Annotated in this window: 40 protein-coding genes and 1 tRNA gene; 32 read left to right on the top strand and 9 right to left on the bottom strand. The window is 46.1% G+C overall.

Going from position 1 to position 48,595, the window contains the following annotated elements:
• Window positions 1-143 precede the first annotated feature (143 nt).
• Complete coding sequence (locus BUC01_RS21220; protein WP_025833298.1) at window positions 144-707, top strand: DUF1016 N-terminal domain-containing protein; 564 nt, start codon at window positions 144-146, stop codon at window positions 705-707.
• 110 nt (window positions 708-817) lie between these two features.
• Here BUC01_RS21220 and BUC01_RS21215 read toward each other — a convergent pair whose 3' ends face one another.
• Window positions 818-1,315 (bottom strand): DUF3836 domain-containing protein, encoded by a 498-nt coding sequence (locus tag BUC01_RS21215; protein WP_025833299.1) that lies wholly within the window; start codon window positions 1,313-1,315, stop codon window positions 818-820.
• 343 nt (window positions 1,316-1,658) lie between these two features.
• Here BUC01_RS21215 and BUC01_RS21210 point away from each other — a divergent pair, with 343 nt between their 5' ends.
• Window positions 1,659-3,926, top strand: coding sequence for an alpha-N-acetylglucosaminidase (locus BUC01_RS21210; protein WP_073314801.1), 2,268 nt, complete (start codon window positions 1,659-1,661; stop codon window positions 3,924-3,926).
• 6 nt (window positions 3,927-3,932) lie between these two features.
• Here the strand turns inward: BUC01_RS21210 and BUC01_RS21205 are convergent, their stop codons facing one another.
• Complete coding sequence (locus BUC01_RS21205; protein WP_025833301.1) at window positions 3,933-5,822, bottom strand: DUF3857 domain-containing protein; 1,890 nt, start codon at window positions 5,820-5,822, stop codon at window positions 3,933-3,935.
• Window positions 5,823-5,832: 10 nt separating this feature from the next.
• Complete coding sequence (locus BUC01_RS21200; RefSeq protein WP_025833302.1) at window positions 5,833-7,818, bottom strand: DUF3857 domain-containing protein; 1,986 nt, start codon at window positions 7,816-7,818, stop codon at window positions 5,833-5,835.
• Between the two features lie 196 nt (window positions 7,819-8,014).
• Between BUC01_RS21200 and BUC01_RS21195 the strand changes: the two genes are divergently transcribed.
• The 18 genes from BUC01_RS21195 to BUC01_RS21110 all read left to right on the top strand — a co-directional run bounded on the left by BUC01_RS21195 (window position 8,015) and on the right by BUC01_RS21110 (window position 32,113).
• A complete protein-coding gene (locus tag BUC01_RS21195; RefSeq protein ID WP_025833304.1) occupies window positions 8,015-8,917 on the top strand; it encodes a class I SAM-dependent methyltransferase in 903 nt (300 codons plus the stop codon).
• The gene (locus tag BUC01_RS21190; RefSeq protein WP_025833306.1) at window positions 8,892-9,776 is read left to right on the top strand and encodes a cell division protein FtsX; all 885 of its coding nucleotides are present in this window, start codon (window positions 8,892-8,894) and stop codon (window positions 9,774-9,776) included. Before BUC01_RS21195 ends, BUC01_RS21190 begins: the two co-directional genes overlap by 26 nt.
• A gap of 47 nt (window positions 9,777-9,823) precedes the next feature.
• On the top strand, window positions 9,824-10,087 hold the full coding sequence (locus BUC01_RS21185) for a DUF3098 domain-containing protein (RefSeq protein ID WP_025833308.1): 264 nt from the start codon (window positions 9,824-9,826) through the stop codon (window positions 10,085-10,087).
• A 33-nt stretch (window positions 10,088-10,120) separates the two neighbouring features.
• Window positions 10,121-10,921: an undecaprenyl-diphosphate phosphatase gene (locus tag BUC01_RS21180; RefSeq protein ID WP_073314795.1), complete on the top strand. Its 801-nt coding sequence runs from the start codon at window positions 10,121-10,123 to the stop codon at window positions 10,919-10,921.
• Between the two features lie 111 nt (window positions 10,922-11,032).
• Entirely contained in the window at window positions 11,033-11,734 is a 702-nt protein-coding gene (gene truB / locus BUC01_RS21175; protein WP_073314792.1) for a tRNA pseudouridine(55) synthase TruB, read from the top strand.
• 18 nt (window positions 11,735-11,752) lie between these two features.
• Window positions 11,753-12,811, top strand: a complete 1,059-nt coding sequence (queA, locus tag BUC01_RS21170) for a tRNA preQ1(34) S-adenosylmethionine ribosyltransferase-isomerase QueA (protein ID WP_073314790.1) — start codon at window positions 11,753-11,755, stop codon at window positions 12,809-12,811.
• Window positions 12,811-13,275 carry a 2-amino-4-hydroxy-6-hydroxymethyldihydropteridine diphosphokinase gene (folK, locus tag BUC01_RS21165; protein ID WP_073314788.1) on the top strand — a complete coding sequence of 155 codons (465 nt, stop codon included), beginning with the start codon at window positions 12,811-12,813 and terminating at the stop codon, window positions 13,273-13,275. Before queA ends, folK begins: the two co-directional genes overlap by 1 nt.
• Window positions 13,276-13,406: 131 nt before the next feature.
• Entirely contained in the window at window positions 13,407-14,393 is a 987-nt protein-coding gene (locus BUC01_RS21160) for a lysylphosphatidylglycerol synthase transmembrane domain-containing protein (protein WP_025833310.1), read from the top strand.
• A gap of 91 nt (window positions 14,394-14,484) precedes the next feature.
• Window positions 14,485-16,113, top strand: coding sequence for a DUF6377 domain-containing protein (locus tag BUC01_RS21155; RefSeq protein WP_073314786.1), 1,629 nt, complete (start codon window positions 14,485-14,487; stop codon window positions 16,111-16,113).
• A gap of 273 nt (window positions 16,114-16,386) precedes the next feature.
• On the top strand, window positions 16,387-19,362 hold the full coding sequence (locus BUC01_RS21150) for a SusC/RagA family TonB-linked outer membrane protein (RefSeq protein WP_073314784.1): 2,976 nt from the start codon (window positions 16,387-16,389) through the stop codon (window positions 19,360-19,362).
• A 22-nt stretch (window positions 19,363-19,384) separates the two neighbouring features.
• Window positions 19,385-21,082, top strand: coding sequence for a RagB/SusD family nutrient uptake outer membrane protein (locus tag BUC01_RS21145; protein ID WP_025833312.1), 1,698 nt, complete (start codon window positions 19,385-19,387; stop codon window positions 21,080-21,082).
• Between the two features lie 7 nt (window positions 21,083-21,089).
• Window positions 21,090-22,373, top strand: a complete 1,284-nt coding sequence (locus BUC01_RS21140) for a histidine-type phosphatase (protein WP_034524508.1) — start codon at window positions 21,090-21,092, stop codon at window positions 22,371-22,373.
• Between the two features lie 298 nt (window positions 22,374-22,671).
• Window positions 22,672-23,964 (top strand): methionine adenosyltransferase, encoded by a 1,293-nt coding sequence (gene metK / locus BUC01_RS21135; protein WP_025833315.1) that lies wholly within the window; start codon window positions 22,672-22,674, stop codon window positions 23,962-23,964.
• A 475-nt stretch (window positions 23,965-24,439) separates the two neighbouring features.
• A complete protein-coding gene (locus BUC01_RS21130; protein WP_073314782.1) occupies window positions 24,440-25,492 on the top strand; it encodes a hypothetical protein in 1,053 nt (350 codons plus the stop codon).
• Between the two features lie 835 nt (window positions 25,493-26,327).
• Entirely contained in the window at window positions 26,328-27,974 is a 1,647-nt protein-coding gene (locus BUC01_RS21125; RefSeq protein WP_025833316.1) for a tetratricopeptide repeat protein, read from the top strand.
• A gap of 389 nt (window positions 27,975-28,363) precedes the next feature.
• A complete protein-coding gene (locus BUC01_RS21120; protein WP_073314780.1) occupies window positions 28,364-28,798 on the top strand; it encodes a hypothetical protein in 435 nt (144 codons plus the stop codon).
• Between the two features lie 28 nt (window positions 28,799-28,826).
• Window positions 28,827-29,561 (top strand): porin family protein, encoded by a 735-nt coding sequence (locus BUC01_RS21115; protein WP_025833320.1) that lies wholly within the window; start codon window positions 28,827-28,829, stop codon window positions 29,559-29,561.
• 245 nt (window positions 29,562-29,806) lie between these two features.
• Window positions 29,807-32,113, top strand: a complete 2,307-nt coding sequence (locus BUC01_RS21110) for a TonB-dependent receptor (protein WP_073314778.1) — start codon at window positions 29,807-29,809, stop codon at window positions 32,111-32,113.
• Window positions 32,114-32,115: 2 nt separating this feature from the next.
• Here the strand turns inward: BUC01_RS21110 and BUC01_RS21105 are convergent, their stop codons facing one another.
• A complete protein-coding gene (locus BUC01_RS21105; RefSeq protein ID WP_025833321.1) occupies window positions 32,116-33,780 on the bottom strand; it encodes a tetratricopeptide repeat protein in 1,665 nt (554 codons plus the stop codon).
• A 113-nt stretch (window positions 33,781-33,893) separates the two neighbouring features.
• On the opposite strand from BUC01_RS21105, the gene BUC01_RS21100 reads away from it, so the two are divergent.
• The gene (locus BUC01_RS21100; protein WP_081795824.1) at window positions 33,894-34,364 is read left to right on the top strand and encodes a hypothetical protein; all 471 of its coding nucleotides are present in this window, start codon (window positions 33,894-33,896) and stop codon (window positions 34,362-34,364) included.
• A 15-nt stretch (window positions 34,365-34,379) separates the two neighbouring features.
• Here the strand turns inward: BUC01_RS21100 and BUC01_RS21095 are convergent, their stop codons facing one another.
• Window positions 34,380-34,775: a hypothetical protein gene (locus BUC01_RS21095; protein WP_025833323.1), complete on the bottom strand. Its 396-nt coding sequence runs from the start codon at window positions 34,773-34,775 to the stop codon at window positions 34,380-34,382.
• 128 nt (window positions 34,776-34,903) lie between these two features.
• Between BUC01_RS21095 and BUC01_RS21090 the strand changes: the two genes are divergently transcribed.
• The 11 genes from BUC01_RS21090 (at window position 34,904) to BUC01_RS21040 (ending at window position 43,315) form a co-directional block, all read left to right on the top strand.
• Complete coding sequence (locus BUC01_RS21090) at window positions 34,904-35,491, top strand: LOG family protein (protein ID WP_073314776.1); 588 nt, start codon at window positions 34,904-34,906, stop codon at window positions 35,489-35,491.
• Complete coding sequence (locus tag BUC01_RS21085; RefSeq protein WP_025833324.1) at window positions 35,488-36,216, top strand: DUF4271 domain-containing protein; 729 nt, start codon at window positions 35,488-35,490, stop codon at window positions 36,214-36,216. The genes BUC01_RS21090 and BUC01_RS21085 overlap by 4 nt, the downstream gene beginning before the upstream one ends.
• 4 nt (window positions 36,217-36,220) lie before the next feature.
• A complete protein-coding gene (locus BUC01_RS21080; protein ID WP_025833325.1) occupies window positions 36,221-36,973 on the top strand; it encodes a uroporphyrinogen-III synthase in 753 nt (250 codons plus the stop codon).
• A gap of 187 nt (window positions 36,974-37,160) precedes the next feature.
• Window positions 37,161-37,544, top strand: a complete 384-nt coding sequence (rnpA, locus tag BUC01_RS21075; protein ID WP_025833326.1) for a ribonuclease P protein component — start codon at window positions 37,161-37,163, stop codon at window positions 37,542-37,544.
• Window positions 37,541-37,762: a membrane protein insertion efficiency factor YidD gene (gene yidD, locus BUC01_RS21070; protein ID WP_025833327.1), complete on the top strand. Its 222-nt coding sequence runs from the start codon at window positions 37,541-37,543 to the stop codon at window positions 37,760-37,762. Before rnpA ends, yidD begins: the two co-directional genes overlap by 4 nt.
• Window positions 37,759-38,388 carry a TatD family hydrolase gene (locus BUC01_RS21065; protein ID WP_073314774.1) on the top strand — a complete coding sequence of 210 codons (630 nt, stop codon included), beginning with the start codon at window positions 37,759-37,761 and terminating at the stop codon, window positions 38,386-38,388. The genes yidD and BUC01_RS21065 overlap by 4 nt, the downstream gene beginning before the upstream one ends.
• Window positions 38,389-38,464: 76 nt before the next feature.
• Window positions 38,465-39,757: a tyrosine--tRNA ligase gene (gene tyrS / locus BUC01_RS21060; protein ID WP_025833333.1), complete on the top strand. Its 1,293-nt coding sequence runs from the start codon at window positions 38,465-38,467 to the stop codon at window positions 39,755-39,757.
• A gap of 103 nt (window positions 39,758-39,860) precedes the next feature.
• Window positions 39,861-39,934 (top strand) — tRNA-Gln (locus BUC01_RS21055).
• Between the two features lie 240 nt (window positions 39,935-40,174).
• Window positions 40,175-41,017, top strand: coding sequence for a 5-dehydro-4-deoxy-D-glucuronate isomerase (kduI, locus tag BUC01_RS21050; RefSeq protein WP_025833335.1), 843 nt, complete (start codon window positions 40,175-40,177; stop codon window positions 41,015-41,017).
• 70 nt (window positions 41,018-41,087) lie between these two features.
• Entirely contained in the window at window positions 41,088-41,879 is a 792-nt protein-coding gene (locus BUC01_RS21045; RefSeq protein ID WP_025833336.1) for a gluconate 5-dehydrogenase, read from the top strand.
• 191 nt (window positions 41,880-42,070) lie between these two features.
• A complete protein-coding gene (locus BUC01_RS21040; RefSeq protein WP_073314771.1) occupies window positions 42,071-43,315 on the top strand; it encodes a DUF4861 domain-containing protein in 1,245 nt (414 codons plus the stop codon).
• 188 nt (window positions 43,316-43,503) lie between these two features.
• Here BUC01_RS21040 and BUC01_RS21035 read toward each other — a convergent pair whose 3' ends face one another.
• The 4 genes from BUC01_RS21035 to BUC01_RS21020 are packed head-to-tail and all read right to left on the bottom strand — an operon-like array spanning window position 43,504 to window position 48,188.
• Window positions 43,504-46,029, bottom strand: a complete 2,526-nt coding sequence (locus BUC01_RS21035) for a CHAT domain-containing protein (protein ID WP_073314769.1) — start codon at window positions 46,027-46,029, stop codon at window positions 43,504-43,506.
• A 17-nt stretch (window positions 46,030-46,046) separates the two neighbouring features.
• On the bottom strand, window positions 46,047-46,661 hold the full coding sequence (locus BUC01_RS21030) for an anti-sigma factor family protein (RefSeq protein WP_025833342.1): 615 nt from the start codon (window positions 46,659-46,661) through the stop codon (window positions 46,047-46,049).
• Window positions 46,658-47,242 (bottom strand): RNA polymerase sigma factor, encoded by a 585-nt coding sequence (locus BUC01_RS21025; protein WP_025833344.1) that lies wholly within the window; start codon window positions 47,240-47,242, stop codon window positions 46,658-46,660. The genes BUC01_RS21030 and BUC01_RS21025 overlap by 4 nt, the downstream gene beginning before the upstream one ends.
• Before the next feature lie 7 nt (window positions 47,243-47,249).
• Entirely contained in the window at window positions 47,250-48,188 is a 939-nt protein-coding gene (locus BUC01_RS21020) for a caspase family protein (protein ID WP_025833346.1), read from the bottom strand.
• Window positions 48,189-48,595 lie beyond the last annotated feature (407 nt).

Here is a 48,595-nt window from a genome sequence, read left to right as displayed (position 1 = left end):
TATTTAACCAATTTATTACTATATTTGAAAACAGGATTCAAGTATAAAACCCGAATCCTGAAGTTTTCTATTTACACAAAATTGTGGACAGTGCCTTTCCCCAACATATTATTTCTGTCCACAAAATCAGCGATGTCTTATAGTTGAAAATCAAAGGTGTAAACACAACGCTTTTAAAGAACTCGCGCAAATTCTACTTGACTTATCCACAACTGCATGAAGCGGTTGCGGTAATTTGTCCGATGCTATCGGACATATTGAGTACTATACCTTTACTTTTAGAAATAGATGTAGCTACGACACCTGCTGTTTCAAAAAGTCCGATGCCATCGGACAAATTTACTACTGCTTCTGACACTATTATTACACGCCTTTCATTCTCGCATATTGTTGAACTCTTAACAGTTAGTGATCCGCTTATTCGCTTCTTCTACGAATTTGAGTGCATCAGAAATGTTTGGAGTGTGAAAGAACTCCGTCGTCAAATTTCAACCAATCTTCACGTCAGAGTCGGATTGAGTAAATCGCCCGAAAAGATAATTGCTAAATTGGCTGAAATTACGGAGAGGCAAACTACTATACTCCAACTTAAAGATCCGGTTACGTTAGAGTTTCTCGGTTTAGACATTAAAGATTATGTAAGCCAAAGCGCTCATTTACACCTATTATACACGCATCCCTTTATATCTTTTTATTCAAATATATAAGAAAATTCGATAAAGAGTGCTACTTTATGAGGTGTGGTGTTTAAAAGAAAAGAGCACGAATCTCCCGATCCGTGCTCTTAAATTAATTGTTTACTTTAATTTCTGTATTTTTATTTTGCAATTGCCAATAGATTAGTTGTCAGGTCCATCTGTTTGTGGTCAACCAGAGTCCAATCTGATTTATTATCTTGCTTGTAGGCTTTATAGGCCGTCGGCATATTTTCATCATTCAAGTCGTAGACGCTTTTCTGAACGGCTTCGTCAAAAGCTTTGTGAGACTCGTTCCAGCGGGCGTAATTCATGGTTATTTCATTATCGCTGTATTGGTAAGTCATCTTGAAGTAGGGCACCCATGCATCTCTCGCACCATCCCATTTGGAAGCTTCTTTGCTTACCAGACGATTCTGATCGTCATAAGCGAAAGTGTATTGCATATGGCGGCGGAGGTAAGAGCCGTCTTGTTTGAAGATGGTTTTTGAAGCGACCAATTCGCCGTTCATCACTTGATTAGTTATGAAACCGTCCTGAGCTTTCACTTCGGAGTTAAGAACACTTGCTATCATTATAGCTACCAATGCGACTGCTTTAAATAAACTTGTAGTTTTCATAATCTTTATTTTTTAATTGTTATTATTTCTATTGGGCTTTCGCTCTATCTGTTAGACGGAACTATTTGTCGAAAAGTGGCAGACAATCTTTATTTTTTTGCTGACCGCTTTCGCTTTATAATAGTCAATTCCTGTGCCAAAGTGGTAAGTTGTTGATAACCAGCGGGTATTATGAAAGCGTATCTGTTCATTATCGGACAGTTGTCCGCTTATTATCGGACACTGACCGCAAAAATGATTTGGAATAATTGTTTATTTTGAGACATGAATGCAAATATTTGGTACACTATCAACAATCCTTTATTGTTAAGACCGCTATTTTTGCCTCCAAAATTAATATGCTATGAAGAACTTCTATTTTATTATCTTATTTCTTTGTTTCAGTTCTCTGTCGGCATGGGGAGCCGGGACACCTGAAAAAGCTGTATTTGACTTGATAGAGCGGGTTACTCCCGGTTACGCTTCCCAGTATCGGCTGGAAATAATAGGGCCGGAAGAAGGGAATGATGTGTATGAAGTGGACGGTGACGGACAGAAAATCATTCTGCGGGGGAATAATGCCGTGTCTCTGGCCACTGCTTTCAACTGGTATCTGAAGTATACGTGCCGGGCTCATGTGTCTTGGTTTGGTAATCAGTTGAAGCTGCCTGCAAAACTGCCACAGCCGTTGCAAAGGGAGCGGAGGATTATCAATGGCAAATACCGTGTATATATGAACTATTGCACGGTGAGTTACACGGCAGCCTGGTGGAACTGGGAACGCTGGCAGCAGGAGCTGGATTATATGGCAATGAACGCTATCAATATGCCTCTTTTTTCCGTGGGGCTGGACGGCGTGTGGTATAATACATTGCTGCGTTTTAACTTTACGGAAGAAGAAGCTCGCGCTTTTCTTACCGGACCGGGGCATTCGGCATGGCAATGGATGCAGAATATCCAAAGCTATGGAGGACCTTTGCCGAAATCAGTGATAGATAAACACGTGGCTTTAGGCAAGAAGATAATAGCACGGCAGTTGGAACTGGGTATGCAACCCATTCAGCAAGGGTTTTCGGGCTATGTTCCACGGGAATTGCAGGAGAAATATCCGCAGGCTAAAATCAGTATGAAGCGGAAATGGTGCGGTTTTGACGCTACTGCCCAACTGGATCCTACCGACCCTTTGTTTCATGAAATAGGACTGGCCTTTCTGGAAGAACAGGATAAATTGTTTGGCAGTTACGGGGTATATGCCGCCGATCCTTTTCACGAAAGTGCCCCTCCGGTAGATACACCCGAATATCTGAAAGGGGTGGGGCAGACCATACACAAGCTTTTCCAGACATTTGATGCGGGGGCTTTGTGGGTGATGCAGGCATGGAGCATGCGGGAGCATATTGTGAAAGCCGTTCCAAAAGAATCTTTGCTGATATTGGATTTGAATGGCTCGAAGACTGCTTCTAATGGCGGTTGGGGATATCCGGTGATAGCGGGTAACCTTCATAATTTTGGTGGACGCATCAATATGCACGGTGATCTGGCTCTGCTTGCCTCCAATCAATACAAGAAGGCGAAAATGCGCTATCCTAATGTATGTGGTTCCGGACTTTTTATGGAGGCCATCGAGCAGAACCCTGTTTATTATGACCTGGCTTTTGAAATGCCCAATCATGCTGACAGCATTCGTTTGCGGGAGTGGCTGGCTGCTTATGCCGAACGCCGCTATGGGGCAAAATCGGCTGCTGCTGTGCAGGCGTGGATGTATCTGTTGGAAGGTCCTTACCGGAAGGGGACAAACGGAACGGAGCGAAGCTCAATCGTAGCTGCCCGTCCGGCGTTGAACGTGAAGAAGTCCGGTCCTAATGCCGGGTTGGGTATTCCTTATGATCCTATGCTGGTCATCCGGGCGCAGTCCGCACTTCTGAAGGATGCTGATAGGCTGGCATCTTCCAGGCCTTATCGTTTTGATATTGTGGACGTACAGCGCCAGATGATGACCAATTTGGGCCAGTTGGTTCACAAGAAAGCGGCGGAGGCGTTTACCGCTAAAGACAAAGCGGCTTTTGCTTTACACTCCGGACGCTTCCTGGAATTGCTGAAGGATATGGACGAATTGCTTTATACGCGCAGTGAGTATAGTTTTGACAGGTGGCTGACAGAGGCTCGTAGCTGGGGAGAAACGGAAGAGGAGAAAGACCTGATGGAGCGTGATGCCACTTCTTTGGTTACTATTTGGGGGGCCGATGGAGATCCGCGTATCTTCGATTATTCGTGGCGCGAATGGTCCGGATTGATTAACGGGTATTATCTGCCCCGTTGGCAGAAATTCTATGCGATGCTGCAAAAGCATTTGGACGCTGGAACTGACTATCAGGAAGAAGGTTTGCCGCTGGCTTATGGCAGGGAGGATTTCCGTGCGAATGATTTCTATAATCAGTTGGCCGGTTGGGAACTCGATTATGTGGCTCGGACAGGCAAGGCACGTACACCCGCCACTTGTGGAGATGAGCTTGACATTACCCGCAGGCTGTTTGATAAATACCTGAAACTGTCTCATGAGTATTATGCGGATTTTTCAGGTGTGGAAGGAATAGGCGAGGAACGTACTTATGAGAATGTGGGAGAGGAGTAACTATGGTTACTCCCCGCTCTTTTTAAGTATTATTTTTGCCCCGTATTGTGCGGCAATCTTCTTGCGGAAGTCTAGAAAATCAGTATAGTCTTCTTTAGGATAGTTACCTTGATAGACCAGCAGACGGTGTACGATAAGGATATTTCCCCCTTCTCCCGGAGTGATGGAGGAATGGAACTTACCGAATTTACTGTTCAGGTTTGTGGTCTTCGGCAGTGATTCTATTTCATATTCTTCCGGCAGATGGATACTGATGCTGTCTACATCAAGATAACCGTAATTGAGCCGGATGCATTGGGTGCGCTCCCCTTGTTCGTCCGGGTTGTAAAAACCCCTGTGGAAGATATTGGCAGGGGCAAACAGGCGTTTCCCGGTTTTGTTTCCGTATTGTCCGCTTTCGATGGTATAAGAGATGTCCAGTTGAGGCTCTTTCTGTTTGCTTTCTTTAAAACGGATAGCATCGACTTGGGCTTGCACCAGGTTGATGTCCGAACGTAGCCAATCCTTCTGCCGGGCGGGTTCCAGACCGGTGATGCCCGTCTGATCCTCGTATTGGAACAGGCGTGATGCCTGCTTTACTTCCACTTTGGCACTGCCGTCCGCTTGCAGGGAAACGGAAGCGTTGTTGATTTGCGTATTCAGTGAGTCGGGATATGTTGGCAGTTGGCAGAGGATCCCCCCGTTCGGACCTATAAGCAATGCGTCATGTCCTGCTATGGAGTGGTGCACATAGCCCAGCGGCAGATTCGGATTGGTACATTCCAGCCAGAGCGTGTCGTTAGGGAGCGGTACTTGCAGAATGACGTGGTTGTTCTGATTGGCGCTGGCAAAGTCGGCTAACAAGCGTTTGTTGGTAGTACTGATTACGGTGTAGATCGACGGAATGCCCAGTTCCGCAAGCATGGCACGAGTGTAATTGGATAGTCCTTTGCAGTCTCCGAAACCGGTGCGGTGCACATCGGCGGCGGTAATGGGCTGCAAGCCACCGATGCCCAGCTGTATGCTGACGTAGCGCGTGGTGGAAGCGAGGTATTGGTATACTGCGGCTATTTTCTCATACGCAGTGTTGCAGTTTGCCGTTCGTTTCAGCAATTCCTCTTTCAGTGCCGGGGGTAGCTGGTCTCTTCCGGTCAACAGTTGATATTGCCATTTGCCGTAAGTCTGCCAACTCTCCATACTTCCTTGGGTTCCTTCGAAAGAGAAATCGCGGGGAGTGAAATAGATGCGCGGCAGCAATTCGGACAGGGAAGGACTATAAGGCTCTTTCTTGAGGGCGGGCAGTGCCTGTACCTTGACTTCTGTCAGCCAGTTGCCGTCCGCTGCCTGCTGCTGGCTGACTTCAATCGGCATGTTGATGGTCCGGTAGCGGCAGGGATTACCGGCCGGAGTGACGATGCGGTAGCTTGCTTGCGCGACGGATTGGTTATAATTCTTTTGCGGAACGAAACTGGGGTAGCCGATAAGGCCGTCGCTGTTCTTTATTTCCCACTCGTAAGTGATGGTCACCGGGTATCGCGACGGGGTGTATTCGAAGAAATAATAATAGTCGTCACTGACCAGTTCGGCCGAGTATTCGGTAATTCTCAATTCACTCTTTTTGATTTTCCGGATGATGTTTCCCGATGCGTCCCGCACTTCTCCGGAGAACTTCTTCAAAGAAGAAAAACGGTCGCACATACAGATGAAGGAAGCGTCTTCTTTGCCTTTCTCGTTCAGTATCTCTATCACGCGCTTCTCTTTCTGGATAGCGTCGGTAGGAGAACTGCACACAATGTCCGTTACGGCATCCTGTACGATGGAGTAGGCGTTGGTGTGTAAATCCGTCTGGGCGTGCAGACTGCCGGAGAAGAAAGCTGCTTGTAGCAGAAAGCCGGTAAATAACTTGCTCGTTTTCATAACTCTTCTGTTACAGTTTTTTCAAGACCAGCATTTCGTTATTCTTTTTGGCCATCAGTTCCCAGAAATGTTGCAGTTCGGGATAGTCCGTATGCAGGAATAATAATTTTTGCAGCCGGAAAAGATATCTGAGGATGATCTGGTTGCCCTGTTGGGTGATGGTATACCGGCAAAAGATTTTCTGGTCGCTTGTCTGTATTTGCAGGTTTTCCGGTTTCTCGTCTATTACATATCCTTCCGGGATAGTCAGGTTGACGGTCAATGCCAGTTGTTCGGCATAAGGAAACTCAACGGGTAGCTTCCGTTCCGATTGCTTGAAGGGAGACTCGGAAACGTGCAGGAAAACAAGCGGGTTAATGTAGATGAACGGGTCGTTGACAGTAGACTGTTTCTCAAACCCTACGAATTCGTGTATTTGTGGTGAGAACAGCTCTCTCCCTTCCATACGGAGATTCTTCACCTGTATATTTTCTTTGGAAGCGAATTCTCTGACGAAGTCTGCACTGTCTTTGGCTGTACGGAATTTATCGCGCAGCAGGGAGGCGTACTGTCCTGCGTAAATGGTTTCACGCATACCTGTAATGGCTCCTTCCTGGGAAATGTCCGCCCTCACTACCGACCTGAGCAGATTGTTTCCGATGGCAGTCAGGTCTACCCACTGACTCTGGTTGTCCGGAATGATGACGCGTGCCCGGTCGGTCATCAGGACGGGAGGCAGGACATTGATATAGCCGTTTTTCACCGAACCGTCCAGATAAACCAGCGTAGTGTCTGTCTGGGCAATGGCTACGACGAAAGTGTTCAGCTTCTGGATGCTGGGGTGGGAATAAGGGATGATGCCCATGCTGCGGCGGCTCATTACTGCCGGATAAGCGGGGATTCCGGCATCTTTCAGCATACTGATAAAGATGAAGTTGATGTCGGCATTGCTTCCTGTGCCCTCTTTCAATATCTGTTTAGGGGCTTTGCCATACAAAGAATATTTCTCATTCCATCTTACCTTGTTTTTGAGGAGGGTATAAATGGCGCTTATCTTTTCATCTGCTCCTTTCATCTGTTCCAGGTGCAGTGTTGCCATTTCTTCTTTGAGGGGATTGCTCATTTTCAGCCGGCTGCCGAAATCGGTGTCTTTCAGCAGCGATTCGTCAATCTGTTCCCAGCTTTGTGTGAACGTTTTGTAGAGGGCGCCGGGAAAATCTATTCCCAGCAACTCTAAATTCACTTGCGTGCAGTAGTCGTCAAGGCACCACACATGGCTGTCGTCCTTCAAAGCGCTAAGCTGGTTGCCCTGGAAATTCAGGTGCGCTCCGGAGCACTGGAGCAATTGGCCTCCGATAAAGAGGCTGAGGGGGACCGGTTCATTCTTTGGTTCCAGTCTCTCCGTACCGCGCATTTCAGTGTTGAACTTGAAGTATTCGGGAATGGTGACATCATATTCAGTATATAAGGTGGGAATGTCGCTCTGCGCTTTCCAGCTCTCGATGGTGAAGAAGAAGTCGGAATCCAGGCGGTATTCGTACTCTATCAGAGTGCCTGCTTTTACTTGCGGGATGGAGAATTTCAGTTGCATCTGGTTCGCGTTGACGCGTTCCTTGAACACTACATCCTTTTTCATCTTGGTGCGTACCATTTTCCCGTTTTCCAGATTGTAGGCATTGGCTTCCAGCCCGATGATGCTCTCTTTCATGCTGTTGTTTTGCAGCTCGTAATAGGGGATGGTGACGTTGGCGTAAGATGTACCTTCCGGTTTGAGTACCTTGATTTTTACTTTATGCTTATAGACTAATTTGAAGCTTTCTATTCCCCATTCGTAACTGACATCAGTCAGTTTGCACAGGATAACAGCAGTGGCATTCGAGTCGGGTGCATAAGTGGTCATGGTCAGTTCTTCCATGGTGGGTTTTCCGAATTTCAGATTCGGCAGAGTAGTTTGTCCGTCAGCAAATAGTTGGAGGCAGCAGAAACTAAATAGCAAGGAGAGTAAAGCGTTTTTCATAATAAATAGTATTGAAGTGTTGTTGTCCTGACAAATATATGCCTTTTTTATTTAAAACAAGAGTTTAGTTCTCTCTTTTATTAAATCTCCTTAAAGAAAGCCCTATACGTCACTTTTTATTTGTTATTTTGCACCAAATTCGGGTATAGTGCGGTCCGACCGGTTCGGGCTGCGCTTCATTATTGCAGAACGTTCAATGAATAAACTCACCATAAAAGTCTGTCCGGTATGCGGCAGTACGCATATAGAGCGTGCTATGACCTGCATAGACCATTATGCCTCCAGCGAGGCATTCTATCTGTGCCGTTGCCAGGATTGCAGCTTTCTCTTTACGCAGGATTTTCCTGTGGAGGCTGAGATAGGCAGATATTATGAGACTCCCGACTACATTTCCCATTCCGATACGAAAAAAGGACTCATGAATAGGGTGTACCATTGGGTACGCAGCTATATGTTGGGTCGTAAAGCACGTCTGGTGGCTCGTGAAGCGCATCGCAAGACGGGACGTTTGCTGGACATCGGTACGGGTACGGGGTATTTTGCCGATACCATGAAGCGACGGGGTTGGGAGGTGGAAGCGGTGGAGAAGAATGTACAGGCCCGCGGATTTGCCAAAGAGCACTTCGACCTCGATGTGAAGCCCGACACAGCGTTGCAGGATTTTACTCCCGGCAGTTTCGACGTCATCACGTTGTGGCACGTCATGGAGCATCTGGAACACCTGAATGAGACGTGGGACACATTGAACAACCTGCTGACGGAAAAAGGCGTGCTGATTATTGCCGTGCCCAACTGTTCTTCGTATGACGCGAAGAAATACGGTGCGCACTGGGCTGCCTACGATGTTCCCCGTCATTTGTGGCACTTTACTCCCGGCACCATTCAGAGGCTGGGAGTCAAACATGATTTTATATTGGCTGCACATCACCCGATGCCGTTCGACGCATTCTATGTGTCGATGCTGAGTGAAAAATATATGGGCCATTCCCTTACTTTCTTCCGGGGAGTGTTCAGTGGCACGCTGGCATGGTTCAGCGCATTAGGAAGAAAAGAACAAAGCAGTTCGATGATTTATGTATTCAGGAAAAAGCAGAAATAATTCCGTATCCTACTTTGATATGCAGTTCATCACGTCCAGCATTAGTACGACGTTGGTGTTGTTGCTGTTGGGGTTGGTGGTATTTTTTGTGCTGACTGCTCATAATCTTTCAGTGTATGTGAAAGAGAATATCAATTTCTCCATTATCATCAGCGATGATATGAAGGAGACGGATATACTGAAATTGCAGAAGAAGCTGGACAAGGAGGTCTTTGTACGCTCTACGGAGTATATTTCGAAGAAGCAGGCGCTCCATGAACAGATTGAGGCGATGGGGACAGACCCGCAGGACTTTCTGGGATATAATCCTCTGCACGCTTCCATCGAGGTGAAGTTGCATTCCGACTATGCGAATACGGACAGCATAGCCAAAATAGAGAAGGAGATTAAAAAGAATACCAATGTGCAGGAGGTGCGCTATCAGGAAGACCTGATTAATATGGTCAATGAGAATATCCGCAATATCAGTTTGCTGTTGCTGGGTCTGGCCGTATTGCTGGCTTTCATATCTTTTGCATTGATAAACAATACCATACGGCTGACGATTTACTCCAAACGCTTCCTTATCCATACGATGAAGCTGGTGGGAGCAAGTTGGAGCTTTATCCGGCGCCCGTTCCTGTGGCGCAATTTCTGGATTGGTGTGCTGGCGGCTATTATTGCCGACGGTATTTTGTGGGCTGCCGCATATTGGTTGGTGGTGTATGAGCCTGATTTAATCAGCGTAATTACGCCCAACGTCATGTTGCTGGTTTCCGTTTCGGTGCTTGTGTTCGGAGTGTGTATCACGTGGTTTTGTGCATATCTCTCCATCAATAAGTTCCTGCGGATGAAGGCGGGCACGCTGTACTACATATAAGTAGTAAGTAGTTAGTAGAATAGTAATGTTATTTATAATATAAAGAGATGAGTAAACAGAAATTTGCTTTCGATAAAACCAACTTTATCCTGCTTGCCGTTGCAATGGCGATAGTGATTATCGGTTTTATTCTGATGACCGGTCCTGTATCTACACCGACACACTATGAACCGGATATTTTTAGTGCGAGACGTATCAAGGTAGCTCCGGTGGTTTGTCTTGCAGGCTTCCTGCTCATGATATACGCTGTATTGCGTAAGCCGCGTGGCGAGCAAATGAAGAATGAAGGAATGAAAGACCGGCACAATTAATAATTCACAATTAATAATTCATAATTAGATTACATGGAATGGTTTGAGGCGCTCATCCTGGGCTTGATCCAGGGATTGACGGAGTATTTGCCGGTAAGTAGTAGCGGACATTTGGCTATCGGTTCGGCGTTGTTTGGTATCGAGGGAGAAGAAAATCTGGCGTTCACGGTAGTGGTGCATGTAGCTACGGTATTCAGTACGATGGTAGTGCTGTGGAAGGAAATCGAATGGATATTCAAAGGTCTGTTCAAGTGGCAGATGAATGACGAGACACGTTATGTAATCAATATATTGATATCCATGATACCGATAGGTATTGTAGGTGTGTTCTTTAAAGATGAAGTAGAGGCTGTCTTTGGTTCAGGTTTGCTGGTTGTGGGCTGTATGTTGCTGGTGACTGCCGCTTTACTGTCGTTCTCCTATTACTATAAGCCGAAGCAGAAAGAGAAAATCTCTATGAAAGATGCATTTATTATCGGTTTGGCTCAGGCTTGCGCCGTGCTTCCGGGACTTTCACGTTCGGGCACCACGATTGCTACAGGTTTGCTGCTGGGTGATAATAAAGCGAAACTGGCCCAGTTCTCTTTCCTGATGGTGATGCCGCCGATATTGGGTGAAGGATTACTGGATGGCATGAAACTGATGAAAGGCGAAGATATCGCGGGCAGTATTTCAACCTTATCATTGCTGATAGGCTTCATAGCCGCTTTTGTATCGGGTTGTCTGGCTTGCAAGTGGATGATCAACATAGTGAAGAAAGGCAAGCTGGTATATTTTGCCATTTACTGTGCGATTGCCGGTATCGTAACTATCGTGTTGAGTTTGTTAAATTAGGAATTTACACCACAGAGGACACAGAGTTCACAGAGGGAATGATAATCTGTGATTCTTGAATTAACCTCTGTGCCCTCTGTGTCCTCTGTGGTGAATAAAAATAGAAGCAATTTGAAGTTTAAAGAAGGAGAAGTTCTTTATTTCAATAAGCCGCTGGGGTGGACCTCGTTTAAGGTGGTGGGACACGCGCGTTACCACATCTGCCGGCGGATGAAAGTGAAGAAATTGAAAGTTGGCCATGCCGGCACGCTCGATCCCCTGGCCACAGGGGTGATGATTGTCTGCACAGGCAAGGCTACGAAGCGGATTGAAGAGTTTCAGTATCATACGAAGGAATACGTTGCCACCATTCAGTTGGGCGCCACCACTCCTTCCTACGACCTGGAACACGAGATAGACGCCACTTACCCCACGGAACATATCACCCGTGAGTTGGTGGAAGAAACATTGAAAACATTCATCGGTGAGATACAGCAGGTCCCCCCCGCTTTTTCTGCCTGCATGGTGAATGGTAAGCGTGCTTACGACTTGGCTCGTAAGGGTGAAGAGGTGGAACTGAAGCCGAAGTTGCTGGTGATTGACGAGATAGAGTTGCTGGAATGCAACCTGCCGGAAATCAAAGTCCGCGTAGTGTGCAGCAAAGGTACGTATATCCGTGCCCTGGCCCGCGACATCGGTGAAGCGTTGCAGAGTGGCGCACATCTGACGGCTTTGGAACGTACCCGCGTGGGTGATGTCCGGTTGGCGGATTGCCTCGACCCGATGAATTTCAAGGAGTGGATAGACGCTCAGGAGATAGAAACAGAAGAATAACTTAAAGAAAGAATAGATATGAAACTGTCGCAATTTAAATTTAAGCTTCCGGAAGAGAAGATTGCTTTGCACCCTACAAAGTACAGAGATGAGTCGCGCCTTATGGTACTGCACAGAAAGACAGGCGAAATTGAACACAAAGAATTTAAGGATGTCCTGAATTACTTTGATGACAAGGATGTGTTCATCTTCAACGATACGAAGGTGTTCCCTGCCCGTCTGTATGGCAACAAGGAGAAGACCGGCGCACGTATTGAAGTGTTCCTTTTGCGTGAGTTGAACGAAGAACTCCGCCTGTGGGATGTGCTGGTGGACCCGGCCCGTAAAATCCGTATCGGCAACAAGCTGTATTTCGGTGACGACGACTCTATGGTAGCTGAAGTTATCGACAATACGACGTCTCGCGGACGTACGCTCCGTTTCCTTTACGACGGTCCGCACGATGAGTTCAAGAAGGCTTTGTATGCATTGGGCGAAACCCCGCTGCCACACAGCATCATCAACCGTCCCGTAGAACCGGATGACGCCGAGCGTTTCCAGTCTATCTTTGCCCGTAATGAAGGTGCGGTGACGGCTCCTACCGCCAGTCTGCATTTCAGCCGCGAATTACTGAAGCGCCTTGAAATCAAAGGTATCGACTTTGCTTATATTACGTTGCATGCCGGTTTGGGCAACTTCCGCGACATTGATGTGGAAGACCTCACGAAGCACAAGACGGACTCTGAACAGATGGTTGTGAATGAAGAGGCTGTCAGCGTAGTGAATCGTGCGAAGGACATGAACAGACAGGTTTGTGCCGTGGGTACTACCGTGATGCGTGCCATCGAGAGCACCGTGAGCACCGACGGACATCTGAAATCCTATGAGGGCTGGACGAACAAGTTCATCTTCCCTCCATACGACTTTACCGTAGCCAATGCGATGATTTCCAACTTCCATATGCCGCTTTCCACGCTGCTGATGATTGTTGCCGCTTTCGGTGGCTACGACCAGGTGATGGAAGCCTATAATGTGGCTTTGAAGGAAGGTTACCGTTTCGGTACGTATGGGGACGCGATGTTGATTACGGACAAGTGATGCACGTTTATTTCGGACTTGGAACGAATCTCGGCGATAAGGAGCAGAACCTCCGTCTTGCCGTGCAACATATAGAAGAGCGGATAGGGAAAGTCGTTTCCCTGTCCGCTTTTTATGCTACCGCCCCGTGGGGATTTGCTTCTGATAATACTTTCCTGAATGCCGTTGTTTGTGTGGAAACTTCCCTTCCGCCGTTGGAGATACTTTCCGTAACCCAATCCATCGAGAAGGAGATGGGACGTACCCATAAATCAGTGAACGGTGTGTATAGTGACCGTGTGATAGACATTGATTTGCTGCTGTACGACGATCTTGTTCTTGATACTCCTACCCTGAAACTTCCCCATCCGCTGATGCAGGAACGCCGCTTCGTGATGGAGCCGTTGGCGGAGATTGCACCCGATGTGATGCATCCGGTATTGGGGAAAACACTGGGAAATATTTATCGCGATTTACTTGATTGATAACCGGTTTCCTGCATCTCTATATCCAATGTCTCCGATCTCTATATCCAACGCGTCCCATCTCTATATCCAGCGTGTCCCATCTCTATATCCAACACGTTGGATCTCTATATCCTGTAAATGAAGTAACAATGAAGAATAAACTCCGCAACTTATTCCTGCTTTTCGGTATACTTGCCATTGCCGTCATGCTCTGCACGATGGATATGGATTACTCCGACACCTGGGAGAACCTGAAACGTGTAGGCTTCTGGTTTCCTGTGATCATGCTGTTGTGGTTCTTTGTTTACCTGATAAACACCTGTTCCTGGTATCTGATAATCAGGGATGACCGTAAATACCGCGTTCCCTTCTGGACAGTCTGTAAATTATCCATCACAGGTTTTGCCATTAACTATGCCACGCCCGGCGGACTGATGGGTGGCGAGCCATACAGGATTATGGAACTGACTCCATATGTCGGTGTCAGCAAAGCCACTTCCTCCGTCATCCTGTATGTGATGATGCACATCTTTTCTCATTTCTGGTTTTGGTTCCTTTCCATCTTCCTCTATATAGCCCTGTATCCTGTAAATGCTTTCATGGCTGTGCTGCTTTCTGTCGTGGCTGCTTTCTGCCTGTTGGCTATCTATTTCTTTTCCCGTGGCTATAAGAACGGGATGACGCTGAAAACCTTTCTCTTTCTGCAAAAGGTTCCGTTTGTGAAGAAGTGGGCGCGTCGTTTCATCACCACCCAAAAAGGCACGTTGGAACAGATAGACAGCCAGATTGCTCTGCTGCATAGCCAGCATAAGGTTACCTTTTATAGCTCGTTATTGCTGGAACTCTTCGCGCGCGTATTTTCCAGCCTCGAAATCTACATTATTCTGAGTGTCTTTACGCTGGACGTCAGCTGGTGGGACTGTGTGCTGATATTGTCTTTCTCTTCCTTGTTCAGCAATCTGATATTCTTCTTCCCTATGCAGCTGGGTGCGCGTGAAGGCGGGCTGGCATTGGCTGTGGACGGATTGCACATGTCTGCGGCATTGGGTGTGTATGTGGGACTGATCACCCGCCTCCGCGAGTTGCTGTGGATAGCTATCGGGATGGTGCTGATTAAGGTTGGCAATAAGAAATAGCTGTTTCCGGCTTACTAAAAAAGGCAATACGGGAATTGTTGTAGAGAAAAAATCCATATCTTTGTTTCGAAGTATATTAACCTGTAGTCTGATGTTCAGATATTCTGTTTTTATTTTATTCTGTATCTGCTTTTGCGCTTGTTCCTGTTCCGGCCTGTCGGCTGCGGACAAAACAGATGATGCCCTGCTCTTGAAACTGGATAAGATGATTGAGCAACGTGAGGTCTATCGGCAAAAAGTAGAGAAAGAAATAGCTGATTTCCGCCGGATGCTGGACTATGCGGAAGACGATAAACTCAGGTTTGATATATTGGGCAACCTGTTCACCAAGTATCGTTCATACCGCATTGATACGGCTATGATTATCGCAAAGGAGAGGCTGCAACTGGCGGAAAAGCTGAAAGATGAAGAGCTTGTCAACCAGGGAGTAATGAATGTAGCCGATGTGATGAACAAGATGGGGAAGCATGAAAATGCGCTGATCATGCTCGGCAGGGTGAAACGGACGGAAAGTGTGAAGAAAGACACGTATTTCTACTACCTGTATCATACCATTTACTTGTCCTGCTATAACGAAGCGATAGATGATGCCGGAAAACGATTGGCCTGGCAGAAGATAAGGGCTTATAAAGACACGCTGATTGCCATAAGCGAACCGCAATCTTCCAGTTACATCACCAATAAGTGCGGGCGTTTAAGTATGTCCGGGCAGTGGGATGAGGCCATCCGGCTTCTGGAGGACTATTACAACCAAAGCACGGAGGACAATCCGGACAGGGCGAGGATGGAGTATCTGCTGGCGGAATTGTATCTGGGCAAGCAAGATACATTGCGGGCAAGACATTATCTTATCTTGTCTTCGTTGACTGACATTGCCAATGCCAAGAAAGTCTATATGTCTTTGCAGCGCCTGGCGATACTTCTTTTTCAGGAAGGAGACATTGCGAGGGCTTACAACTACATCTCCTGCTCACTGGAGGACGTGAATTTCGGGAAAGCCCGTTATCGCTTTGTCGATATTGCGGAGTATCTTCCCATTATCCAGGCTGCCAACGATGCCCGTATCAGGGCTGATGAAAACAGGGTGCTTATATTCCTTATGGTGCTGTTGCTGTTGGTAGTCACTTTGATTTCCGCTTTCTTCTTTATCCGTAAGAAAAACAGTAAACTGCTGAAAGTGAAGCAATCGTTGGCCGAACAGAACCTGCGTTTGCAGGAAATGGCTGAGAATCTGACCCGGATGAACGAACAGATTCAGGAGTCAAACCATATCAAGGAGGAATACATCGGCCTGTTATTCAACATTTGTTCCGAATACATCTATAAGCAGGAGAATAGCCGCAAAGCATTGCTGAAAATAGCCAATACGGGTTCTATGGCCGACATATCGAAGGTGCTCCGCGGACAATCTTCCACTTCCGAGGACTTCAAGCTTTTTATCAGCAAGTTCGATACGATCTTCCTTTCTATCTTCCCTAATTTCGTAGAGGCGTTCAATGCCCTGCTGAAAGAGGAAGAGCACGTGCAGCTCAAAGAGGGTGAACTGCTGACCCCGGAACTGCGTATATATGCTCTCATACGTTTGGGGATCAATGATAATTCAAAGATTGCCAACTTCCTCCATTATTCACTTCAGACAGTTTATAATTACCGGATGAAAATGAGGAATAAAGCCATCGTTCCGGGCAAGGACTTGGCTGTTCAGGTACAGAAACTGTAGTTTTATACTTCCTCTGAGCTTACTTTTAATTTTTTGCTGCCAAAACTTAATATTCTGATAAGTAGAGGTTTACTCTCTATTCCTTTCTTGATTTACTTACTTTTTCATATCGTGTGGTTGTGCTGCGCTATCATTGAAACTACCTTTGCTTCCATAACTCATAACTGATTCTCATACCATTTGAGATGCAGTTAACCTTGAATGAATTGAATGTATGATGTGAGTCACATGATACCTTTGTTACACATATAATTTAACTAATTAAAAACTATTATGAAGAACAAGAAAAATCCGGAAACTTTTGGAAGTAGGTGGCGGTATGTTTGGGTACTGTTTGCTTTGGTTTTCAGTGTGAATGTTGCTGCACAGAAAACGGTTGTGAAAGGTAATATCCTCGATAAGGATAATCTGCCTATTATTGGAGCGAATGTTTTGGAAAAGGGGACGTCGAACGGAACGATTAGTGACGTGGACGGTAATTTTACGCTTTCAGTCACGAGTCCCGACGCAGTTTTGCTTATTACATACATAGGTTATAAAAACGTAGAAAAACCCGCCTCCGCCAACATGAAAATTGTGATGACGGAAGATAGTGAGATGCTTGAAGATGTAGTTGTCATCGGTTACGGAAGCGTGAAGAAATCGGACGCGACGGGTTCGGTGACTGCCATCAAACCGGATGATTTTAATAAAGGACTGCGCACAACGGCCCAGGACGCTTTGGTAGGTAAAGTGCCGGGAGTGAATGTGGTGTCCAGTTCGGGTGCTCCGGGTACGGGTGCCACCATCCGCATCAGAAGCGGCGCTTCCCTGTCCGCCTCCAACGACCCGCTGATTGTGATTGACGGTGTGCCTGTGGATAACTCTACTATCGAAGGCGGCGGCAATGTTATCGGTGGTATCAACCCGGATGACATAGAGACGTTTACAGTGCTGAAAGACGCTTCGGCTACTGCCATTTACGGTTCACGTGCTTCGAATGGTGTGATTGTCATCACTACGAAGAAAGGAGCCGATACCAATCTGCGCTTTAATTATTCAACCAATCTGTCGGTGAGTACGGTTACGGAAACGCTGGACATTCTCTCTGCCGATGAATTCCGCCAGTTTGTGCCTACCGTATCCGGAGTGCCGTCTTCCGTGACTCTGGGCACTGCATCCACAGACTGGCAGGACGAGATTTATCGGACTGCTTTCGGACAGGAACACAACTTCTCCGTTTCGGGCAAGGTGAAACAGAATGCTCCTTATCGTGTTTCTGTGGGATATACCAACCAGAACGGTGTCGTACGCACCAACAACTATGAGAGATTTACATTCAACGGCGGCGTCTCTCCCAAATTCTTTGATAAGCACCTCACGGTAGACCTGAACCTGAAAGTGTCTTATGAGAATAATAAGAAAGTCGATGAAAGCGTAGTGAACAACGCGCTCCGTTATGACCCCACGCGTCCCGTCAAGACCGGAAGTGCCACATCGGCTACCGACCCCGGACTGGGCTATTTCATCTGGATGAACGGCAATTCTCCTATGGCTATCCAGACGGATAACCCTGTGGCGCAACTTGACTTGCAGGATATCCGTAATAAGGTGACGCGTTCTATCGGCAATGCATCTTTCAATTATAAGGTGCATCACCTTGAAGACTTGCAACTGAACATGAATCTGGGATATGATGTGCTGACAAGCAAATATTCGAAGGAAGTGCCCGAAATGGCCGGTATGATGTACACTTCTAACATGAAGGACGGTACGGGACTTGTGTACGACTCCAAGCAGAACAAGCGGAATTATCTGTTGGACTTATATGCCAACTATTCGCACGTGTTCAATGAGAAACACAACTTCAGTGCGATGGGCGGATATGGCTGGCAGCATTTCTGGAAGAAGTTCGACGCTACTACCTTCTCTCCGGAAGGAAAAGAACTCTTTTCTCCCAATCATTATGAGTCGGAGTATTATCTGCTTTCGTTCTACGGCCGTCTGAATTACTCGTATGACAACCGTTATATGATAACCGCCACGCTTCGTTCGGATGCTTCCTCCCGTTTTGCAAAGGGCAACCGTTGGGGATTGTTCCCCTCCGTGGCATTGGGGTGGAAAATCAGCCAGGAGGCTTTTCTGAGGGATTCGGACGTGCTGTCTGACTTGAAATTGCGCCTAAGCTACGGACAGACCGGACAACAGGATATCCTGAACGATTATCCCTACATGACTACCTTTACGGTATCTTATCCTGAGTCCTGCTATCAGTTTGGCGATAAGTGGTACAATACCTATCGTCCGAATGGTTACGACTCTGACATCAAGTGGGAGACCACCGAAACTTATAACATCGGACTGGATTATGGTTTCCTCAGTAACCGCATCTATGGTTCTGTGGACTATTACCAGCGCCATACCAAAGATTTGCTGAATACCATCCCTGTTATTTCGGGAACCAATTACTCTTCTGTAATCACCACGAACATCGGCGAGATGGATAATAAAGGACTTGAATTCTCCATCAACGCAGTGCCGGTGCATACAAAGGACTGGAAGTGGACGGTAGGTATGAACTACACCTGGAACGACTCGAAAATCACGAAGCTGAATGTGGTGGACTCGGAAGCTAACTTTGTGCAGACCGGAGCCATCTCAGGCACGGGCAAGACGGTGCAGGTGTTCATGGTGGGCGAACGTCCCTACACTTTCTATCTGGCAAAACAAGCATACGATGATAACGGCAAACCGATAGAAGGCCAATATGTGCAGCCCGACGGCTCTGTATCGGCAACGGAAACCAAGTATGCCACCAACAAGAGCGCACTTCCCGAATCCTATCTGGGATTCAGTACCCAGCTGAGTTATAAGAACTGGGATTTTGCCATCAGTGGACACGGCGCTTTCGGTAATTACGTCTACAACTACATCGCTGCCGACCAATACGTGCAGTCTGTTTATAGCGACCAGGGCAACTTCTCGAATATCCTGCGCAGAACCAAAGATACAGGTTTCCAGAACCAGCAGCTCTATTCGGACTATTTCCTGGAGAAAGGAAACTTCTTCCGGATTGATAACATCTCGCTGGGTTACACTTTCAAGAAACTTTGGGATAACTCAAGCTCGTTGCGACTGACCTTCGGCGTTCAGAACGTGGCTACGTTTACCGGTTATTCCGGCATCGACCCGGAAATCTACAGTGGCATCGATAAGGAAATATATCCCCGTCCACGCGTATTCTCATTAAGTGCTAATTTAAGTTTCTAACAGATTAAAAAAACTACGCTATATGAAAAAGATAATTCTCTATTCATTCAATCTATTTCTCTTGGTCACGTGTCTGACTTCGTGTCTGGGTGACCTCGATACCATGCCATTGGACAATAATCAGTTGGTAAGCGACCAGGTATATAAGACTAAGGACGGCTATACGGGCGTGTTGGCAAAGTGCTATTCATCTCTGATCCTGACCGGACAAAAGGGCGGTGACGGCGGTGACGGTGACCTGGAAGGCGCCAATGAAGGATATTCCGGCTATGTGCGTCTGTTGTTCTACTTGCAGGAGATGAGTACGGACAACTTCCTGATGCCTTCTTCTTCTAACGGCCTGCGCAAGTGCCTGAATCTGCAATGGGATGCCTCTAATGCCTCGGTTGTCACCTGGACTTACCAGCGGCTTTATATGAGCATAGCTTACTGCAACGAACTGTTGCGCGAATGTACGGAAGGAAAATTGCAGAGTAGAGGTCTTTGGGAAGAGATGAAGGACGAGTATGTCAGCTACCGGGCCGAAGCGCGGTTCATACGTGCCTATTGCTACTCCATGCTTTGCGACTTATTCGGTTCCGTGCCCTACGTGGACGAATATACGGGTGTGAAGGAAATCCCCGTCCAGTACACCCGTAAAGAGATTTTTGAGTATGCGGAAAGCGAACTTCTGGCCATCGAGAACGAACTGAAAGCACCCGGAGGAAATGAGTATGGCCGGATTGACCGCGTGGCCGGTTGGTTCCTGCTCGCCCGTATGTATCTGAATGCGGAATCCTGGATTAACGAGAATAAATATCAGGATGCCTACACCTATGCGAAGAAAGTCATTACAGACGGGCATTATCCGCTGGCCTCCGATTATCGTGAAATCTTCCTGGCCGACAACAAGACTTGCCGGGAAATCATCTGGGGTTTGGTGCAGGACGGGCAACGTGCCCAAAGTTCAGCTGGAACGAACTTCTACGTGAAAGCTTTCGTGAACGGTCCGATGGATGAGCTGTACAAGACCGGTATAGGTTCGAGAGGCTGGGGCAATGTCCGTGCCAAGATGACGCTGGTGGATGCTTTTGATGCGGATGATGTGGCTTTCGATGTGAATGACACCTGGGGCAACGGAAAGAAAGATAAGCGTGCCCAGTTCATGACCGCCCTTCCCAACCAGGTGAAAGAAACCTGGGATTCGGAACTGAACATGACCAGTACCTTTACGTGTGGCTATGGCTATATCAAATGGAGAAATGTGACGAAAGACGACCAGTTGTGCGCTTCGGGAGACGCTTATACTTCTATTGATTTCCCGTTGTTCCGTACGGCAGACGCCTACCTGATGGCAGCCGAAGCCATCTTGCGCGGTGCAAATGGCACGGATGCTGAGGCACTGGGCTATGTCAATGAAATCAGGGCAAGGGCATATATGTCCGGCAAGTATGCGAAGGCCGGTGTCCGTTCCGATGTTTCGGGAGAAATCGGACTCAATGAACTCTCCTTAGACTTTATCCTGAGCGAGCGCCAGAAAGAACTGGCATCCGAACTGACAAGGCGTACCGACTTAATCCGTTTCGGTAAATACACGAAGGGAAATAACTGGGACTGGAAGAACGGTGCCCGTCTGGGAGAAGACGTGGATGACAAATATAAACTGTTCCCGATTCCGGAAAGCGAACTGACGAATAATCCGGCATTGAAACAAAATGACGGCTATAAACAAATAAATTAAGAATAGAATGAGACTGAAACTGAAGCAAGTACTGCTATGTACTATGATGTGGATGTGCTGCATCCCCCTGGGGGCGCAGACGTCCAAAGAAGAGATGTTCTCCACCATTGAGAAGACGGGTGGAGTCTATTGGGCCTATCCGCTTGATTTTGCTCCGCAGACCCGGGCTCCCAAAGGCTATAAGCCGTTTTATGTAAGTCATTACGGCCGGCACGGTTCCCGCTATCTGATTGCAGACCGCGACTATAAATGGTTGATCGACCTTTTCGAGGAGGCACATCGCGAAGGCGCCCTTTCTGATTTGGGAGAAGATGCTTACCAGCGTTTGCTGAAGGTATGGGAAGAAGCCGAAGGGCATGGCGGCGATTTGACTCCGTTGGGTGTCAGGCAGCACCGGGGCATTGCAGAGCGGATGTATGCTGCATTTCCCGAAGCATTTAAGGGCAATGCCTCTATTTCCGCCCGTTCTACGGTGGTGTTGCGTTGCGCGATGAGTATGGTGGCTTTTGGTGACCGTCTGAAAGAGTTGAACCCCGACTTGCGCATATCTTATGAAGCCAGCCAGAAGTATATGGACTATCTGAACTATCATACGGACGAATCCAATCGCTTTACTTCTTCACACGATGGTCCGTGGGCTGAGGAATACAGGAAGTTTGAGGATGCCCATACGAATCCCGACAGGCTGGTTGCTTCGCTGTTCAAGGACAAACGTTTCATTCTGAAGAAGGTGAACCCTAAGGAAGTGATGTGGGGTATGTATTGGATAGCCAGTGATATGCAGAATGCGGAGACGCAGGTATCTTTTTACGACCTGTTTGAACCGCAGGAACTGTTCGACTTGTGGCAGTGCATCAACTACCGTTTCTATGTGGGCAATGCCAACCATGCCGATGGAAAGGGAATTGTGGTAGCCAATGCGAAGTCGCTGTTGCAGAATATCCTGGACAGTGCCGATGAGGCTATCCGGAAAGGCGGTATAGCGGCCACTCTCCGTTTCGGTCATGACGGCAATGTGATACCTTTGGTTGCATTGATGCATATTGAGAACTGCAACGTTGCCGTTGACGATCCTTACGAGGTGTATAAAGTGTGGAGTGACTTTAAAGTCGTTCCGATGGCCGCTAATGTTCAGATTGCGTTCTTCCGGAATGAAAAGGGAAGTCCGGACGATATCCTGGTGAAGATCATGCACAATGAGCACGAAGTGCATATTCCGGTGCAGACGGATATGTTCCCGTTCTATAAGTGGAGCGACGTGGAGAGCTACTACCGGAACCTGCTGAAATAAAGAATCGTTTTTAAGTTAACAATATAGAGATTACAAACTGGGAAGTGCGGCGATGGGATATCGGCGCACTTCTTTTGCTAATATAATGTTAATGCTTTCTTATTTATATGCTATTTCCTGAGAAAACCTTTATCTTTGCACCCGAAAAATGAATGTGGAAAGATTTGAGTAGCTTGCAACCACAGAAAAAAATGCTAAAACAACATCCTTTTCTGACGGCTCCGTGCTGATGCTTCTACTCACATTTATCTCTACTGCCTTCATTTTCTAATTTTTAATTTCTAATTTTTAATTTGAAATGGGATATTTATTCACATCCGAATCGGTGTCAGAAGGGCACCCCGACAAAGTGGCCGATCAAATATCGGACGCTGTGCTTGACAAACTGTTGGCTTACGACCCCAGTTCGAAAGTAGCTTGCGAAACTCTGGTTACTACCGGACAGGTAGTGCTGGCTGGAGAAGTGAAAACCAAAGCGTACGTTGACCTGCAACTCATTGCGCGCGAAGTAATTCAGAAAATCGGCTATACGAAAGGCGAGTACATGTTCGAAAGTAACTCGTGCGGCGTATTGTCCGCTATCCATGAGCAAAGCCCCGACATTAACCGTGGTGTAGAACGCCAAGACCCTATGGAACAGGGTGCGGGCGACCAGGGAATGATGTTCGGCTATGCTACTAACGAGACCGAAAATTACATGCCTCTTTCTCTCGACCTGTCACACCGCATCCTGCAAGTGCTGGCCGACATCCGTCGCGAAGGTAAGGAAATGACTTATCTCCGTCCCGACTCCAAGAGCCAGGTAACCATTGAATACGATGATAACGGCACGCCTGTGCGCATCGATACGATTGTAGTTTCTACCCAGCATGATGACTTCATCCAGCCGGCTGACGACAGCGAAGCCGCCCAGTTGAAAGCGGATGAAGAGATGCTTGCCACCATCCGCCGGGATGTAATCAACATCTTGATGCCGCGTGTGATAGCTTCCATCCATGCAGAGAAAGTACTTGCATTGTTCAACGACCGCATCACGTACCACGTCAATCCTACCGGAAAGTTCGTTATCGGCGGTCCTCATGGAGATACGGGCTTGACGGGACGTAAGATTATCGTAGATACTTACGGAGGCAAGGGTGCTCATGGTGGTGGCGCTTTCTCCGGCAAAGACCCTTCTAAGGTAGACCGTAGTGCTGCTTATGCCGCCCGTCACATAGCCAAGAACCTGGTAGCTGCCGGTGTGGCCGATGAAATGTTGGTGCAGGTGTCTTATGCTATCGGCGTTGCACGCCCCATCAATATTTACGTCAACACTTACGGACGTGGCCACGTCAACATGAGCGACGGTGAGATTGCGAAGAAGATTGACGAACTCTTCGACCTTCGTCCGAAGGCTATCGAGGACCGCTTGAAACTTCGTAACCCGATCTATCAGGAAACTGCCGCTTACGGCCATCTGGGACGTGAACCGCAGACGGTTACCAAGCACTTCAAATCCCGCTATGAAGGTGACAAGGATGTAGAGGTAGAACTCTTCACCTGGGAGAAACTGGATTATGTGGATAAGGTGAAAGCCGCTTTCGGTTTATAATCTTCAATTAGTAATCAGCGTAGCTTTACAAGCTATTTACATAGAAGTCGCCCTGCTCTGTTCTGTTTCTACAGAAAGAGAGGGCGACTTTTTATTTGGGATGTCTCGCATGAGGAAAACAAGGATTATGTCTTTCAATATTAAATAATCAGTTACTACCTTTTCATGAAACTTCCTTTGCTATATTTTGTGATATATTCGAATCAAGAGTTGAAATTCGTTTATTTCTGATAAGAAATGAAGGCAAAGGAGTTATCGCTTCGCTCAGGAGTTAAAGGGAGTCATGGAAGGTAAAAATAGGCAATATTGAAAACACTCTACCGAGTAAGAGAAAAGCGCCCCCCTTAATCCGTGAAAAACTTTTTTAGCTGATTTACAATAGATTTAAATCAAATCATTTCTACTTTTTAAATTAAATAACTAAATTTACAACCACGAAAATGCTTATGAATGATGAGCAATAAATAAAACAATCATGAAATATAATTCAAATTCATTACTACTTTTAATCCTGTTATCCGTATCTACAATGATTAAGGCACAAACACCGATAAGACCTTATAGCCAATGGGAAGCAACTCAGTTTATTGCGGTAAACGGACATCAGCCTGAAGACTATGTAATGCCAGACAATAATTGGGAAATACTATACAATCTACGAACTCCACGTACCCTAATTGAGCTCCGTGAAATGGGTATTAAATGTTCTGACAGCCAATTATTGCTATTGGAGGTAGGTGGGCTTATCAGTAAAACAAAGGGAAAATGGAAAACCACCATACCTATTCTCGACAAAGAACAAACCCACTCTTTAAGAAGTTTAAGCAAAGAGATAGCTGAATCCATGTATGCAAAAACAAAAGCAGACTTTATATCACTGACACAAACGATCAGTAAAATGGGATTTAAGAACAATACGCTTTCACTCGTTTTTTCATATCTTCTGGATGGAAGAATGTGGACTAAACTGGTCTTGTTTGAAGATGTTGACAATCATACCAGTTGGAGTGGCTGCTACTGGGTGTTATACGAGCCAAGAAATGACCTTGCATGCGGTACAAATGGTTTTGGGGAGCAGAATTTGATATTGACATACGTCAACAGCGACATTGCTCCCAGTAGCAACATTATGGACCATTGTGCTGATGAAATTGCCAAGTTCGGAAAAATAGCGGATACCCAACTCATCTCCCAGTTAAAACCCTACGGACTGGTAGATAATAATGGAAATGTATTATTCCCTATTATAAAGAAACAGCAAGACAGCTTCCATCAAATAAATGAAAAACTGGCAAACTCCATCTCTACGGAATTAAAGAATAATCGCAAATATTTAACAGATCAATACGGCATTGACAATGAAAAAGTGGCAATGGTGATGTTATACCATGAAGTCATGTGGACTCTGGTAGACAATCTGATTCAAGATAAAATAATTTCCATTCCGGCTATTTTTAAAGATGAAAAAGCGAATAAAAAACGATTAAATGAAGTCCTTTTCTTTATAGAAGGAGGATTGATGCAATAATTCAATAAGTACTGATTCAAGAAAAACGTTTCTACAGATATCGGTAAGCACCGGGCGGAAAACACGTGGAAGGAACTATGTGTCAGGGCATATGCTCAATAATCTGAGCATATGCCTTTTGACTCAAACGGAAAAATAATGAATATTAGTTTATCTATGGGGTGCACAGATGCAGTGCATCTTTGGCTAACAGGAATAAAGATATGATTTATTTGCTATGCTTCTTCCTTGATATGCAGTTATTTGCAGGTAATAAGGGGTGTGAAGTATAAAAATCAAAATGGTAGCAAATAATCCGCTATTCGCTTAATATGATTATAATCGTCGCAGTTTCGTAACGTGCCTTATTGTGAAAAAGTATATTATAGAGTAACTTGTGAATAAACAGAGACTGAATATGCGCTATTGTTGCATATTCTTGCGTGTTTACAAGCGTTTTATGCAGAAAAGGGTTACTACTTCCGGGCAAAAGGGTTACTACTTATAGGTGCTATGGTTACTACTTATAGGTAAAAGAGTTACTACTTACCGATGACGATCCTATTTGCGTCTTGATTATCTCTTATGAAAAGGTTTCTGAAGGAATATTTTGCTCTGGAATAAATGTAATGATTTCGATATCACGTTAGTAATCCGCTGTTTACTTATTTTTATTCGCATATTTTTGTTCTCGTGTGCACTTGGGCGGAAACAACGCGCTCTCGGCTTACAAAATATGCAAATTGTCAAAAGGATAAATCTATGATACCTGTACTTTAATTGCATCTTTTCTGAGTGAACTTCTCGGGATTTGTTGTTATCTTTGTGGAAACAGAACGGGAAAACCAAAATAATCATGAGAAAACTATTACCTGCTTTATTATCCTTTATATTGTTTACCTTATTGTTGGGTTCATGCGGAAAGAATTCTTATGCGGACAGCTATGTCCTGATGTTGGCTGATTCGTTGATGCAGCCGTGTCCTGACAGTGCACTGCAACTGTTGGAAGAAATCTCTGCACCGCAGGAAATGGGGAAAGCAAACCGGGCATGGTATGCACTGCTGTTGACGCAGGCAAGATATAAGAATTATGTGCCGTTGGAGGATGACTCTTTGATACGGACTGCTGTTGATTATTACGAGAATGGCAGGGATAAGGAGAGGTTGGCGAAATCTTATTTTTATTGGGGGTGTGTATATCGGGAGCAGGGGGATATGCCAATTGCAATAGACTTCTATTTAAAGTCGTTGAGGATTATGCCGGAGGGAAGTGATTCGGAATTTGTGGCCATGACATATAATCATTTAGGAGATTGCTATAATCAGCGGAACATGGAAGAAACAGCGAGAGGTATGTATAGAAATGCTTATGCTATAAATTGGGAGGCTCATGATACCCTGCGGGCATTTCATAATCTGCGGGGAATTGGATCAACTTTTTTTCTTGAACTTCAATTGGATAGTGCGGCATATTATTATAAACAGGCGTTGTCGATGGCGTTTTCGCTGGACTATCCGGTGCTGTTGGGCATTATATATAAGGATTTGTCCGGAGTTTATAATAAACGGGGAGAATATGAACAAGCTCATACGTGTATTGCAAAAGCTATAACCAGTCTGTCGAATATGGAAGATATAACTTCTGCATATTCTGTGAAAGGCGATATATTGTATAATATGAATGAGAAGGATTCAGCTCTTTATTATTGGTATTTAAGTAAATCATCTCCTGATATATATACTAAAACTTCAAATTATTATAATATATATCGTGTAAATAAGGAACTCTCTGATTGGGAAAATGCAGTTTTATATGCAGATTCCTTTATTGTTTGTTATGATTCTATTCAGGCAATGAATGACCGTGCAGAAATTGACGAGTTGATGGATAATCATCAGTTAGAATTTTATAAGTACAAATTGTCTGTTAAGCAGGAACAGACGACTAATCTCTTGATTATATTGTTTTTATTCTTTGTTTTAGCGTTGGTTTTTCTATTTATGTGGAGAGATAGACATCTTAAGAACAAATATATCGCTTTGCAGAAGCAACTGATGGATAATCGTGCCGAAACACTGTTATTGGATGAAAAAGATATTCATGAAGAAGATAAAAACAATAAACTACATGAATTGAAAGAAGCGAAGTTTGAAATTTGTATTTCCTTGTTTAAGTCTACAGAAGGATATAGGAGATTAAATGAATTGCAGAAAGCGAAGCCCAAAGAATGTATCAGCATTATAAAAAATCATAGAATATTGATTATAACTGATATCAGGAGAACATTTGTGGATGTGATGGAAGATTTAAGCAGTTCTTGTTCTTCCTTAACCACCGATGATTTGTTGTATTGCGCTTTGATCATACTTCATTGTCCGAAGGAGATCATTATGGATGTGATGAATGTCACTTCCGACGCAATAAAAACCCGCAAGAACAGGATTAAGAATAAAATGGGGGAAGAATTGTTTGATAAAGTATTTTTGATTGATAATCTGTGATTTACACTGGAGTTGTTACTTGTAAGGATTTGCCTGTTACCATTGTTACCACATAGTATTTTGTTTTTATATGAAAGTTGCGGTTATTTGAAGCGTCAATAAAATCTTAATATCGCATGAAAACAACATTTTTACTTTTAAGAATCCGAACGTTCAAACGGATAGCTATTCTGTTCCTGTTATGCGGGATTTTCTCCATGTGGTTCAGTCTGGATGTTACGATTATCATAATTCTGTAGATAGAGAGAATATAGGAAATTTAAAATTAAAAGCGAAGTGGTATGATTATGTATCATGGAGGATTCCTATTGTTGGTACTGTTGGTGTTGGAATTTATAATGGTAGTAAGCGTTAAAAAACTTAGAAAACACTATTTAATTACTTGATTTATGAAAATAATTAAAATTGCAGCCTTGTGTTTATTGTCATGTATGTTATCGGCATGTCCGAAACAGAGTGAAGAATACATAACACTTGTAAATAACTCAAAACAGGATATTGTTTTTCAGGAGTATAGAAAAAGAAATATAACAAGTGTTGATACGTTATTTTTATGTCGAGTTGGAGCAGTAGAAATTCCAAAAGGCTCCTCATCTCTTGTCCATAGTGTGGACGACACAGGTTGGAAAGCCGATTTCAATATTATACTTTGTTTACAATTCTTGATTATGGATAGTGAAACCTATTCCCAATATATGTATGAACCTTGTGATACAATTCGTAAATATGTCCCTATTCTCCATCATTACCGGGTTTCATTGGCAGATATGGAACAAGCAAATTGGACAATAGTATATCCTCCTGAGGAAAAGGAATCTTTTTGATAATGAACTTTTAACTAACACATATAATATGAAGAAACAAATCATGCTATTAGCAATCGTGCTCGGGGGAGTATTCTCCCTGCAAGCCCAAGAGAAACAAGACAGTCCGTCACAATCTAAACAAGAAGTAAGCCCGCAAATACGTAAAAAAGGTACAGATTGGAGTAAGCAGCCTATTGGTTATTTTTATGGAGGCATAGGTGTGGGGTACATTTTGTCTACAGAAGATGTTGAAGGTCTGCCCGATTCAGCTATGACTACAGGTCTTGAATGGAGGCTGGGGATGTCCCGCTATTACAATCGTTGGGGTTGGGGAGTACTGGTACAGCAATTTCGTATTAAACAATCGTTTCCCCTTACTGATGGTTATCAGACGGCGACGTTGGAAGATGTCGGCCGGTTGTTATATATTGCCCCTCAGTTCACTGGCCGATGGGTGCTGGGCGAGAAGTTAACCATCTACGGTGCAGTTGGCTGGGGATGGTTGCGTTATAAGGAAACTGCTAAAATAGGCGGCTCGGGTGATATAACTGCTACAGCTAATACTTTAGGCGGAAATTTCACGGTAGGGCTTGAATACCGTTTGAATTCAGTAATCGGTTTAAGCGTGGATGCCGGGCTGATAGGGGGTGAATTAGGAAAGATGAAAGTTGACGATGATGAGTTGCAGGCTTTCTTTGATGAAGCATATACCGGGAAGATGGATGCCAGCCGCTTGTATGCAACGGCAGGAGTACATATTTATATCTGGAAGAAAAAATAGTAATCCGGGCAATTGACGCTTGAGGTTGCGAAAACACTGCCTTTTATATGTCAGATTCACCTATTGTGTCAGCATATAAACATTCCGGGAGGTAATATAAACTTTTTCTAATTTTACTTCCCGTTATTTATTGATTATTAGAATATTACAAAATGACCTGCACTTTATAAACCTGTCGGTATAAATCAATCAAACCCCATTTTAGACCTAATTTTGTCTCATCAAATCATTCAAAAATTAGGTTTATGAAACACATGATTATTTTATGTATTGCATCGCTTGTATCCTTCATGGCAGTTGCTCAAAACAAGATAACAGGCAGGGTTGTAGAAGAAGAAACAAAGTCCGGACTGGAATTCGTTACAGTGCAGTTATTGACCTCCGATTCTTTATTTGTGAAAGGAACGGTTACGGATGCCAAGGGAAATTTCTCTTTTGATAATGTAGTGAACGGAAACTGTAGGATCACCGTCTCCTACGTAGGTTATGAAACTGTGTGCATCGATATTTGGAATCTGGAAAAGAATCTGCCTGTCGGAGATATCGCCTTGCTGAACTCCGGCGTGATGCTGGAAGGCGTTACGGTACGCGCTAATCCTGTCCTGAAGAAAACCGACCGTCAGATTATTCTCCCTACGCAAGCACAGGTGAAAGCATCTACCAACGGGTTGTCCCTCTTGCGGACCCTGCAATTATCCCGTATCCTGATTAATCCGGTGGATAACTCCGTGAAACTCTCCGGCGGAGAGAGTGTGCAGTTCAGAATAAACGGAGTAGAGGTGACCCAGGCGGAAGTGATTGCTTTGAACCCTGCGGATATTACGAAGATAGAATATCACGATAACCCGGGTTTACGCTACGGCAATGTAGGGGCGGTGCTGGATTACATCGTCAAAAGAAAAGACTCCGGTGGCACCATTGCGGCCGATTTATCGAATGCCCTTTCAGCTAACGGTTATGGCGAAAACAACCTGTCCGCCAAGTATAACTACCGGAAATCCGAATTTAGCGCCTATGCCTATTGGGGACGGAGAGACCTAAAGTGGACGCGGGAGAACTATGAGACTTTCCGCTTCCCTGATAATACCTTGGAGCGCAGGGAGATTGGCAAACCTACTCCGGTGAAGTATGATGATCTGAATTTTTCTCTGGCTTACAACTTGCAGGATGATGACAGGCAGATGCTGAACGTCACCTTGAGGAATAACTATAACGATACCCCCAATTCTTTTTCCGACCGCGAAAGCAGCCTGTATCAGGGAGAAGATATTCTTTCCATCTCCGACCGCCTTTCGTCGAAGCTGCGGGTTCCTTCACTGGACGTCTACTATCAGCGCAAGATGAAGAATCAGCAAAGCCTGACCTTCAATGTGGTAGGCACTTACCTGAATAGCGAGAATACACGCACCTATCAGGAGAGTCTCCCGGAAGAAACTCCGTCAGCAGTCTATTCTTCCATCGATGGTAAGAAGTATTCCCTCATCACTGAAGGCATTTACGATAAGAAATTTAAGAACGGAAAATTCTCCGGAGGTATCAAGCACACGCAGGCTTATCTCAGCAACGAGTATTCGGGAGCTGTGGAAGAGCAGGTGGAAGTGAATATTGCCGAAACGTATGCCTTTGCAGAATACCAGCGCAATATCAAAAAGTTTGATTATACGCTGGGCATAGGTGCCATGAGAACCTACAATTCGCAGGAAGGAAAGCATAATGAAACTTACATCTTCAAGCCTTCCGTGCGTCTGTCATATACTCCGAAGGAGAACCTGTTTTTCAGATATAATGGTTATATCTCCGGTTATTCCCCTTCCCTGTCCGACCTCAATGATATCTCCCAACCCATAGACTTGCTGCAAGTGCGTCGGGGAAATCCCGGATTGAAGTCCGTCCGCTTCTACTCCAATACTTTCAGTGCGAGCTGGATGCACAAGAAAGTGGCTGTTGACTTCTTTGTCCGTTACAGTTATGATCATAAACCTGTGATGGAGAGCACCTGTTTCGAGAACGGAAAGTTCGTCCGCACCATGGAGAACCATAAAGGTTTTCACCGGATCAACCTGGAAACATCTGTCCAGATACTTCCCTGGAAAGAGTATATTGCCATCAGGGTAACTCCTTTCCTGAACCGTTATATCAGCCGGGGAAATACTTATACGCATACTCACACTAACTTTGGAGTCCGTGGCAGCCTGATGGCAGCTTATAAGAACTGGACATTCATGGCGGAAATGAATACCAGTAACCACACACTGTGGGGCGAAACAATCACAAAAGAGGAAAAACTGCACTCCATGATGCTGGGCTATAATAAGGATAAGTGGAGCGTTTCGGCAGGGGTGCTCAATCCGTTTACCAAGCGGTATGAACAGGAAATAGAGAATATTTCTCAGTTGGCCGGCAGCCGGCAGGTAGCTTTCTCTACAAACCTGAGTCCGGTATTCATGGTGAATGTCTCGTTCCGGCTCGACTTTGGAAGAACGTATAAGTCACAGAATAAGGTACTCAACAACAGCGATACCAACGCAGGCATCCTGTCGGGGAAGAAATGAGTTTACCGGCTGAGGAAATCGGCTATGTCCTCTTTCTCGTCCATATTCAGCTTTTGGCGGATGGTTGTTTTCCGCTGATAAACCGTGCGCACACTCTGCTGGGTGACTACGCTGATTTCTTTCGTTGAAAAGTTGGCTTTCAGTAGGCAGCAGAGTTGTAGCTCGCGTTCGTTCAGCGCATTGCCAAAGCGGGTGAAGATGTGCGTGTAGAAGTTGCCGTATATGGAATCAATCACTTTATAGAGGTCTTCCCAAACCAGCAGGTCGTCCGAGGGGATATCTTCTTGGGTGATACGTGTCATCTGCGACAGAAACTCTTGGTTGTTTGGCGTGGGGTTGGTGGCAACCATGCGTATGATGCCCATTTGCTGGAGCAGGATTTTCTTGAAGAACTGGTCATTTTCGTTGTTCGCCTTCTCAACGTCGGCCCATAGGTGTTTCAAGGTGTCCAGTTCTTCTTCTTTTTCTTCCAGCAATTTCTTTCTCCGCTGGATGTAGAACGCTACGAGAACCGCGGCCAGAGTAACGACCAGCAATATAATGATGAGCAACATCTGTTCCCGTTGCTTGGCGATGGACAGGCGGAGGTTTCGCTGTTCCAGTACCCGTTTGGACTCATTCTTTTCGGCAATCACTTTCTCCCGGTTGAGGAAGTCCTCAAGCATCCGGTTGAGGAAGTCCTCAAGCATCCGGTTGGAGAAGAGGGTGATATCTTTTATAAGGAACTGATTAGTGGAAATATATTGCATCAGGGTGTTCTGAATGAGGTAGTAATTGCTCAACGACAAGTCCTGGTCGATGTAAGGCAGGTGGGTGTCCTTGCTCTTCTGCATGTAGTATCTCGCCGAATCCATCTGGTGAAGATTCAGGTAATACCTGCCCAGGGCGCTGTAAGAGAGTGTGGTGTACTTATCGTTTGCTGCAAGATAGCGGCGGAGAACTTCGCGCTGGATGTCGATTGCCTGGCGGTGCTCGCCGAAGTCGCTGAGAATGTCCGCATAGTTTCGTGATATAAGTCCCCATGAGTTGAGGGCATAGTTAGGATGGGCGGCTGCTTCGCAGGCTTTTTGCAGGTAAAATAAAGAGGAGTCTTTCTGCTGGAGATAATAATAGGTGATGCCCAGCATGTTGTAAGTTACATAAGTGTCCGGGGCATTTCTGTCTGCCGCCAGCAATTCTTTCAGGTATTTCACGGCGTCCTCAAAGTTCTCATCTCCCGTACTTTGGATGGCGCTGGATCTTAGCAGCTGGATGGTGCAGGCACTATCTTGCGCTGCCCGTGCGGTTTCTATTCCTTCGCGCAGAAGGTTTGCGGCTCCCGTCCGGTCGCCTTTCCACCAGAGGTGTTGTGCGAACAGTTTGTATGCCTGGGTTGTTCGTATAATATCATGGTGCTCTTTGTAATAGTCCAGCGTGTATTTTAGTAGGGAGTCTTCCGCTGTGGAGCGATTGCTGTTGTAGTGTGCCTGTCCGTTTACCAGCCAGTATTTTGCCAGTACGGAGTCGGTCAGCGCTTCCGGTTCGTGTATGGATTGCAGAAGGATAAGGGCATTGTCCGGATTATGGGAGACAATGGCTTCGGCCCTGTCTATTATATCATTTGCTTGCTTATGGTAGTTGCATGATGATAATGAGAGAATGAGGAGCAAGAGTGTAAGATGCTTCATGATTGTCGGTATTTATTGGGGCAAAGATACTATATATTTATGGTTTGTCATTACCTTTGCAGATTCAAAGTGGTTGTCGGTATGTTTTTTTGAATAGACTAAGAATGAGTAATATGCTAAAGAAGCTGTTCTCCCTTTTCGGGGGAAACGAGGAGATTCCGGATTCGCAAGCTCTGCTTGCTCCTATGGAAACCTTCGATAAACCGAAGGTAAAGGATATTGTGCGTCGGTGGATTCTGTACGTTGATGCGCATGAAACCCTGCCGGATGATATCGTGGCGCTGAACTTCAACGTATGGGAAGCGGTGGACGAAGATAACGTAAGCTGCTATACGCTTGAACTGATTGGCTCGGAACAATACGATGCCGAAGATGATGACTGGGCATGCGAGGAAGACTTCGAGCCGAAGGAGAGGAACTGCGACGATTTGCAGCTTTCAAGCAAGATTCCGTGGGAGGATGTGCTGAAAGGCATGGTGGATGTGCTGAAAGAACTGAAGGATGAATTGGGTGGAATAAGTTTATTCCGGGTGAAGCACATCACGGTCGGGTTTTCGGAAGGTGATCTGGTGGTTGTGAAGTAAACTTCCACCCGTTCTTTATTCATTCGCTTCCAGCATCCCGATTAATTGTACCCGCTGTATAGAGAAGCTATTGCTTTCCTTTTGCACGTACTTTAGCAATTCAAGTCCGTCCTGGTGAAGTTTTGATTTTCGCAGAAGGTCGTCCGCTTCCATTTCATCCGATATTTTCAGCATGGTCATGGCGGCAAGCTCTATTTTTCCCATTTCATTGGGGTCACCTTTATACCGGTCAATCAGTTCCTGGGTATTCATGCTCATCAGTTGGTCGGTAGGAAACCCGAGAATCTGCCTGCTCAGGCCGTCGTATTCTACCCACTCATTCCAGCGATACTTTTTCTTCCGGAGCAGGGCGTTGACAATCAAAGTGATGATCTCCTGGATCATTCGTATCAGGTAATCTTGCTTGATCATAATTCTTTGTTTTTATAATGTTGCTTGAAAAGGTTGTAAACTGATTACAAAGTTAGTGATATTTTTAAGATATCGCTGAAAATCTCTACCTTTGCACTCATTATTAAATATAAGGTAGAGCAATTTCCATGAATAAGATAACTTCCGTATGTGTATATTGTGCTTCGAGCACTAAAATAGATCCCACCTATTTTGAAGCTGCCCGCGAATTGGGCACTTTGTTGGGACAACGCCGCATTCGCCTGATAAACGGTGCGGGTGGCATCGGCCTGATGAGTGCCACTTCTGATGCCGTACTGGCTGCGGGCGGAGAAGTGACCGGTGTTATTCCCCGCTTCATGGTGGAGCAAGGTTGGCACCATAAAGGGCTGACAGAAATGATAGAGGTGGAGAATATGCATCAGCGCAAACAGAAAATGGCGGATTTGAGCGATGCCGTCATCGCTTTGCCCGGCGGGTGCGGTACGCTGGAGGAATTGCTGGAAATCATCACTTGGAAACAGCTTGGCCTCTATCTCAACCCTATTGTCATCCTCAACACCCGTGGTTATTTCGACCCCCTGTTTGAGATGATGCAGAGTGCCATAGACGAGAATTTCATGCGCCAGCAACACGGAGCCATCTGGCACGTGGCGGAGACCCCGCAGGAAGCTGTCGAATTGATACATACCACTCCCGTCTGGGATAGTTCCATACGTAAGTTTGCGGCAATATGATCGGGCTGCTGCTGACATGGATGACGGGTTTTGAGGGAGTACCTATTCCTTATTCCCCTAAGCTGGACGACGGAGTCACCATACTCTTGCTGTGCTGTTTCTTCATGTCTGCTTATGTATTGTCCCGTAGCCGCAAGTTCCTGGTGCAATTGGCGAAAGATTTCCTGCTCAACCGCGAACGGACCAGTATCTTTGCCGCTACCACTGCCACAGATATGCGCTATATGTTGCTGCTCATCTTGCAGACTTGCGTGTTGGCAGCCGTTTGCACCTTCAATTACTTTGTAGACGTCCGTCCGGAACTGGGAGAGCGCATCCCTCCTTACGTCCTGCTCGGGACATATCTTGCGGTGTGTTTGCTTTATCTTTTTCTGAAGTGGCTGACTTATTCCTTTCTGGGTTGGATTTTTTTTGACGCAAGCCGCACCAGCCTTTGGATGGAGTCTTATTCTACGTTACTTTATTACATCGGATTTGCCCTTTTTCCCTTCGCTTTGTTTCTCGTTTACTTCGATTTGAGTTTGTTATCAACTGTGATAATTGGTTTATTTCTGGTGTTTTTTACTAAAATATTGATGTTTTATAAGTGGATAAAGCTTTTTTGTGGCAATTTATATGGCATTTTGCTTTTAATGTTGTACTTTTGTGCCCTTGAAATCATACCTTGTTTCATTGTGTATCAGGGTGTGTTACAACTAAATGATTATTTGATAATAAAATTTTAGGACGTTGAAAATTAAGAAAGTACTTGTGTCGCAGCCGAAACCGGCATCAGAGAAATCTCCTTACTACGACATTGCAGAGAAGTACGGTGTGAAAATCGATTTTCGCCCGTTCATTAAGGTGGAAAGTGTATCTGCCAAAGAGTTCAGACAACAGAAAATTTCTATTCTGGACTATACCGCAGTAATCTTCACATCGCGTCATGCCATTGACCATTTCTTCCACTTGTGTACAGAATTGCGTGTGACCATACCGGAAACTATGAAATATTTCTGCGTTACGGAAGCCGTTGCCTTGTATATCCAGAAGTATGTGCAGTACCGTAAGCGTAAGATTTTCTTTGGAAATACTGGAAAGTTTGAAGACTTGTTGCCTTCCATCATCAAGCATAAGACTGAAAAGTATTTGGTTCCGATGTCTGATGTGCACACAGATGAGATTAAGAATCTCTTAGAAAAGAACAAGATACAACATGCGGAAGCTGTAATGTATCGCACTGTAAGTAATGACTTTACTTCAGAAGAAGAGTTTGACTATGACATGCTGGTATTCTTTAGCCCGGCAGGGGTGACTTCTTTGAAGAAGAACTTCCCTGATTTCCAACAAAGGGAAATCAAGATCGGTACGTTTGGTTCCACTACCGCACAGGCAGTGCGTGATGCCGGACTCCGCCTTGACCTGGAAGCTCCCAGTGTACAGGCTCCGTCTATGACGGCAGCGCTGGATATGTTTATTAAGGAGAACAATAAAGGAAAGTGAGAAGAGAGTTATCAGTTATTAAGTTATTGGTTATTTGCTGATGGCTTGGTGATGATAACTTTAAAGCTATAGATTACGAGCTGCAAGTGGTTGTGCTTTTATGCCCCAAACATTTGTAGCTCGTAATTTATTATTTCTCCCTCCATAGCAAATAACTAATAACTAAATAACTAATAACTTCCCCATCATGCCCAACACCCTGTGCAAGTCCGAACGACTGGACAAGAAGAAAGTTATTGAGAAGATGTTTGCGGGTGGTTCCCGCTCATTTTCCGTCTTCCCTCTGCGCGTGGTATATCTGCCGGTGGAAGGGCTGGAAGCTCCTGTCTCCATTCTCGTCAGTGTGTCGAAGCGCCGTTTTAAACGGGCGGTGAAGCGCAACCGCGTGAAACGCCAGATACGTGAGGCATACCGGAAAAACAAACATGAACTGTTGCAGGTGCTTCAGGATAAGGAACAACAACTTGCTATGGCTTTTATCTATCTTTCGGACCGGCTGACCGATTCGGCGGAGATAGAAGAAAGAATGAAGATTGCGTTGGCGCGCATCAAGGAGCAGGTATCCTTATGAAAAAGCTGCTTTCATATCTGCTGTTGCTGCCCATCTATTTCTATCAGAAGTGCATTTCACCCCTGACTTCCCCCTCATGCCGTTTCACTCCCACTTGTTCGCAATATGCCGTTGAGGCAATAAAGAAACATGGGCCTTTCAAAGGATTGTATCTGGCGGTCAGACGCATCCTGCGTTGCCATCCCTGGGGAGGTTCCGGATATGACCCTGTTCCATGAAAATCCCAGTTGATATACATACGCACAGACAGCCACAGGTGCCCGGAGAGGCAATTGTGAACTGTTTCCCCGAAACGTTTGTTCCGCAAGCGGGTGGTTGGTATTCTGTGGGGATACATCCGTGGCGCATTACTTTGAGCGACGTGACTGCGCATTTTGAAGAATTGTTGCATCATCCCCAGGTATTGGCTGTAGGTGAGGCTGGGTTGGATAAATTGGTTGAGGCTCCTTTGCCTCTACAGATAAAGATTTTTGAGTTCCAGGCGCGTCTGGCGGAAGAAATAGACAAACCGCTTGTCATACATTTGGTGAAAGCCGTGGATGAACTTCTGAAGCTGAGGCGGAGGCTGCATCCGATGAAACCGTGGATTATTCATGGTTTTCGCGGAAAAGCGGCTTTGGCGGAAGAATATCTCCGGCATGGCTTCTACCTTTCTTTCGGTGAAAGGTATCAGGAAGAAGCATTGCGTATAGTGCCGCCGGAGCGGCTGTTTATAGAGACGGATGAAAGTACGATGCCTGTCGGCAGGCTTTATGAGCGGGCGGCTGAAGTCCGCGAAATTCCTCTGGAGGAACTCAGGGAGACGATTCGGAGGAATGTGGACGAAATCTTTTTTAGGCGATAAGAGTTGTATGTTCAGATAAAGAGTCGTACTTTTGCAATTACAAAGTATATCAAATATTTAAATAGTTAATCATTCGATGAATTTTGTAGAAGAATTGAGATGGCGTGGCATGCTCCACGATATGATGCCTGGTACGGAAGAACTTCTGGCTAAGGAACAAGTGACCGCATATATCGGTTTTGACCCTACGGCGGACTCATTGCACATTGGACACCTTTGTAGCGTAATGATACTGCGTCATTTCCAACGTTGCGGACACAAGCCGATGGCACTGATCGGCGGTGCTACGGGGATGATTGGTGACCCTTCCGGTAAGTCGGCGGAACGCAACCTGCTCACAGAAGAGATTCTGCAACGTAATCTGGATGGCATGAAGAGACAGTTGAGCAAATTCCTGGATTTCGAATCCGATGCTCCTAACCGTGCCGAACTTGTGAATAACTACGACTGGATGAAGAACTTCACTTTCCTTGACTTTGCACGTGAGGTAGGTAAGCACATCACCGTAAACTATATGATGGCGAAAGATTCTGTGAAGAAACGCCTGAACGGTGAGGCTCGTGACGGTCTGTCCTTCACGGAGTTCACTTATCAGTTGCTGCAAGGCTATGACTTCCTGCATCTGTATGAAACCAAAGGTTGCAAGCTGCAAATGGGTGGTTCCGACCAATGGGGCAACATCACCACAGGTGCCGAGCTGATTCGCCGCACAAATGGCGGTGAAGTGTTTGCGCTGACCAGTCCGTTGATTACGAAAGCTGACGGCGGTAAATTCGGCAAGACCGAGTCCGGCAATATCTGGCTCGATCCCCGTTATACTTCTCCCTATAAATTCTATCAGTTCTGGTTGAACGTGAGCGATGCTGATGCGGCACGCTACATCAAGATATTCACTTCTCTGTCAAGAGAGGAAATCGAGGCTCTGACGGCTGAGCACGAAGCTGCACCGCACTTGCGTGTGCTTCAGAAGCGTCTGGCGAAAGAAGTGACCATCATGGTTCACTCAGAAGAAGATTACAATGCGGCGGTGGATGCGTCCAATATCTTGTTCGGCAATGCTACTTCCGATGCTCTGAAGAAGCTGGATGAAGACACCCTGCTGGCTGTATTCGAAGGTGTCCCCCAGTTCGAAGTGTCTAAGGATGCTGTGGCTGCCGGTGTGAAGGCTGTCGACCTGTTCACTGAGAACGCGGCTGTCTTCGCTTCCAAAGGCGAGATGCGTAAGTTGGTGCAAGGTGGTGGTGTTTCTCTCAACAAAGAGAAGCTGGAAGCCTTCGACCAGGTGATTACCTCTGCTGACCTTTTGGATGAAAAATACCTGCTTGTGCAGCGTGGAAAGAAGAACTACTATCTGATTATTGCCAAATAAAGGGCTAATTAGTAGCAAATATGAAAAAATGCCCCGAAATATTTGGATATTTCGGGGCATACTTCTATCTTTGCACCGCTTTTTAACAGAAAGCGCATAAGTTTGGACTATGGTGTAATGGTAGCACAACAGGTTTTGGTTCTGTTTGTCCAAGTTCGAATCTTGGTAGTCCAACCAGAGAAAGCCCTGAAAGAGAAATCTTTCGGGGCTTTTTTGTTTGGAATAACTCTGATATCCTTCTCTATTGTATTATTTTCTGTTAAAGATTTCCTCTTTTTCGTCCATTTGAACAATAATACTACATAATTGGTACAAAAACGCAATGTTTCTCCGTTTTCTTTTGCTACATTTGCATCGTGTACGTAAACGAGGTATGCCAATAACCGATTATTATAAACTTTAAAACGTAATAGAATTATGAAAACGAACTATGAAATTCGCTATGCAGCGCATCCCGAAGATGCAAAAAGTTATGATACCAAACGCATCCGTCGTGATTTTCTTATCGAAAAGGTTTTCTCTGCTAACGAAGTAAATATGGTATATTCCATGTACGACCGTATGGTTGTGGGTGGTGCAATGCCCGTGGGCGAAGTGTTGAAACTGGAAGCTATTGATCCGTTGAAGGCTCCTTTCTTCCTGACCCGTCGTGAAATGGGTATTTATAATGTAGGCGGTCCCGGTGTAGTGAAAGCCGGTGACGCTGTATTCGAATTGGATTTTAAAGAAGCTCTCTACCTGGGTTCGGGTGACCGCGAAGTGACTTTCGAAAGCAAGGACGAAAAGAATCCTGCCAAGTTCTACTTCAACTCTCTGACCGCCCACCGTAACTATCCTGACAAGAAAGTGACGAAAGCTGATGCCGTAGTTGCTGAAATGGGTAGTCTGGAAGGCTCCAATCACCGTAATATAAATAAGATGCTGGTGAATCAGGTGTTGCCTACCTGCCAGTTGCAGATGGGTATGACGGAACTTGCTCCGGGCAGCGTATGGAATACAATGCCGGCACACGTTCACAGCCGCCGTATGGAAGCATACTTCTACTTTGAAGTACCTGCAGACCAAGCTGTCTGCCACTTCATGGGCGAAGTTGACGAAACCCGCCACATCTGGATGAAGGGCGACCAGGCTGTATTGTCTCCCGAATGGTCCATCCACTCTGCCGCGGCTACTCACAACTATACCTTTATCTGGGGTATGGGCGGTGAAAACCTCGACTATGGAGATCAGGACTTCTCTTTGATTACCGACCTGAAATAATATTGAGTAAACTGCGAATCTGAATCGTAATTAAGAAACAAGTAATTTTTAAACCTAAGTAAATAAATTTATGGTAAACTTTTCATTAGAAGGCAAGGTAGCACTCGTAACCGGTGCTTCTTACGGAATTGGTTTTGCTTTGGCAACCGCATACGCGCAAGCCGGTGCAAAAATCGTGTTCAACGACATCAAACAAGAACTGGTAGACAAAGGTCTGGCTGCTTACAAGGCTGAAGGCATCGATGCTAAAGGTTATGTATGCGACGTGACGAACGAAGACCAGGTGAATGCTATGGTTGCCCAGATTGAGAAAGAAGTGGGCGTAATTGATATTCTGGTGAACAATGCAGGTATCATCAAACGTATCCCGATGCACGAAATGAAAGCTTCTGAATTCCGTCAGGTGATTGACGTCGATTTGAACGCTCCGTTCATCGTATCAAAAGCTGTTATCCCTTCTATGATTAAAAAAGGTCACGGTAAGATTATCAACATCTGCTCTATGATGAGCGAGCTGGGTCGTGAGACTGTATCTGCTTATGCTGCCGCCAAGGGTGGACTGAAGATGCTGACCCGTAACATCGCTTCCGAGTACGGTGAATACAACATCCAGTGTAATGGTATCGGCCCGGGCTACATCGCTACTCCGCAGACTGCACCGCTTCGCGAACCGCAAGCTGACGGATCACGTCATCCGTTCGATGCATTCATCGTTGCCAAGACTCCGGCTGCACGTTGGGGTACTCCTGAAGATTTGATGGGTCCTGCCGTATTCCTGGCTTCCGACGCTTCTGACTTCGTAAACGGCCACGTACTCTACGTAGACGGTGGTATTCTGGCTTACATCGGTAAACAACCTTAATAATAATTAGTGGACAAGGTTTCAGGAACAAGTTGTTGAGGAGGGAACACCCCTTCCGGCTGACTTGGGGCTGAAACCTTGTTTGCTTTACACTAATATCTTTTCTTTGTCAACTTGTTCCCTGAAGCCTTGTCAACTGAGAGGCGTTTCTCTGAGACCTTGTTGACTAAAAAGCAAATTGATTAAGCAATATGAAAAAGTTATTTCTTTTAGTGGCAACAGTATTATTCTGTTTTGCTTGCACTAATACGAAGGATGTGGTTACTGTAACGGTAAACAATCCTTTGGCAATGGAGCGTTCCAATGAAATGGTCGAAGTGGCCATGAGCGACATCACCAACCAGCTGAAGCTGGCTGACACCGCTCAGATTGTGGTTCTGAATGCTGACGGGCAACAAGTCCCTTATCAGATTACGTATGATGAAAAGGTTATCTTCCCGGCAAGTGTGGCAGCTAACGGTACGGCTACTTACACTATCCAGGCAGGTACGCCGGAAGCGTTTGCAGTAAAGGCTTGCGGAAAATATTATCCTGAGCGTGTGGACGACGTAGCCTGGGAGAACGACCTGGTTGCTTTCCGTACGTATGGTCCTGCTCTGCAGAAGACTGGCGAACGTGCTTTCGGATATGATGTATGGACGAAGTACAATACGACCGAACCGGTTGTAGAAGCCCGTTATGCAGGTGAACTGAATCCGGAGACCAAAGCTAAGATTGCTGAATTGAAGAAGACTGATCCGAAAGCTGCACAGGAATTGTATCATTCGGTTTCTTATCACGTAGACCATGGAAATGGTCTGGACTGCTATAAAGTAGGTCCTACGCTGGGTGGCGGTACTGCTGCTCTGATGCCCGACGGTGAGATCGTTTATCCGTATTGCTATGCCACACAGGATATCCTGGATAATGGCCCGCTGCGTTTCACGGTGAAACTGGTCTACAATCCGCTGAATGTCAAGGGTGACTCTACGGTGATTGAAACACGTGTCATCACACTGGATGCAGGTTCTCATCTGAACAAGACAGTCGTTACTTATGATAATCTGAAAGAAACGACTCCGGTAGCTGCCGGTATCGTTTTGCATGAGCCGGATGGTGCCGTTGTGGCTGATGCCGCTAACGGTTACATTACTTATGTAGACCCGACGGACAATGTGAACAATAATAACGGTAAGATTTTCGTAGGCGCTGCTTTCCCCGCTACAGTGAAGGAAGCTAAGTCTCTGCTCTTCCCCGAAAAGGAAAAGAACGAGCTGCGTGGCGGTGCAGATGGTCACGTACTGGCTATCAGCGATTATGAGCCGGGTTCAGAATATGTTTATTACTGGGGTGCCGCTTGGGACAAAGCCGACATCAAGACTCCGGAAGCATGGAATGCATATATGGCAAACTATGCTCAGAAGGTACGTAACCCGCTGACGGTAACGGTAAAGTAATCACTTTACCTCATTTCTGTAGGGTTATGAATTAATTCACCACAGAGTAACACAGAGTCTCACAGAGTTTATCAATTTGAAATCAAAAGAATAGAACTCCGTGAGACTCTGTGTTACTCTGTGGTGAAAACTCATTACTGCACCGTTTTAGTCTTATAACTCACAATCTGTGTCCTTTGTGGTGAAACTTATTCAACCAGCACGAAGTATGCCCATTTCTCCGGTTCCTTCGGATATCTTTTCACCATTTCCCATTGTGCTGTAATGAAAGCTTTTCGTTTGGATGTCTTCAATTTCCAGTTCTGATAAAACAGCGACATGAATTCTGCTGTTTCCTTATCCGGCACTTCCGCCAAAGTCATAATCATGTTTCTTGCTCCGGCTGAGCGGAAAGCTCGTTGGAGTCCGTAAACACCTTCTCCGTCACGTATTTCACCCAATCCGGTGTTGCAGGCAGATAGTACTACCAACTCTGTATTCAGCAGACTCATGCCGAATATCTCGTAAGCAGTGAGCAGACCGTCATCCGGCAGGTTCAGCGAGGCAGAATCTTTCCATGCTGTGCTTGCGCCCGATAGAGCCAGTCCGGTGCGTAGGAGCGGGTTGTAATAGCCGCTTTTCCCTTCCTGATTCAGACCTTTGTTTTTAATGTCCGGGTCGTAGGGCAGATAGAAGCCATGTGTGGAAATGTGGAGTATGAACGGTGACTCTTTCCGGGCGGATAAATCCCTGAATGCGGTTTCCGTCGCTTGTCTTCCGGAAAATACTTCTACCTGGCATCCTTTCTCCTTCAGTAGGGCGGAGACGGATGTTATTTCCCTTTTGGAAGATGGCAGGTAGTGAAACCCTTGTCCCCGTACCGGGTTCTCCAGTTTGGAGGGCGGGAGTCCGTAGTCCGCCGCGCCAAACAGGACGGCCGGTTTCTTCTCCGGATATAAATGATATTTCTTCATCAGCCTGTCGGTGGCACAGAGATAGAACGATAATACATAGTCATTGCACAGGTACGCATTATTGTCGTCCACTATTCCGGCAAGAGGGACAGTGCTCAGTAGCCCAGTGGGGTAGAGGGAAATCACGGCCCGCTCGCCGAAATGAGCCTGTATGGGCTTCCAGATATTTTTCAGAATGAAGTCGTTCCGCCGGTCATGATCGATGTCATTGAGGGCCGTTCTTAACGGTTCTTCATCGCAAAGCGGGACAAAGTGCGGAGCTTTGTCCACCTCCGTAAAGACGAGTGCGGCATATTGCCGCGCACCGTTGTCGGGGCGGTGTATCAAGACGAATTCCACCATCACTTCTGCGTCGGCTGCTATAATCTTACGCACCGATTCCCATTCGGTAATGCAGTGGTAAGGTTTGTCCACGTTCTCCAGTACGTATGTCACAGCTTCCCTGCTCAGTGCCATGGAGCGCATATTGCTCAGTATATGGGGCAGGTAGTCTCCCTTGAGGTGCACGTTCATGGCATCTTCCGTCAGCATGAGTTTGGACTGTCTTCGGCTGAGTTCCCGCAGGTATTCGTCACCTTGCATGGAGATCATCTTTGGATTGTATATGGTAGGCGATACCAGGAAGAACTGCTTCATCAGTTGGGCGTTGCCGTACATGAATTCCGCCATGCCTCCGTGGCTGATATGCCGGTAGGCGAAGGTCTGCATTTCGTCATACCAGGGCTGGAAGAGGTTGAGCATGTTGGTGCGGTCCAGATCTATATAATAAGGTATATAAAGGCCTAATGTGTTGATAAGACATTCTTTCATCTCCCGATAAGTCTGGAGACTTTGGCCGATTTCGTTCTGGTGTTCGTAGCAGCGGGCTACGAGCGTAAAGCTGTCGAAGAAGTTGCGCAGGACGTTCAGCCTGTAGAAGTCCATCGAATTCATCGATTCATGATATCTCCTGCCGGCTTCCTTACGCAGAGCTTCGGCGGTGGCGTAGTCCTTCTTCATGATGGCTATGCAGGCGCGGTTGCATAGGGCATCCTTGAGTCCGGTTATAGTCCGGGTGGGGGTATCTGTTTCTCTTATTTCACCGAGCACTTTCTCCGCGTCTTTATATTTCCCGTGTTGGATGAGCGCCATGATCCATCTGTTCTTTAATTCTTCCAATTCGAACTCCATGAATGCCTTCTCGCCCAGTTCGGCAGCTTTCCTGAAGGATTTGATTGCGTCGGCATATCGTTTCTCCTGATAGTAATAATCCCCCTGCAAGGTGTAAGCCTTGGCCTTATTATACTTGGCGTCCGCAAATCTGTATAGGCTTAGGGCGGATTTGAGCATTTGCTCGACATGACCGCGGAGATGGGCATTGTGCATCATGCTTTCTGCCACCAGTGTGTATGCGTTTGCCAGCCGGGCGTATGCGTTGTAGCTGTCTTCGCTCAGAGAATTGCTGTAGTCCATGTCTTCTTCCTTGAAGGAAAAAGACTGTATCAGGGCGGGTAGCAGCAGTTTGCCGATGGAATCTTTGGCCTGCACGTTGAAGGGGACGGTGAGCGAAGCGAGCAATGCGGCTTCATCGTACATACCCCTGTTGAAGCAGTAGAGTGCCGTTCGGTGAAGTTCTCTTGCAAAGGTGATGTTGTCGGGGGCTTTGCGAAGCTTTTCTATCTGGCGTTCGCAGGCTTTTACTTCAGGCTCTTTGCGCTGCGCCTGTAGGGGCATGATGTTTGCCAGCAGTAGGATGAATATTCCCGTGATGTATCGTGCCATAGTAGTTGGTGATTGTTTTAGAACAGGTATTTCTCATTTAGTTGTTTCAGAATGGCAGCAGCTTCCGTTGCATACAGTCCGTCTTTCCGGCTGATGGCTTCCGCTGTTACTTTGGCTTTTTCCCGGTTGTTGTCGTACAGATATGCACAAAGCAATAACCATTCGGCTTCTTCTCCATACTCCGAATCGAGTATTTGAGGCGTCAGCAAGGCAATGGCATCTTGTGCGCGTTCCTGCTTCAGATAGCCGGATGCGGTGTGGAGTATGGCGGCGGTTTCGTTTCCACCTCTTGATGGTTCGATGACCGGTTCCACGTAATAAGTCCGGAAAATGTCTGCCGGAGCATAACGGTGACTGTTGCCGACGAAGAACAGTACGCCCAGCACAATGGCTGCTGCCGCACCGCTCCAGAGCCTTCGCAGACGCTTCCTGCGTGAATTTCCGGTCAGTGTGCGGAGCGCTTCTTTTTCCGCTTCCCTGATTTCGGCTTCTGCCAGGAGGCCACGTAGCTTGACTTGTTGTTGCAGTTCCCCGTCCGTTTCCAGTTCCCGGATGAAAACTGCGCGTTCTTCCGGCGCCATCTCGTTGTTGATGAAGCGGTCTATCTGTTTGTCTCTGTACGTATCTATCATTTCTTCTCCTTTCTTTTCCAGTGTATATCAATGGTTTCCAGTCTCTTTTGCAGTTCGAAGGTCAGGCGGCGGAGGCAGGAACTTTTCTTGTTTTTGGCTACATCGGCATCTTTGTAATTCATCCGCAGGGCTATTTCTGCCATCGGCAGGCGTTCCCAGTAGAAAAGGGTAAGCACGCGGCGGCAGATTTCTTCGGTTTCCTGCACTAATTGTGCCGCTATCTCCTGGGCTTCCCTCCATTCCCGGGGCGTTTCGTTGGCGGCAATCCATTCGGAGAAGAGGTTCTGTTCCTCTTCCGGCTCCATCTTGTTGCTGCGCATCCAGTTGCAGGCTTTCCGCTTGCCTATCTCGAAAAGATAAGTTTTCAGCGAGGCTTGGCCCTCTGTATATTTGCCGTCACGCACGTTCTGGCATAAGGTTATGAAACTTTCCTGATATAAGTCGCATGCCGTCTCCTTGTCTATGCCGTAGTATTTGCGGAGGAACGATAGGAATGGCGGTTTGTAAAGCTCGTATAAACGGGTTACTTCTTCCTGGCGGCCGGTTTTTCCTTTACCGAGTAGTTGTGCGATGATTCCCATAGGCGTATCAAGGTTTAAGTCCGAGGCGAAAACTATCCTGCGGGTTTGTACACTCCATGTAGGGGGTCTGTTTTCTTTTCTTCTTGTTGGCGGTCAATGCTTGCATCTTTTGTTTCAGCAACAGGGTGAAGCGGTCGACGTTGAGGAACGTATTTTTCGTTTCCCGTGCTGCTTCGCAGAAAGCATACGTAAGCAGTCCGTAGTAGCGCGACTGCCGGGTGTCGAAGTATTCGAAGTTGATTTCATCTGCCAGGCAGGCACTGAAAACCACTGTTGGGGCAAGTCCCGCTTCTTGTTTCAGGTGCAGGCTCAGTTCCTGGTGTTTGCCTGCGGTGGGCACGTAGTCGTCCGGGGCAAAGATATAGCCTGTACCGCGAACATAATCATCAGCTTCCGGCAGGCGGTTGCCCGTGCCGCTGTGACAGGCGTCCAGCACCACGGTGACGTGTCCTTCAGCTCCGGCCTTGCGTCGCAGGCGGCGTATCCATTCTCCAAGTTCGTCGTCGCGCAGGTGGTTTTCGCCTTCATATTCTCCCGGCTCGTACCAGAAGAGGGCATCGTAGGGTATCAGGGCTTCGTCCAGTCCGTCTTCTTCATCTCCGTTGTCGTCCATCATCTGCTGGCCGTGGCAGGAGAAGTGCAGATGCACATGGTCGCCTGCTTGCGTGGAGTTGCAAAGGTTTTGCAGGGCACGGATGATGCCTCGTTTGGTGGCTTGAGCATCGGTAAGGGTGGTGATGCCCGTTTCTTGGTACCCACAGGCAGCAAGCAGGGAATGCATCAGGCGGGCATCATTGTCGGCATGGATATTTTCCCATCCGTTTCCGTCCGGATAATGCGATATGTTGACGAGCAGCGCCCGGTTGGTCTGGGCGGAGACGGTAAAGGTATTCAGCCATAGGCAGATGAAAAGGCTGTATCGTAATAGTAGTCTGTATTTTGTCATTCTTTCATTGAAATGATTGCTCTGCGCAAAAATAGTCTTTTATCGGATATTTGTGGCAGTTGGAGCTGAATTATTTTGAGGTGGAGTATGAGTGGCGCTTTTTCCAGAGTCCGCAATTATTATCGTTGTGCAGCGAATATTCTTTTGAATGAATAGCTACTTTCTTTCGGATAGGATAGAAAGGGGAGTGCAACTCTGTTCCTCACAATTGGAATGTTAGTTTCATCTAACTGAAACAATTATTTCATAGGGTTGGAACTATTGTTTCACACCATTGAAACTGTTGTTTCACTTCATTGGAACTGCAGTGCCTGATGTGTACTGGTTTTAGTTGACAACTTCGGTTGTTATGACTTAATAAGTTTACTCACTATAATTTAATTCCTAAAATTGTTTACTTCCAAGGT

Origin of the sequence: Bacteroides stercorirosoris (assembly GCF_900142015.1) — a bacterium.
GTDB classification, from domain to species: domain Bacteria; phylum Bacteroidota; class Bacteroidia; order Bacteroidales; family Bacteroidaceae; genus Bacteroides; species Bacteroides stercorirosoris.
The sequence above is the reverse complement of the archived record's forward strand: the minus strand, read 5'-3'. Positions and strand labels throughout refer to the sequence as shown.

What these genes read in the sequence shown, in the direction of transcription:
- BUC01_RS21215 (WP_025833299.1), bottom strand. Translation starts at nt 1,315, where the DNA reads ATGAAAACTACAAGTTTATTTAAAGCAGTCGCATTGGTAGCTATAATG.
- BUC01_RS21210 (WP_073314801.1), top strand. Translation starts at nt 1,659, where the DNA reads ATGAAGAACTTCTATTTTATTATCTTATTTCTTTGTTTCAGTTCTCTG.
- BUC01_RS21205 (WP_025833301.1), bottom strand. Translation starts at nt 5,822, where the DNA reads ATGAAAACGAGCAAGTTATTTACCGGCTTTCTGCTACAAGCAGCTTTC.
- BUC01_RS21200 (WP_025833302.1), bottom strand. Translation starts at nt 7,818, where the DNA reads ATGAAAAACGCTTTACTCTCCTTGCTATTTAGTTTCTGCTGCCTCCAA.
- BUC01_RS21195 (WP_025833304.1), top strand. Translation starts at nt 8,015, where the DNA reads ATGAATAAACTCACCATAAAAGTCTGTCCGGTATGCGGCAGTACGCAT.
- BUC01_RS21190 (WP_025833306.1), top strand. Translation starts at nt 8,892, where the DNA reads ATGTATTCAGGAAAAAGCAGAAATAATTCCGTATCCTACTTTGATATG.
- BUC01_RS21185 (WP_025833308.1), top strand. Translation starts at nt 9,824, where the DNA reads ATGAGTAAACAGAAATTTGCTTTCGATAAAACCAACTTTATCCTGCTT.
- BUC01_RS21180 (WP_073314795.1), top strand. Translation starts at nt 10,121, where the DNA reads ATGGAATGGTTTGAGGCGCTCATCCTGGGCTTGATCCAGGGATTGACG.
- queA (WP_073314790.1), top strand. Translation starts at nt 11,753, where the DNA reads ATGAAACTGTCGCAATTTAAATTTAAGCTTCCGGAAGAGAAGATTGCT.
- folK (WP_073314788.1), top strand. Translation starts at nt 12,811, where the DNA reads ATGCACGTTTATTTCGGACTTGGAACGAATCTCGGCGATAAGGAGCAG.
- BUC01_RS21160 (WP_025833310.1), top strand. Translation starts at nt 13,407, where the DNA reads ATGAAGAATAAACTCCGCAACTTATTCCTGCTTTTCGGTATACTTGCC.
- BUC01_RS21155 (WP_073314786.1), top strand. Translation starts at nt 14,485, where the DNA reads ATGTTCAGATATTCTGTTTTTATTTTATTCTGTATCTGCTTTTGCGCT.
- BUC01_RS21150 (WP_073314784.1), top strand. Translation starts at nt 16,387, where the DNA reads ATGAAGAACAAGAAAAATCCGGAAACTTTTGGAAGTAGGTGGCGGTAT.
- BUC01_RS21145 (WP_025833312.1), top strand. Translation starts at nt 19,385, where the DNA reads ATGAAAAAGATAATTCTCTATTCATTCAATCTATTTCTCTTGGTCACG.
- BUC01_RS21140 (WP_034524508.1), top strand. Translation starts at nt 21,090, where the DNA reads ATGAGACTGAAACTGAAGCAAGTACTGCTATGTACTATGATGTGGATG.
- metK (WP_025833315.1), top strand. Translation starts at nt 22,672, where the DNA reads ATGGGATATTTATTCACATCCGAATCGGTGTCAGAAGGGCACCCCGAC.
- BUC01_RS21130 (WP_073314782.1), top strand. Translation starts at nt 24,440, where the DNA reads ATGAAATATAATTCAAATTCATTACTACTTTTAATCCTGTTATCCGTA.
- BUC01_RS21125 (WP_025833316.1), top strand. Translation starts at nt 26,328, where the DNA reads ATGAGAAAACTATTACCTGCTTTATTATCCTTTATATTGTTTACCTTA.
- BUC01_RS21120 (WP_073314780.1), top strand. Translation starts at nt 28,364, where the DNA reads ATGAAAATAATTAAAATTGCAGCCTTGTGTTTATTGTCATGTATGTTA.
- BUC01_RS21115 (WP_025833320.1), top strand. Translation starts at nt 28,827, where the DNA reads ATGAAGAAACAAATCATGCTATTAGCAATCGTGCTCGGGGGAGTATTC.
- BUC01_RS21110 (WP_073314778.1), top strand. Translation starts at nt 29,807, where the DNA reads ATGAAACACATGATTATTTTATGTATTGCATCGCTTGTATCCTTCATG.
- BUC01_RS21105 (WP_025833321.1), bottom strand. Translation starts at nt 33,780, where the DNA reads ATGAAGCATCTTACACTCTTGCTCCTCATTCTCTCATTATCATCATGC.
- BUC01_RS21100 (WP_081795824.1), top strand. Translation starts at nt 33,894, where the DNA reads ATGCTAAAGAAGCTGTTCTCCCTTTTCGGGGGAAACGAGGAGATTCCG.
- BUC01_RS21095 (WP_025833323.1), bottom strand. Translation starts at nt 34,775, where the DNA reads ATGATCAAGCAAGATTACCTGATACGAATGATCCAGGAGATCATCACT.
- BUC01_RS21090 (WP_073314776.1), top strand. Translation starts at nt 34,904, where the DNA reads ATGAATAAGATAACTTCCGTATGTGTATATTGTGCTTCGAGCACTAAA.
- BUC01_RS21085 (WP_025833324.1), top strand. Translation starts at nt 35,488, where the DNA reads ATGATCGGGCTGCTGCTGACATGGATGACGGGTTTTGAGGGAGTACCT.
- rnpA (WP_025833326.1), top strand. Translation starts at nt 37,161, where the DNA reads ATGCCCAACACCCTGTGCAAGTCCGAACGACTGGACAAGAAGAAAGTT.
- yidD (WP_025833327.1), top strand. Translation starts at nt 37,541, where the DNA reads ATGAAAAAGCTGCTTTCATATCTGCTGTTGCTGCCCATCTATTTCTAT.
- BUC01_RS21065 (WP_073314774.1), top strand. Translation starts at nt 37,759, where the DNA reads ATGAAAATCCCAGTTGATATACATACGCACAGACAGCCACAGGTGCCC.
- tyrS (WP_025833333.1), top strand. Translation starts at nt 38,465, where the DNA reads ATGAATTTTGTAGAAGAATTGAGATGGCGTGGCATGCTCCACGATATG.
- kduI (WP_025833335.1), top strand. Translation starts at nt 40,175, where the DNA reads ATGAAAACGAACTATGAAATTCGCTATGCAGCGCATCCCGAAGATGCA.
- BUC01_RS21045 (WP_025833336.1), top strand. Translation starts at nt 41,088, where the DNA reads ATGGTAAACTTTTCATTAGAAGGCAAGGTAGCACTCGTAACCGGTGCT.
- BUC01_RS21040 (WP_073314771.1), top strand. Translation starts at nt 42,071, where the DNA reads ATGAAAAAGTTATTTCTTTTAGTGGCAACAGTATTATTCTGTTTTGCT.
- BUC01_RS21035 (WP_073314769.1), bottom strand. Translation starts at nt 46,029, where the DNA reads ATGGCACGATACATCACGGGAATATTCATCCTACTGCTGGCAAACATC.
- BUC01_RS21030 (WP_025833342.1), bottom strand. Translation starts at nt 46,661, where the DNA reads ATGATAGATACGTACAGAGACAAACAGATAGACCGCTTCATCAACAAC.
- BUC01_RS21025 (WP_025833344.1), bottom strand. Translation starts at nt 47,242, where the DNA reads ATGGGAATCATCGCACAACTACTCGGTAAAGGAAAAACCGGCCGCCAG.
- BUC01_RS21020 (WP_025833346.1), bottom strand. Translation starts at nt 48,188, where the DNA reads ATGACAAAATACAGACTACTATTACGATACAGCCTTTTCATCTGCCTA.